The organism is Collinsella sp. LCP21S3_A9, assembly GCF_052118785.1.
Lineage (GTDB): Bacteria > Actinomycetota > Coriobacteriia > Coriobacteriales > Coriobacteriaceae > Collinsella.
On the sequence record NZ_JBQKGN010000004.1, the window covers coordinates 1 to 57,671 of the forward strand.

At 59.6% G+C, this 57,671-nt stretch carries 55 protein-coding genes (1 of these 55 running past the window's edge); 7 read left to right on the forward strand and 48 right to left on the reverse strand.

What is annotated here, in order from left to right:
- Positions 1-196 (forward strand): ATP-binding protein (locus ACTQ05_RS02295; RefSeq protein WP_441537844.1); only part of this gene is annotated, 196 nt, incomplete at its 5' end.
- 565 nt (positions 197-761) lie between these two features.
- Here the strand turns inward: ACTQ05_RS02295 and ACTQ05_RS02300 are convergent.
- Positions 762-1,700 (reverse strand): NAD(P)/FAD-dependent oxidoreductase, encoded by a 939-nt coding sequence (locus tag ACTQ05_RS02300; protein ID WP_441537845.1) that lies wholly within the window; start codon positions 1,698-1,700, stop codon positions 762-764.
- A 186-nt stretch (positions 1,701-1,886) separates the two neighbouring features.
- Between ACTQ05_RS02300 and ACTQ05_RS02305 the strand changes: the two genes are divergently transcribed.
- Positions 1,887-3,119, forward strand: a complete 1,233-nt coding sequence (locus tag ACTQ05_RS02305) for an MGDG synthase family glycosyltransferase (RefSeq protein ID WP_441537846.1) — start codon at positions 1,887-1,889, stop codon at positions 3,117-3,119.
- A 515-nt stretch (positions 3,120-3,634) separates the two neighbouring features.
- Here the strand turns inward: ACTQ05_RS02305 and dut are convergent.
- From dut to ACTQ05_RS02320, 3 genes are read right to left on the reverse strand one after another with little or no spacing between them, the layout of a single operon-like run.
- Positions 3,635-4,078, reverse strand: a complete 444-nt coding sequence (dut, locus tag ACTQ05_RS02310) for a dUTP diphosphatase (protein WP_441537847.1) — start codon at positions 4,076-4,078, stop codon at positions 3,635-3,637.
- A 4-nt stretch (positions 4,079-4,082) separates the two neighbouring features.
- The gene (nrdR, locus tag ACTQ05_RS02315; RefSeq protein WP_154516361.1) at positions 4,083-4,526 is read right to left on the reverse strand and encodes a transcriptional regulator NrdR; all 444 of its coding nucleotides are present in this window, start codon (positions 4,524-4,526) and stop codon (positions 4,083-4,085) included.
- A 51-nt stretch (positions 4,527-4,577) separates the two neighbouring features.
- Positions 4,578-5,027, reverse strand: a complete 450-nt coding sequence (locus ACTQ05_RS02320) for a LysM peptidoglycan-binding domain-containing protein (protein WP_427717462.1) — start codon at positions 5,025-5,027, stop codon at positions 4,578-4,580.
- 163 nt (positions 5,028-5,190) lie between these two features.
- On the opposite strand from ACTQ05_RS02320, the gene lexA reads away from it, so the two are divergent.
- Positions 5,191-5,835: a transcriptional repressor LexA gene (gene lexA, locus ACTQ05_RS02325; protein WP_427717464.1), complete on the forward strand. Its 645-nt coding sequence runs from the start codon at positions 5,191-5,193 to the stop codon at positions 5,833-5,835.
- The gene (locus tag ACTQ05_RS02330) at positions 5,835-6,539 is read left to right on the forward strand and encodes a heparan-alpha-glucosaminide N-acetyltransferase (RefSeq protein ID WP_441537848.1); all 705 of its coding nucleotides are present in this window, start codon (positions 5,835-5,837) and stop codon (positions 6,537-6,539) included. Before lexA ends, ACTQ05_RS02330 begins: the two co-directional genes overlap by 1 nt.
- Here the strand turns inward: ACTQ05_RS02330 and hflX are convergent.
- From hflX to pyrR, 42 genes are all read right to left on the reverse strand, one after another.
- Entirely contained in the window at positions 6,524-7,813 is a 1,290-nt protein-coding gene (hflX, locus tag ACTQ05_RS02335) for a GTPase HflX (protein ID WP_441537849.1), read from the reverse strand. The genes ACTQ05_RS02330 and hflX overlap by 16 nt on opposite strands.
- Positions 7,813-8,751 (reverse strand): tRNA (adenosine(37)-N6)-dimethylallyltransferase MiaA, encoded by a 939-nt coding sequence (miaA, locus tag ACTQ05_RS02340; RefSeq protein WP_441537850.1) that lies wholly within the window; start codon positions 8,749-8,751, stop codon positions 7,813-7,815. The genes hflX and miaA overlap by 1 nt, the downstream gene beginning before the upstream one ends.
- Positions 8,751-10,121 carry a tRNA (N6-isopentenyl adenosine(37)-C2)-methylthiotransferase MiaB gene (miaB, locus tag ACTQ05_RS02345; protein WP_427717472.1) on the reverse strand — a complete coding sequence of 457 codons (1,371 nt, stop codon included), beginning with the start codon at positions 10,119-10,121 and terminating at the stop codon, positions 8,751-8,753. Before miaB ends, miaA begins: the two co-directional genes overlap by 1 nt.
- A gap of 64 nt (positions 10,122-10,185) precedes the next feature.
- Positions 10,186-10,503, reverse strand: coding sequence for a stage V sporulation protein S (locus ACTQ05_RS02350; RefSeq protein ID WP_118079896.1), 318 nt, complete (start codon positions 10,501-10,503; stop codon positions 10,186-10,188).
- 74 nt (positions 10,504-10,577) lie between these two features.
- Positions 10,578-11,663, reverse strand: a complete 1,086-nt coding sequence (locus tag ACTQ05_RS02355) for an ATP-binding protein (RefSeq protein WP_427795683.1) — start codon at positions 11,661-11,663, stop codon at positions 10,578-10,580.
- 1 nt (position 11,664) lies between these two features.
- Entirely contained in the window at positions 11,665-13,218 is a 1,554-nt protein-coding gene (gene rny / locus ACTQ05_RS02360) for a ribonuclease Y (RefSeq protein WP_427726813.1), read from the reverse strand.
- Positions 13,219-13,475: 257 nt separating this feature from the next.
- The gene (locus ACTQ05_RS02365; RefSeq protein ID WP_441537851.1) at positions 13,476-14,168 is read right to left on the reverse strand and encodes a regulatory protein RecX; all 693 of its coding nucleotides are present in this window, start codon (positions 14,166-14,168) and stop codon (positions 13,476-13,478) included.
- A gap of 11 nt (positions 14,169-14,179) precedes the next feature.
- Positions 14,180-15,328, reverse strand: coding sequence for a recombinase RecA (gene recA, locus ACTQ05_RS02370; protein ID WP_154516331.1), 1,149 nt, complete (start codon positions 15,326-15,328; stop codon positions 14,180-14,182).
- 257 nt (positions 15,329-15,585) lie between these two features.
- On the reverse strand, positions 15,586-16,101 hold the full coding sequence (locus ACTQ05_RS02375) for a CinA family protein (RefSeq protein ID WP_427717479.1): 516 nt from the start codon (positions 16,099-16,101) through the stop codon (positions 15,586-15,588).
- 27 nt (positions 16,102-16,128) lie between these two features.
- On the reverse strand, positions 16,129-16,677 hold the full coding sequence (pgsA, locus tag ACTQ05_RS02380) for a CDP-diacylglycerol--glycerol-3-phosphate 3-phosphatidyltransferase (protein ID WP_441537897.1): 549 nt from the start codon (positions 16,675-16,677) through the stop codon (positions 16,129-16,131).
- 99 nt (positions 16,678-16,776) lie between these two features.
- Positions 16,777-18,126, reverse strand: coding sequence for a 30S ribosomal protein S12 methylthiotransferase RimO (gene rimO / locus ACTQ05_RS02385; RefSeq protein ID WP_427794767.1), 1,350 nt, complete (start codon positions 18,124-18,126; stop codon positions 16,777-16,779).
- 26 nt (positions 18,127-18,152) lie between these two features.
- The gene (locus ACTQ05_RS02390; RefSeq protein ID WP_427794768.1) at positions 18,153-18,650 is read right to left on the reverse strand and encodes a YajQ family cyclic di-GMP-binding protein; all 498 of its coding nucleotides are present in this window, start codon (positions 18,648-18,650) and stop codon (positions 18,153-18,155) included.
- A gap of 26 nt (positions 18,651-18,676) precedes the next feature.
- The gene (locus ACTQ05_RS02395; protein ID WP_441537852.1) at positions 18,677-20,167 is read right to left on the reverse strand and encodes a RodZ domain-containing protein; all 1,491 of its coding nucleotides are present in this window, start codon (positions 20,165-20,167) and stop codon (positions 18,677-18,679) included.
- Positions 20,167-22,947, reverse strand: a complete 2,781-nt coding sequence (locus tag ACTQ05_RS02400) for a DNA translocase FtsK 4TM domain-containing protein (RefSeq protein ID WP_441537853.1) — start codon at positions 22,945-22,947, stop codon at positions 20,167-20,169. Before ACTQ05_RS02400 ends, ACTQ05_RS02395 begins: the two co-directional genes overlap by 1 nt.
- 1 nt (position 22,948) lies before the next feature.
- A complete protein-coding gene (locus ACTQ05_RS02405) occupies positions 22,949-24,619 on the reverse strand; it encodes a ribonuclease J (RefSeq protein WP_441537854.1) in 1,671 nt (556 codons plus the stop codon).
- A gap of 640 nt (positions 24,620-25,259) precedes the next feature.
- Positions 25,260-27,506 carry a polyribonucleotide nucleotidyltransferase gene (locus ACTQ05_RS02410; protein ID WP_441537855.1) on the reverse strand — a complete coding sequence of 749 codons (2,247 nt, stop codon included), beginning with the start codon at positions 27,504-27,506 and terminating at the stop codon, positions 25,260-25,262.
- Positions 27,507-27,656: 150 nt separating this feature from the next.
- Complete coding sequence (gene rpsO / locus ACTQ05_RS02415) at positions 27,657-27,935, reverse strand: 30S ribosomal protein S15 (RefSeq protein WP_154516313.1); 279 nt, start codon at positions 27,933-27,935, stop codon at positions 27,657-27,659.
- A 138-nt stretch (positions 27,936-28,073) separates the two neighbouring features.
- The gene (gene recO, locus ACTQ05_RS02420) at positions 28,074-28,823 is read right to left on the reverse strand and encodes a DNA repair protein RecO (RefSeq protein WP_441537856.1); all 750 of its coding nucleotides are present in this window, start codon (positions 28,821-28,823) and stop codon (positions 28,074-28,076) included.
- Positions 28,824-28,838: 15 nt separating this feature from the next.
- Positions 28,839-29,912, reverse strand: coding sequence for a GTPase Era (era, locus tag ACTQ05_RS02425; protein ID WP_441537857.1), 1,074 nt, complete (start codon positions 29,910-29,912; stop codon positions 28,839-28,841).
- A 12-nt stretch (positions 29,913-29,924) separates the two neighbouring features.
- A complete protein-coding gene (locus ACTQ05_RS02430; RefSeq protein ID WP_427726826.1) occupies positions 29,925-30,302 on the reverse strand; it encodes a diacylglycerol kinase family protein in 378 nt (125 codons plus the stop codon).
- 9 nt (positions 30,303-30,311) lie between these two features.
- Positions 30,312-30,821, reverse strand: a complete 510-nt coding sequence (gene ybeY, locus ACTQ05_RS02435; RefSeq protein ID WP_441537858.1) for an rRNA maturation RNase YbeY — start codon at positions 30,819-30,821, stop codon at positions 30,312-30,314.
- Positions 30,818-31,804 (reverse strand): PhoH family protein, encoded by a 987-nt coding sequence (locus ACTQ05_RS02440; protein ID WP_441537859.1) that lies wholly within the window; start codon positions 31,802-31,804, stop codon positions 30,818-30,820. The genes ybeY and ACTQ05_RS02440 overlap by 4 nt, the downstream gene beginning before the upstream one ends.
- On the reverse strand, positions 31,785-33,077 hold the full coding sequence (locus ACTQ05_RS02445; protein WP_441537860.1) for a MiaB/RimO family radical SAM methylthiotransferase: 1,293 nt from the start codon (positions 33,075-33,077) through the stop codon (positions 31,785-31,787). Before ACTQ05_RS02445 ends, ACTQ05_RS02440 begins: the two co-directional genes overlap by 20 nt.
- 9 nt (positions 33,078-33,086) lie before the next feature.
- Entirely contained in the window at positions 33,087-34,235 is a 1,149-nt protein-coding gene (dnaJ, locus tag ACTQ05_RS02450) for a molecular chaperone DnaJ (protein WP_427726832.1), read from the reverse strand.
- Between the two features lie 81 nt (positions 34,236-34,316).
- Positions 34,317-35,420 (reverse strand): DnaJ domain-containing protein, encoded by a 1,104-nt coding sequence (locus tag ACTQ05_RS02455; protein ID WP_427717509.1) that lies wholly within the window; start codon positions 35,418-35,420, stop codon positions 34,317-34,319.
- A 58-nt stretch (positions 35,421-35,478) separates the two neighbouring features.
- Positions 35,479-36,711: a coproporphyrinogen-III oxidase family protein gene (locus tag ACTQ05_RS02460; protein ID WP_441537861.1), complete on the reverse strand. Its 1,233-nt coding sequence runs from the start codon at positions 36,709-36,711 to the stop codon at positions 35,479-35,481.
- 2 nt (positions 36,712-36,713) lie between these two features.
- Positions 36,714-37,757 carry a tRNA dihydrouridine synthase DusB gene (dusB, locus tag ACTQ05_RS02465; protein WP_441537862.1) on the reverse strand — a complete coding sequence of 348 codons (1,044 nt, stop codon included), beginning with the start codon at positions 37,755-37,757 and terminating at the stop codon, positions 36,714-36,716.
- 4 nt (positions 37,758-37,761) lie between these two features.
- The gene (gene lepA / locus ACTQ05_RS02470; RefSeq protein ID WP_441537863.1) at positions 37,762-39,573 is read right to left on the reverse strand and encodes a translation elongation factor 4; all 1,812 of its coding nucleotides are present in this window, start codon (positions 39,571-39,573) and stop codon (positions 37,762-37,764) included.
- Between the two features lie 96 nt (positions 39,574-39,669).
- Complete coding sequence (gene rpsT, locus ACTQ05_RS02475) at positions 39,670-39,936, reverse strand: 30S ribosomal protein S20 (RefSeq protein ID WP_022094714.1); 267 nt, start codon at positions 39,934-39,936, stop codon at positions 39,670-39,672.
- Positions 39,937-40,069: 133 nt separating this feature from the next.
- Entirely contained in the window at positions 40,070-41,032 is a 963-nt protein-coding gene (gene holA, locus ACTQ05_RS02480; protein ID WP_427747932.1) for a DNA polymerase III subunit delta, read from the reverse strand.
- 78 nt (positions 41,033-41,110) lie between these two features.
- On the reverse strand, positions 41,111-43,141 hold the full coding sequence (locus ACTQ05_RS02485) for a DNA internalization-related competence protein ComEC/Rec2 (protein WP_441537864.1): 2,031 nt from the start codon (positions 43,139-43,141) through the stop codon (positions 41,111-41,113).
- A gap of 269 nt (positions 43,142-43,410) precedes the next feature.
- Positions 43,411-44,121, reverse strand: a complete 711-nt coding sequence (locus tag ACTQ05_RS02490) for a helix-hairpin-helix domain-containing protein (protein ID WP_441537865.1) — start codon at positions 44,119-44,121, stop codon at positions 43,411-43,413.
- A gap of 214 nt (positions 44,122-44,335) precedes the next feature.
- Positions 44,336-45,580, reverse strand: a complete 1,245-nt coding sequence (gene thiI / locus ACTQ05_RS02495; RefSeq protein WP_427726849.1) for a tRNA uracil 4-sulfurtransferase ThiI — start codon at positions 45,578-45,580, stop codon at positions 44,336-44,338.
- Positions 45,581-45,862 carry a DNA-directed RNA polymerase subunit omega gene (locus ACTQ05_RS02500; protein ID WP_370450597.1) on the reverse strand — a complete coding sequence of 94 codons (282 nt, stop codon included), beginning with the start codon at positions 45,860-45,862 and terminating at the stop codon, positions 45,581-45,583.
- A 5-nt stretch (positions 45,863-45,867) separates the two neighbouring features.
- Complete coding sequence (gmk, locus tag ACTQ05_RS02505; protein WP_427794783.1) at positions 45,868-46,437, reverse strand: guanylate kinase; 570 nt, start codon at positions 46,435-46,437, stop codon at positions 45,868-45,870.
- The gene (gene mihF, locus ACTQ05_RS02510; protein WP_006236130.1) at positions 46,438-46,746 is read right to left on the reverse strand and encodes an integration host factor, actinobacterial type; all 309 of its coding nucleotides are present in this window, start codon (positions 46,744-46,746) and stop codon (positions 46,438-46,440) included.
- Positions 46,747-46,986: 240 nt separating this feature from the next.
- Positions 46,987-47,703, reverse strand: a complete 717-nt coding sequence (gene pyrF / locus ACTQ05_RS02515) for an orotidine-5'-phosphate decarboxylase (protein ID WP_427747926.1) — start codon at positions 47,701-47,703, stop codon at positions 46,987-46,989.
- Positions 47,697-48,605, reverse strand: coding sequence for a dihydroorotate dehydrogenase (locus ACTQ05_RS02520; RefSeq protein ID WP_427717595.1), 909 nt, complete (start codon positions 48,603-48,605; stop codon positions 47,697-47,699). Before ACTQ05_RS02520 ends, pyrF begins: the two co-directional genes overlap by 7 nt.
- A gap of 14 nt (positions 48,606-48,619) precedes the next feature.
- Entirely contained in the window at positions 48,620-49,387 is a 768-nt protein-coding gene (locus tag ACTQ05_RS02525) for a dihydroorotate dehydrogenase electron transfer subunit (protein WP_154516544.1), read from the reverse strand.
- Positions 49,388-49,503: 116 nt separating this feature from the next.
- Positions 49,504-50,793, reverse strand: coding sequence for a dihydroorotase (locus ACTQ05_RS02530; protein WP_154516264.1), 1,290 nt, complete (start codon positions 50,791-50,793; stop codon positions 49,504-49,506).
- Positions 50,777-51,721, reverse strand: a complete 945-nt coding sequence (locus ACTQ05_RS02535; RefSeq protein WP_035138537.1) for an aspartate carbamoyltransferase catalytic subunit — start codon at positions 51,719-51,721, stop codon at positions 50,777-50,779. The genes ACTQ05_RS02530 and ACTQ05_RS02535 overlap by 17 nt, the downstream gene beginning before the upstream one ends.
- 4 nt (positions 51,722-51,725) lie before the next feature.
- Positions 51,726-52,310 (reverse strand): bifunctional pyr operon transcriptional regulator/uracil phosphoribosyltransferase PyrR, encoded by a 585-nt coding sequence (pyrR, locus tag ACTQ05_RS02540; RefSeq protein ID WP_138374176.1) that lies wholly within the window; start codon positions 52,308-52,310, stop codon positions 51,726-51,728.
- Between the two features lie 450 nt (positions 52,311-52,760).
- Between pyrR and rpmB the strand changes: the two genes are divergently transcribed.
- On the forward strand, positions 52,761-52,949 hold the full coding sequence (rpmB, locus tag ACTQ05_RS02545; protein WP_022094725.1) for a 50S ribosomal protein L28: 189 nt from the start codon (positions 52,761-52,763) through the stop codon (positions 52,947-52,949).
- A gap of 196 nt (positions 52,950-53,145) precedes the next feature.
- Here rpmB and ACTQ05_RS02550 read toward each other — a convergent pair whose 3' ends face one another.
- Positions 53,146-53,589 carry a hypothetical protein gene (locus ACTQ05_RS02550; RefSeq protein ID WP_441537866.1) on the reverse strand — a complete coding sequence of 148 codons (444 nt, stop codon included), beginning with the start codon at positions 53,587-53,589 and terminating at the stop codon, positions 53,146-53,148.
- Positions 53,590-53,821: 232 nt separating this feature from the next.
- Between ACTQ05_RS02550 and adhE the strand changes: the two genes are divergently transcribed.
- Entirely contained in the window at positions 53,822-56,470 is a 2,649-nt protein-coding gene (gene adhE / locus ACTQ05_RS02555; RefSeq protein WP_427795671.1) for a bifunctional acetaldehyde-CoA/alcohol dehydrogenase, read from the forward strand.
- Between the two features lie 87 nt (positions 56,471-56,557).
- Positions 56,558-57,322 carry an aminoglycoside phosphotransferase family protein gene (locus tag ACTQ05_RS02560; protein ID WP_154516259.1) on the forward strand — a complete coding sequence of 255 codons (765 nt, stop codon included), beginning with the start codon at positions 56,558-56,560 and terminating at the stop codon, positions 57,320-57,322.
- Between the two features lie 173 nt (positions 57,323-57,495).
- On the opposite strand, the gene ACTQ05_RS02565 is transcribed toward ACTQ05_RS02560, so the two are convergent.
- Positions 57,496-57,671, reverse strand: partial view of a proline--tRNA ligase gene (locus ACTQ05_RS02565; protein ID WP_441537867.1) — the 3' portion only. 1,546 nt of this gene lie beyond the right edge of the window; only the last 176 of its 1,722 coding nucleotides appear in the window; its start codon lies beyond the right edge, outside the window; its stop codon occupies positions 57,496-57,498.

Genomic DNA, 57,671 nt, shown 5'->3' on the forward strand with positions numbered 1-57,671 from the left:
ATCGACGCGCTACGAGCAGCGCTCGACGATCATCACCACCAACGTGGGGATCAGCGGCTGGGGCAGGGTGTTCGGGGACGACGTGGCGGCGAGCGCGATCGCGGACAGGGTGTGCCACCACTGCCACCTGGTCAAGATAACCGGCAGGTCCTACAGGCTGAAGGACCTGCCGAGGGACGGCCCCGTCAAGCCGTGACCGGAATCGGTGAAAATACGTTAGCGCAACCGGTGAAACCGCCTTTGCGCGAACGGCGCGCCTGTTTAGCGAAACTGGTGAAAAATAGATTGACGCTAACACGCGACGCCCGCGCGCGCCTTCAGGGCGATGCTCGGGGAGGACGCGGCGGCGCTGCTGGACGCCTACGGCGTGGGGGACGTGCCGCTCGGCGACCTCGACCTGACGCCGGGGCTCATCGAGAGGGCGCGCGCAGAGAGGGGCGATGCCCCGCTGGCCTAGCCTAGGAGAAAAACGGAATAGACGGACCGACCGTCCGGCTGAGTCTGGGAAGAGGTGCCGGGCGGCGGGCGGAGCATGGCCACCGGACCCATCGAAACACATCTCCACCATTCCTTCAACTGGGAAAATGGCGCCCCCGGGGCCCGAGAGGGGCCGCGGGGGCGTTCGGTTAACTGCGGGAGCGAGCCATCAGCTCAATGTGTTCGGCTGAGATCGGAAATCAACCTGGTTGGACAGCACATTGACGCACCGTCCAACCACTTTGTATAGAGATAGCAACCTTACATAAGATATATTATCGTACTTATCCTCGTAAGAAGGCGTATGCGCTGGTTGCCGCTATGGCTCCGTCCGAAACGGCGGTCACAACCTGGCGTAAACGCTTGGAACGGATATCGCCGGCAGCAAACAAGCCCGGCGTGCGAGTGGCCATAGAGTCGTCGGTAACGATACCGCCGTCAGGCGCCAGATCCACCAGATGCTGTACAAGCTCGGTATGGGGCTGTGTTCCGGCAAAGACAAAGATGCCAAACGAACCTGGATCGAAGGACTCGGAATAGGTATCACCGGTGGCGTTGTCCTTAAACGTGATAGTTGTAGGCATGGCCTCGCCCGATAGCTCCACAATACTAGTTTGGTACCTAACAGAAATATTATCTTTAGCGAGCACCTTTTGAACCACGCCATCGGGAGCACGGAACTGATCGCGGCGCAAGACGATGGTCACGCTGCTGGCAATTTCTGATAAGAACAGGGCTTCCTCGCAGGCAGCATTACCGCCGCCAATGACAAAGACCTGTTTGCCACGAAAGAACATGCCGTCGCACGTCGCACAATACGAAACGCCGCGACCGCGATACGTATCCTCGCCAACAAAACCAGCAGAGCGCGGCGTGGCACCCATGCAGGCAATAACGCTTGAGGCCACCGTGTCGCCCGTATCGTGATGCACCGTAAACAGCGCCGCATCCGCATCGTAATCGATACCCGTCACCATGCTCCATGCAACCTGTGCTCCCAGGCCCTCTGCATGTTGCTGAAAACGCTCGCCGAGCTCGGCACCGCTCAAGAGCGGAATGCCCGGATAGTTTTCGACCTCATTGGTTGTGGCGATCTGTCCTCCCGACATGCCTTGCTCAATCACGGTCGTCGTTAGATTGGATCGCGCAGCATAAATGGCTGCAGCATAGCCCGCTGGGCCGCCGCCGATAATCGCAACATCGATCGGCTGATTGGTAGTCATGGAGTGTCCTCTCATCGAAACATTGGCGTTCTTTGCGCTCATACCCAAATTTAGGAGAACATGACAGTCATGCACTACAATGATTCTTTGCGAAACAACGATGAAGGGGAGTTATCGATGGATCAAACGCAGATGGGCAATGACGCTCCCCTGCCCACGCAAAGCGCCCCCCAATCGGAGCAATTGATGCCGCCACCCGGACAAAAGCCCTTAGTGACCATTGTCCACGCATCGGTTGGTTCGGGACACAAAGCGGCAGCAAACGCTATCGCGCAAGCATTCGAGCTTATACGCGGCACCAAGGGCATACCGCAGGATGTCGAGATTGAGGTCTTGGATATCCTCGATTTTGGACGCATAAAATTCGACGGCAACAAAACGGCCGCATCGTTTACCGGCGCCACACGCCCAATTTATGACTTGACCTGGCGATATACCCTTACCGGACACCTGCTTTGGGGCGGCGGCACGGCATGGTCGCGCATTATGTTTCCCGCATTTAACGAATACGTTCGCACTCGTAGGCCTATTGCCGTGGTCGCCACACATATCACGGCAGCCAACGTTGCGGTTGGTGCGCGCGTCATTACGGGCATCGACTATCCCGTCATTTGCGTGCCGACCGATTACGAGGTCGAGGGCTGGTGGCCCCATAAGGACACTGACTTATTCTGCGTGGCAAACGAGTTTATGGCCGAGACGCTCCGCCCACGCAAGGTTCCCGAGGCAAAGATACGCATTACGGGCATCCCTATTCGCGCTGGATTTGACACGGATTACAATCGTGAGGAAGAACTCGAGAAGTTCAATCTCCCTATCGACAAGACCATTGTGCTGGTAATGGCCGGCGCCAGTTTGCCTCAACCGTACGTTCGTTTTCGCGCGGCGATGGACCACACCCTCCCCTTCCTCCGTAGCTTCGAGGATATGCACTTTGTCTTTTTGCCGGGCAAGGACACGGAATACGCCACGCGCCTGAAAACGCTCTTCGAAGCCATGAAACTCGAAAACGTCACGGTTCTTGACTATGTCGATGACATGGCAGCGCTCATGCACGGCTGTGATCTGGCAATTCTCAAATCGGGTGGACTCACTGTTACCGAATGCCTGTGTGCACACCTGCCGATGATTCTGCTGGGCAAGTCCTATGGCCAGGAAAAGGCCAACACCACCATGCTCACCGACTTGGGCGCCAGCATGCATGTCACCACCGCACGCGAGCTCATTGTGACGCTGCGCCATCTCCACGATCATCCCGAGTCGCTCAAGGCACTGCTCATCAATGGCGAAGTGCTACGTCGTCCACACGCGGCCGAGGACATCGCCATCGCAACCATGGAACTTGTAGGCAAGCCCCAAAAGCGCAAACGAGCCTTCTGCCGCTTCTACTGGGGCGGAAAACCTGCGCATATCCGCTAAGGTCTTAATGTCCGCTTACCCGCGGGAGGCCCCTATATATCATCCCGTGCTCAAACATTCTCGCTTCGCTGCGAAACTGCGCGCGGGACGATATATAGGGGCCTCCCGCAGGCAAGCTGCGTTTACGTATTAGCAGCTATACCAGATTCCCCACCATTAGAATCTGCAAAGGCGAAACCGGAAAATATAAATACAGTAAGCCGACACGACAAAGGTGGCGTCCCTTTGACGCGCCGGCTTACTAGAAAGATTGTTATATCTCAAGCATGTAGCCCTTTCGCCTGAGCCCCATACATATCGTCCCGCGCGCAGTTTCGCAGCGAAGCGAGAATGTTTGAGCACGGGATGATATGTATGGGGCTCAGGCGAAAGCGGAATCCATGCGCCCCTGCGATGCGAGAATGTTTGAGCATGGAATGATATGTGTGAGAGGCGGGCGGGAGGGATACGAGCGCCCCCGCGAGAATGTTTGAGCATGGGATGATATATAGGGGCCACCCACGGGTGAGCGGACATTACAATACGCCGCTAGAACCGAAACCGCCGGCTCCTCGGTCGGTTTCGTCTAGTTCGTCTACCTCCACGAGATTGACCGTGGGAACTTCTTGGATGACGAGTTGAGCGATTCGGTCACCCTTGTTGATCTGGATTTCATTGGATGGATCCAGGTTGATAAGGATGACTTTAAGCTCACCTCGATAGTGGGCGTCTATAAGACCGGGCGTGTTGACTATAGACAGACCCTGCTTAATAGCCAGGCCACTGCGAGGCTGAACGAAGCCAGCGTATCCATCGGGCAGCGCGATCGCAAGGCCAGTAGAGACCAAGCGTCGCTCGAAGGGCTTAAGGGTACAGTCCTCATTGGCACGGAGGTCCAAACCGGCATCTGAGGGATGGGCGTATTTGGGAAGCTCGATCGTAGGGTCGAGACGCTTAATGTTGACCGTAATGTTGGACATAAAATCACCTTAGCTTGTCGAGCTCTTGCAAAAACTCATCGATGTCTTTGAAATCGCGATAGACCGAGGCAAAGCGAATGTAGGCCACCTTGTCGATCTTGGCCAAGCGCTTAAGCACCATGTCGCCCAGGTCGTGGGACGTAACGGCCGTCAGCGTACGGGAACGCAGCTCCACCTCGATGTCATCGATGAGCTCATTGAGCTTTTTCGTGTCGATGTCGCGCTTAATCGTAGCGCGCATTAAGCCGACCAGCAGCTTATTGCGATCGAACCGCTGCTTTGACCCATCAGATTTGATGACCTCGATGGGGTCTTCGCATCGCTCGAATGTTGTGAAGCGATAGTTGCACGAACAACATTCACGACGGCGTTTAATGGTGTTATTAGATTCCTGCATACGGGAATCGACAACACGGGTATGTGCATTGCCGCATCTGGGACAGCGCATGGTACCTCCTCCAAAACGATAACAAGGGTACCATGTGCCGGAGTTTAAATCTTACGAACGCGCAGGAACTTTAAGAACGTCACCCGCATCGAGTGACCCATGCTCCAGATGATTGACACTACGAATTATGTCAGAAGTCTCCTGCGTAGAAAGACCGTCAACGGAATGCTCCTGAGCAAGCGACCACAGGGAATCGCCAGACTGAACACGGACGGTCTCATAGGTAACGTTAGATGCCGACTCGGCATATGCGGCGTGACGAGCGCTGAAGATCGAGGTAGCAAGTACAAAGAAGAGCGTGAGCGCAACGGCCAGGGCGACAATCGTCGAGGCCTTCAGAGCAACGGGGGCCGAAGTCGTGGCGACGCACTGGCTGCGGACGGGCTTGCCAGGCAGTGTTTGAAAACCAGATCGGCCGCCTTTGACAACCGTGAAAGCCGGCGCCGCAGGCGTCTCGAGCTTAAGGGCGAGGTTTCCCTGGACCATATCCGTTGCATTCATCATGTTCTCCTCTCGCGTTTTTTGACGAGAACTGTTTTATCAAGCCGCGAGGACAAAAAAGTCTAGCGCGGGAACGAGTGTTCGGTTATTATTATCTTCGAACAGTTGTTCCTGTCAAGCAAACATAGAACATTTGTTTGGGTTAGGTAGAGAGGAATCCCTGATGGCTCGCAAAATTACCAAGCGACAGCAGCAGATTTACGACTTCATCAAGGAGTATCAGCAGGAAAAGGGCTATCCGCCCAGCGTGCGTGAGATGGCTTCGGCTGTGGGTCTTTCCTCCCCTAGCACCGTACATGCACATCTCTCCGCACTGGAAGCACGCGGCCTGCTCAAACGTGACGCCACCAAGCCTCGTGCCCTAGAGCTCTTTGACGAGGACGGAGCCTCCGTCTCCATCTCAAAGTCCGATGAGCCCACGGCACCCCGCGGAACCGTATCGCTACCCCTCGTGGGCCGTGTCGCCGCAGGGATCCCCATCCTTGCCGAGCAGAATATCGAGGACACCTTTACCATCCCGACCGAGATCGCAACGGACCAGGGGTCTTTTATCCTCGAGGTCCACGGCAATTCGATGATTAACGTCGGTATCCTTAACGGCGACTATATCATCGTTCGCGAACAGAAGAGCGCCATGAATGGCGAGATCGTTGTGGCCATGATCGATGGCTCCGCAACGGTCAAAACGTTCTACAAGGAGCAGGGACGAGTTCGCTTGCAGCCCGAAAATGACACCATGGAGCCCATCTATGCGACAAATCCGACGATCCTGGGCAAGGTTGTTGGATTGATGCGCCGGTTCTCGTAATGCAAAACCGCATCACGGTCTTTGATACCATTCGCGGATTTACCATGCTGTCGATGGCAGGATTTCATGCTTGCTACGATCTTGCCTATCTTTATGGTTGGGATATGCCCTGGTTTACTCAGACCATCTTCCAAGACATCTGGCGTGCCAGCATCAGTTGGGTATTTTTGTTTATTGCCGGCTGGATGTGCACCCTCTCGCGCAACAACATCAAGCGTGCCGTCAAATATGCCGCTGCCGCTTTTGTCGTATGGGTCGCGACGACGCTCGTCTCAGTCGATGACTCGGTGAACTTCGGCATCATGTTCTGCATGGCGGCCTGCACCGCCATTGTCGCGCTTGCGCGTCCAGTGATCGTTAAAGTGCCGTCGGTATGGGGTATAGCAATTTGCCTCACACTTTTTGCCCTTACCTGGAGCATTCCTAAAACGGTTTATCCTATCCCCTATTTAGCTTGGCTGGGTTTCCCAAGTCCAGACTTTGTCTCTGGTGATTACTATCCAGTCATACCATTCTTATTTATGTACCTTGCAGGCTTCTTTGCCGCCCACACGGCTCAGGAAGCAAACTATGAGGCGCCGGGATGGGCCTATGCGAATCCCATCCCGGCGCTCGCAAGTCTCGGGCGCCATGCACTGCCGTTCTACCTGCTTCATCAACCGGTTATCTTGGGTGTACTGGAGCTGATTTACTCTGTTCGATAACGCTCGAGACGCGGTGCGATACGGGCCGGAAGCTTTGCCACAATACGAACGCCGTCCTCGAGGTATTCCTCGTGCAGAAGGGTTCCCTGTTCGTGCACGAGCGTGATTAACGCACCCTCTCGATACGGGATATCGGCCGAGAGCAACACGTTCGTAGCGGCCGCCTCACGAGCGATGCGGTCGACTAAGTCATCAAGGCCCTCACCCGTCTGAGCCGAGAACAATACCGCCTCGGGATAGCGCCGGCGAAAGCTCAAGCGGTCGACGCTATCGAGCAGATCGATTTTATTGAACACGGTAAGCGTCAGGCGCTCACCGGCACCAATCTCGTCAAGGACACGATCAACCGCCTCAAGCTGACGCTCGTAATCCTCATCGGAAGCATCCACAACTTTAAGAACCAAATCGGCGCCGAGCACCTCGGAAAGCGTAGATTTAAACGCGTCGACCAGGCCATGGGGCAGCTTTTGAATAAAGCCAACGGTATCAGTGATCGTCATGCCACGGCCACCGGGTAAACGATACGAACGCGTCGTAGGATCGAGCGTGGCAAACAGCTTATCCTGCGAAAGTACCGTGGATCCCGTCAATCGATTAAGCAACGTCGACTTACCGGCATTGGTGTAGCCAGCCAACGCTACGCGAAACGCCGGCGATTCAATACGGCTTTTCGATTGCACATCACGACGTTGTTCAACCTGTTTCAATTCGCGGCGAAGCGCAGCGATCTTATCGCGAATCAGGCGACGGTCGACCTCGAGCTGGCTTTCGCCCTGGCCAAAACGCGATCCAATGCCGCCACGCGTCTGTTCCTTAGCAAGGTGGCTCCACATACCTCGCAGACGGGGCAGCAGATACTGTAACTGAGCCAGCTGCACCTGTAAGCGACCCTCACGCGTCTGAGCATGCAGGCCAAAGATATCCAAAATCAACGCCGTACGGTCAATAATCTTGACCGGTTCGCCCACGGCTTTCTCAAGATAGGACTGCTGTGAAGGAGTCAAGTCGTCGTCGAAGATTACAACATCCGCATCCATACGATGCACCAAACCGCATAGCTCCTCGACCTTACCGGAGCCGATAAACGATTTGGGATAAGGTTTGACCAGACGCTGAGACAAGCGTGCCACGCATTGGGCTCCAGCAGTGTGAGCCAAGCGCTCGAGCTCGTCGAGCGAACGGTCGAGCGGCCAGGCGTTATCGCGCCACTCAACACCAACCAAGACGGCACGCTCAGGTTCAGGCGCCGTGGGAACCAAGGGAAAACGTGCCATTAGGCAGCCTCAATACGACGGTAGATATCATCGACGACCTCATCGATCGTAAACTCATCCATATCGAACCACACGATGCGATCGTCACGCTTAAACCAGGAAAGTTGGCGCTTGGCATAGCGACGTGAGCGCATCTTGATAAGCTCGCGGGCCTCGTCCATGGTAATAGCGCCTCGCAAGGCATCAATAATCTCTTTGTAACCGATTGCCTGCATCGACGTGAGTGCATCACCCAGGCCCTGGTCCATAAGGCCACGGACCTCATCAACCAGCCCCTGCTCAAACATAAGGTCGACACGCAGGTTAATGCGCTCATACAGCACTTCACGGCTACGCGTCAGACCAAACCACAAGGCATGATAACGCTCATGCGGAACGCTGAATTTAGACTTCTGCTGGGCATACGACACACCGTCATCGTGCATCTCGAGCGCACGGATCACGCGGCGCACGTTATGGGGATGAATCACGGCAGCCGATTCCGGATCACGCTCGGCAAGCAGGGCATGCATAGCTTTCTCGCCAATACGCTCGGCAAGCTCCTGATAACCCGCGCGGCGTTCGTCCTCGAGCTCTCCCGAAGGAAAATCCATTTCATCGAGTGCAGCCTTAAGATACAAGCCCGTGCCGCCGCAAAAGACCGGAAGCCGTTGCTCACCAAGCAAACGCTCGATATGCGCCCGGGCATCAGACTGATAGAGCGCAGCAGAATACGCGACGCCCGGGTCCACGATATCGACAAGCCGCAGGGGCACCGAGCACTCCTCGGGCATCATCTTGGCCGTACCGATATCCATACCGCGATAGATTTGCATCGCGTCACACGATAACACTTCAGACGACAGACGAGAGGCCAGGCGGTCGGCAACATCACTCTTGCCGACCGCCGTCGGACCGACGATCGCTACGGCAGAAAGGTTTGTGCCGGAGGAAACCATTAGCGAGGCTCACCCACAACGGAGCCAGACAGATACCACGTCTTGGCGACATCCACATCGACATCGACGATTTTGCCGATAAGCTGATCGATGCTATAGCCAGCGGGAATCGGCGCATGCACTGTCTGGTTCTTAGGACTTTTACCAAGAAGGACTGCGTCGTTTTTCTTGCTCGTGCCCTCAATAAGCGCAGGCACCACGGTGTGAAGCTCGCCCTGGTTATACTCGTATGCCGTCGTCTCGATAACCTTGACCAGACGGTTAAAGCGCTCAAGGATAACCTCATGCGGGGTGGGATCATAGATCTCAGCTGCCGGGGTACCGGCGCGCTTGGAGTAAATAAACGTGTAGGCCTGGGCATAGCGCACCGTCTCGGCAAGCGAGAGCGTCTGCTCAAAGTCTTCCTCGGTCTCGCCCGGGAAGCCCACGATGATGTCGGTCGAAAGCGCAATTTCGGGCATACGGTTACGAATGCGATCGACCAGGCCCAGATAATCCTCGCGCGTGTACCGACGATTCATCTCTTTAAGGATGCGCGTGGAACCCGACTGAACGGCTAGGTGAAGCTGCGGCATGACGGCAGGTGTCTCGGCCATAGCATCGATGGTCTCGGGAAGCAAATCCTTGGGGTGCGAAGAAGTAAAGAAGATACGCTCGACGCCCGTATCACCCACGGCGCGCAGCAGGTCGGCAAAGCGCGGCTTGCCAAAGAGATCGCGACCGTAGGAGTTTACGTTTTGTCCCAGCAGCGTAATCTCGCGCACACCCTGACGCACCAGACCCGTCACCTCGTCGACAATCTCCTCGAAGGGACGGCTCTTCTCGCGACCACGGACGTACGGCACGATGCAGTACGTGCAGAAGTTGTTGCAGCCCGTCATGATGGGCACCCATGCATGATACTGCGTCTCGCGATGCCACGGCATACTCATGGCGTCCGTATCTTCATGCTCATTCGTGCGGATATGGCGCTTGCCATCCATAAACGCCTCGGCGATAAGCTCCGCCACGTGCGCAATCGAATGCGTACCAAAAATAACGTTGACGTTATCGACGTTGGTGAGCAGGCCCTCGCCATCGCGCTGAGCGATGCAGCCACCCACGGCGACCACACGCTTGCCCGAAGGAGAAGGAGGAAGACTCTTGCAGGAATTGCACTGACCGTACAGGCGCGTATCGGCAGCCTCGCGCACACAGCACGTCATGAATACGACAATATCGGCATGCTCCGGATCGAGCGCCATAAGACAGCCATAGGAATCGAGCAAACCGCTCACGCGCTCTGAGTCGTGCTGATTCATCTGGCAGCCGAATGTGCGGATAAAATAGGTTTTACCGGCAAGAATATCGCGTACGAAGCGCTGGTCCATGAGTTTACATCCTAACGATGATATCGACGGGGCACAAAGGTGCTACAAACGTGCGAAAACTCGCTTACGCAACAGGCTTCACATCGTCCATGACGACATTGTCCATAGCAGCCCGATTAATCTGGTGAACGTAGATAGAGAGACGGATTGCCGTGCGAGACTCCCCGTTAATGAGGATGTCAGAGAACACCGGCGCACAAGAGACATCAAAGCCAGTCGGAATCAAAAAACCTCGCGCAATGGCAACGGCCTTTATGGCCTGGTTGACGGCGCCGGCACCGACGCACTGAATGTTGACGGGAACGCCATCTTTGACCATACCGGCAATGGCGCCGGCAACGGACGCGGGCGATGATTTGCTTGATACCTTCAGGCAATCCATGAAGAAACTCCTGCGTTTAAAAGTACGTTTTAACTGCAATAACTGTATCGTACCGAGCGGACTCGGTAAAGATGCTACTCCTCTTTGGCAAGATCGAACGTCACGGTGATGCGATCACGTGAAACGCGAATCTTAGGGTCGCCGCACAGATTGAGGTAATACCGGGCGGCGAGGTCATTGAAGTCGCGCTCAACAGCACGCGAAAACTGTGCCATGTCATCCTTGGCAATGCGAAGGCCTCGACGGTCCTTGGCAAGATCGACTGGAGCCGGCAATTGCGAGGTGGAATCGCGCTCGCGCAGCAGGCGCGCACACACACCGCGAACGGGCTTAATCTGTCCTGACAGAATACGGTGGGCAGTACGCTCGGACATCTCGAGACCCAGCCCGGAGCAAATCCGGATAAAATCCTCGGCATCCGAAGCGAGACCTAAACGATCGATAACCGGAAGCTCACACTCGTCATCGATAAAGAGCAGGCGTGACGTATCGAGACGACTGGAAGCCTGGGCGTACAGGGTCGCCGCGATCTCGGACGGAGAGCCCAGATACACGTCGCAGTCGCGCAGCTCCTCAAGGGCAAACTCGCAGGCTGCGCGAATGATGTTGTGAGGACCACGAGCGCATACATAGCGGCCGTCTTCGTCTTTAACCGCCTGAGGCCAGCTCGACTGGTCGGCGCGCTCAGCCAAGCGATCGGTGTCAACGCACACCTTAAACGCTGAGCCCAAATCGACGCCCGATGTAACAACGCGTGCCTCATCGGTGTTCTGCTTGATAGAGAACAGCGCCATACCACGACCGTGAACACCCCAACGGTCCATCTTCATGCTCTCGAGCTTGGAGGTGACACGGGCATCGAAGATACGCTCCTGCATATCCTGCGGCACACCCGAACCGTTATCCAGGAAGAGGAGGGTACGAACACCCTCCTCCTTGGTCGTGGCTAGATAGACCTTATCGGCTCCGGCATCGCGAGCATTACGCAGCATCTCGATGACAATGTCCTCTACATGCTGAATGTCATGCTTGGCCTGACGGCGCTCGGCCTCCGAAACGCGGAGGCGGACATACCCCTCGCCAAGGTTTTCCTCGACGCGAAGGTTGCCCTCCCCCGACATCGACGCGATAAATGAGATGAGCTCGTTCGCGTCGTTCATGTTATTTAGCGATATCGACGGCACGGCTCTCGCGAATCACGACAACGCGCACCTGACCGGGATACTCCATCTCTTCCTCGATCTGATGGGCGATATCGTGCGCAAGCACCGTGGACTGGGCATCGGAAATCTTGTCCGGCTGAACCATGACATGGACCTCGCGACCGGCCTGCATAGCATAGGTACGCTCGACGCCGTCATGAGAGTTGGCAATCTCCTCGAGCTTCTCAAGGCGCTTGATGTAGCTCTCGGCCGACTCGCGACGGGCGCCGGGACGAGAAGCGGAAACAGCATCGGCAGCCTGGACCAGAACGTCGAGCACCGTGTTGGGGTCGACATCGGCATGATGGGCCTCGATTGCGTGGACGATAACGGGCTTCTCGCCATAACGGCGGGCAAGCTCGGCGCCAATCACAGCATGCGGACCCTCAACGTCGTGGTCGATGGCCTTGCCCAGGTCATGCAGAAGACCCGCGCGCTTGGCGGTCACAACATCCAGACCAAGCTCGGAGGCCATGATGCCGCACAGGTCGGAGACCTCAAGCGAGTGCTGTAGCACGTTCTGACCAAACGAGGTGCGGTAGCGCAGAGCGCCCAGGGTTTTGACGATCTCGGGATGCAGGTCGTGGATTCCGGTATCGAAGGCGGCCTGCTCGCCGGCTTCGAGCACACGCTGCTGAACCAAGTCAGCGGCCTTGTGGTACATCTCCTCGATGCGGGCAGGGTGAATACGACCGTCGGCAATGAGGTTCTCGAGCGCCACGCGGGCGGTCTCACGACGGACCGGATCAAAGCTCGAAAGCACGACAGTCTCGGGGGTGTCGTCGATCACAAGGTTGACGCCGGAAACCTGCTCGAAAGTACGGATGTTACGACCCTCGCGACCGATGATGCGGCCCTTAAGGTCATCGGAGGGAATATGAACGGACGTGACGGTGACCTCGGCGGTATGGTCGGCGGCACAGCGCTGGATCGCCAGGGAGAGAATCTCCTGAGCGGTCTTGTGGCACTCGGCGCGGACCTGTTGCTCGGACTCACGGATGATGGTGGCCGCCTCATGGGTAACCTCGCCGCGGACCTTGTCGAGCAGCTCCTTGTGAGCATCCTCGCGCGTAAGGTCGGCAATACGCTCGAGCTCGGAGGTCTGCTTGGCGCAAAGCTCCTCAAGTTCGCGAGAGCGCTTCTCGACCTGACCGGCCTGGCTGGACAGCTGATGCTCGCGCTTATCGAGCGCATCGTTGCGTCGGTCGAGCGATTCCTCGCGCTGCATCACGCGATTTTCGAGCGCGCGAATCTCGCTCTTACGCTGCTTGTCCTCGGCCTCGGCGGCCTGTTTGTTCTTGATGATCTCTTCCTTAGCCTCGAGCAGAGCCTCTTTTTTGAGGGTCTCGGCCTGACGCTTAGCATCACCGATCAGGGACTCTGCCTGCGCGTGTGCCGACTGAATCTTTTCTTCGGCCTCGTGAAGACTACCCTGCTTGGCGGTGCGCATGTAGGCAATGGCGACGATGGCACCCAAAACAATGCCAACGAGCGCTGCAATGATAAGTGGCATGCTCACTCCTTTTTATGGATTCGTTACACAACAAAGCGAACCGTCCATACGAACGGCTCGCGACATTTGAGTAATATGGGCGCAGCTTATGCGGGTCGGATACAGATAAACATATAAACAAACTCATCGCAGATGAGCACATATCACAATGCAAATGACAGTAATTATCCTACGTTGAACCGCAACAACTGTCAAATTAACGCACCCAGCACGGCGCCTATCGAGCGGTGAACGGCAGGAGCGTAACGTGCGCATGCTTAAACGTCGCATTTCTCGCTTAAGGCATCGAGGCGCGCCTTAACGGCATCCGCGGAAATGTGATAGGAAAAGCCCTTGCCCATCAAAAATCTGACGAGCTTTTCGAATGCACGTGCCTCGGGAACGCGACGCTTAGCGAGCAAAGCCGATGCGCGAGCCAAGTCGTCATCCTCGGCAAAATAAGCCTCGGGATACCCTGGAATCTCATCAAGTGCAACATGGCGACGCTTGAGTTCAGTCTCGATTTTGCGCTGTCCCCAACCACGACGCTTACGCTCCTCGATAAAGTACGAGCAAAAGCGGTTCTCATCTAAAAAACGATACTCGATGGCACGATTGACGGCAAAGTCGATCGCGGGCTGACGAAAGCCATAGCGCGCCAACTTATCGCGCACCTCGCCCGTAGCATGATCACGACGCGAAAGCATCTCGGTCACCATGGTGAGCGCACATTTGCATTCGATAAGCTGCACCGCCTCGCGAAAGTCATCCCAGTCGCAGGGAAGACCGGGACGATTCTGAACGTACACACGTGCCACACGCACGGGAATCCAAATGGACCGTTCAAAACCGCCCTCCAGATCGCAATCGATATGTGCACAGGGCTTTTTAGACGCATAACCGCTCGAGAACGAGGAGGCCGTCTTCTTATCCGGAAAAACGACCCTAGCCTCGGTCACCGTATACGACATGTCGCCATCCGTTACTCGTCGTCATCGTCGAGCATCGCGGAGCCATCGATGGCATACAGCTCGTCAAACTCCTCGGGGGCGGGCTGATCGGTCAACTCAACCTCGGAGGGGGCATCATCGTCATACTCAAGACCGCAGGCAAGGCGAACCTTGTGCTCGATCTCGTCGGCGCAATCGGGATGCTCGCGCAGAAACGTCTTAGCGGCCTCGCGACCGTTGCCGAGTTTGTCCTCACCATAGGCAAACCAAGACCCCATCTTTTTGCATATGCCGCACTCGACAGCCATATCCAGAATCGAGCCCTCTTTAGAAATGCCGGTGCCATACATGATGTCAAATTCGGCCGAGCGGAACGGAGCAGCCACCTTGTTCTTAACGACCTTGGCACGTACGCGATTGCCGATAACCTCGTCCTTGAGCTTGATGGTATCGATTTTACGAATATCGATACGCACGGAAGAGAAGAACTTGAGTGCGCGGCCGCCTGTGGTGGTCTCGGGGTTGCCGAACATGACGCCGATCTTCTCGCGCAATTGGTTAATGAAGATGCAGGTTGTGTTGGACTTGGCAAGCGAGCCGGCGAGCTTGCGGAGCGCCTGACTCATCAAGCGAGCCTGCAGACCCACCGTCGTGTCACCGATCTCGCCCTCGATTTCGGCACGCGGAGTCAAAGCGGCAACAGAGTCGACGACGATGGCGTCGATGGCACCGGAACGCACAAGCATGTCAACGATCTCGAGCGCCTGTTCGCCCGTATCGGGCTGGGAAATCAGCACCTCGTCGATATCGACGCCGATGCGCGCGGCGTAGGTGGGATCAAGCGCATGCTCAGCGTCGATAAAAGCCACGACACCGCCCATGGCCTGCGCCTCTGCAAGAATCTCGAGCGAAAGCGTTGTCTTACCGGAGGACTCGGGGCCATAAATCTCAACGATACGGCCGCGCGGCACGCCGCCGATACCCAAGGCGGCGTCGAGCGCCAGAGAGCCCGTCGGAATAGCCTCGACCTCGAGCTCGGGACCGCCGTCGCCATACCTCATAATAGAACCCTGGCCGAACTTCTTCTCGATCTCGGCCTTGGTAGTGGCGATCATCTCGTCGCGCTCTTTACCCGTCGTGCGCGTATGAACGGTACGTACGGGACCTGAATTCTTGGCCATGAATAGCCCTCCTCTTAACAACCTGAATCGATGATAAACGAACGGCTGTTCGTGGTCAACCGTTCAGGTTCATCATATGCACCCGTCCATTCCAAAACCCGACCAAACGCCGACCAATCACCGACCAAACGCTTGACCATGCCAATCGCAAATACGAGTGCTCGTACAAATTAAAGACATGTGCCAGCGCAAGCGCATTCCTTGCCAAAGGTCCCTATCTCCACAATTAAGGGGCCCTAAGGCCCCTTAAAACACGTCTATTCCATGGAATTGAGCACGCGGACAATGCGTTCCAAAGCCTCAGCGACCGCATAGGCGCGGACGCACGACCGATCACCCTCGTAGTGACAGCGCGCAGACTCAACGACCGTCGCTCCCCCATCGGCCGCACGATACGCCCAGCCGATATAGAACGTGCCGGCGGGGTCTTGCTCGGTACCGCCGCCGGGCCCAGCGTAGCCCGTTGCGCTCACGGCGACATCGCTCTGATAGAGGTCCAGCGAGCCCGCGGCCATCTCACGCGCCGTCTGATGCGACACGGCGCTAAACCGATCGAGCGTTTCCTGCTCGACGCCGAGCACGCGATGTTTGATCTCATCGCAGTAGGTCACCGCACCGCCACGAAGCACCGCCGAGGCACCCGGGATATCGGCAATCGTCGAGGCGATCATGCCCGCCGTCAGCGACTCCGCCGTCGACACCGTCACGCCACGGGCACTCGCGCGCTCGACAATATCGCGCGCCAGCTCCTCGTTGTTTGCGGCGATCTGCAAATACGACTCCGTCATACCCACCAGGACCTAGACCGAAAAGACGATCTTACGGCAGTTCCAGAAGTACTGGGCACCCGAGATAATGGTCAAAATGACAGCGATGACGTACAGGAAGCGCGACACCGAATAGACACCGAGCAGCAACGACGTCGGCCCCAGCTGAAGACCGGCCATCGCAAAGACGCACAGATAGCCACAGATGGAGACCATCGTGGTCGCCGTCTTGTACTTGCCGAGCTTATCGGCGGCAACGACCACACCGGCAGCACTCGCGACCATGCGAAGTGCGCTCACCAACAGCTCGCGGAACAGGATAATGAACACGGACCACACGGTCACCGCACCAAAATCCAAGAACAGCAGCAAGGCCGAGAACACCAGCAACTTGTCGGCGATGGGGTCCAAGAACTTGCCGAAATCGGTGATCTCGTTGCGTGAGCGCGCCAGATAGCCGTCGACCTTATCGGTGCACGACAGGATCACATACAGAATGAAGGCAGCGGCGGCGAGCGGGCCGTCAAAGGTGCTCCAGTCCGTACCGGCAACGCTCGCGTGAGACAGGGCCGAGACGATCATGAACACCGGAATAAAGACGATGCGAACGCACGTCACGATGTTGGCGGGCGTCCAAACGCTCGTCAGTTCCTTATTGCTCTCGTTTGCCACGACGCTCTCCTACTCCACAACATGGCCGATAAGCTCATAGCAGAAGCTATCGGTAAACTCGACGGTCAAAATATCGCCCACGGACGCCTCGCTGGCGTCCAGATGCACCGCGCCATCGGAATCGGGCGCCTGGAACCAGGCATGACCGATCAGCTCGGCGCCGTCCTCGGTCTCCTCGATACCGTCGACGATTACCTGGGCGCGCTCGCCCACATGGGCTGCCGTGGCGGCAAAACCCAGCGACTCGGCCAGATCCATGGCCTCCTGGGCGCGCTCGAGCTTGACCTCCTCATCGACCTGGCCCTCCATATTGGCGGCCAGGCTGCCCTCTTCCCGTGAGTAGGCAAAGACGCTCGTATAGTCAAAGCCGACGGTGTCCATAAAGTCGATAAGATCACGAAACTCGTCGTCGGTCTCGGTCGGAAAGCCGACCATGGCCGTGGAACGAATCACGATGCCGGGAATACGATCACGGAGATCGCGGAACAGTTCCTCGAGCTCCTGACGCGAACCGGAGCGACGCATGGCCTTGAGGATGCGCGCGTCGCAGTGCTGCACGGGGATATCGATATAGGGCAACACCTCGGGCGTATCGCGGATCGTCTCGATAAGCTCGTCGGTCATGCCCTCGGGCTGCAGATAGAGCACACGAACCCAGACGTTGTGCGGGCGTACAGCCTCGGCGACGGCGCGCAGCAGCTGCGCCAGATTGCGCGGTGAGGCCTCAGCGGTGTCCTCATCGGCAAAGTCGGTGCCCCAAATGCCCGTGTCCTGGCCGATCAGCACGATCTCGCGCACACCGCCGGCAACCAGGTCGCGCACCTCGGAGATAATGCTTTCGGCATTGCGTGAATGATAGCGACCGCGAATGTAGGGAATCATGCAGAAGCTGCAAAAACGATTGCAGCCATCGGAGATCTTGACGTAGGCAACAGCACCCTCGACGGTACGCTTGACCTGCGGGATATAGGCAGCGATTTCACGCTCCACACCAAGAACGCCATCGATGACAGAGACGATACCGTCTTCCTCATCGGCCTTCACAAATGCCGCGACCTCGGGCAGCTCGTCGGGCAGGTCGTCGCCGTAACGAGACGGCACGCAACCGCACATGACAATGGGGCAGGAGCGAACGCCGTCCTGCACCTCGTTAGCGAGCTCGAGCGTGGTCTCGATGCTCTCAGACGTCGCCGAGGTAAGAAACGAGCACGTATTGACAATGGCGATATCGGCATCCTGAGGATCGAATGCCTCCTCGTAGCCCGCAGCGGCCAGCAGCGAACGCATGCGGTCGGTATCGACCTCGTTCTTGGCGCAGCCAAGCGTGATATAGAGTACGGAACCCAACGGAGTATCCATGTTGGAGAGCGGTCCTTTCGAGTAAATTAGCGGTAGTTGGTAAACTGCAGCGGCTGGCCGTAGTCCTGGTCGCGCAGGAACTGAATCACCGTCTGTAAAGCGTCCTTAGAAGCCGAGGAAACGCGCAGCTTATCGGCCTCGATGGTCACCTTGACCTTAAGCTTTTGATCCTTGATGTCTTTATTGATCTTCTTTGCGGTCGTCTGGTCGATGCCCTCGACGATATGACCGAGCACGCGCACGGTACCGCCCGAAGCCGCCTGCGGGGCGTCCCAAGAGACAGCCTTGAGGTCGATACCGCGCTTGATGAGCTTGGAGCTCAAAACATCGATGATCTGCTTGGAGACAAAATCGGCCGGAGCGTTAATCGTAAAGAGCTTGTCGCCCTTCGAAAGCTCGATGGTGGCGCCGGAGTCTTTAAGGTCATAGCGCTGGGAAATCTCGCGGGCGGTCTGCTGGAAGGCGTTATCGACCTCCTGCATGTTAACCTCGGACACAACGTCGAAGCTGGAATCTTTAGCCATGGTTCTTCCTTTCGGTACGGGGAGCCTTAGTAGCTGTCGTACGAATAGTCATCTGAATCGTTCACTGTCTGGCCGTCGGATGCCGTGTCGGTGCCGACGGTAGACTGGGCATCGGTGCCGTCGGCATTATCGGTACCGCCGGCATTATCGCCGTTCGCGGAGTCAGCGGTCTCCTTCTTAGGAACGGTAATGGTCACGCGCGCCACACCCGATGTCTTGGTGTCATAGCGAACCTTTTCACCATTCTTGGTGACCGTGACATCGGAGGGCTTGGACGTGGTGATCTCAATCGAGGACTCGGGCGTGTACTCCTGCTCAAAAGGACCGGTCGCTTGAGCGCCATAGACCGATTTACCGTCGACCTTGACCTCGATCCAGGCGGTCTTGCCCTTGGCAACAGAGACCTTGACCTTGGTGACCTCGTCCTCTTCCGTTTTGACCGTCGCCTTGGCGGCATCGGAACTGGCCGCATCCGTCGCCTCGTCGGCGTCTTCGTCCTCGTCAGTGGATTCGGTCTTCTTGGAAGATTTCTTAGTCGTCGTCTTGGTAGCCACGGGTGTCCCGGACGTCGACTCGGGTGCAGCAGAGCCGCAACCACGCAGGAGTACCACGATGAGCAAAATCAACAGTAGCACCACGGCACCGATGCCGACGTAAATAATGCGCGGATCGATCGTGTTGTATTGAGAGGCGCGCCCAACGCCGCGTCCGCGATTGGAGCTACCACGACCATTACCCTGCGGTATGCGGCCGCGACCGCTATCGGGACGACCACGATAGCTACTCTGGCGCTGCGAACCCCGCCGGCCCGGACGCGGCGCAAGCTCGCCACGGCCCTGATAGCCGCGCTGGCCAGAGCGAGGCGCCGAAGAGCGCTGCCCATAGGGCTGGGATTGCGAACGGAGGCGCGGCGTCACCTGCGTGGTATCGGCGTCGGAATAGCCATCGCGGGAACGCCCGGCGGGTACTCCGCGATAGCTACGACCGGAGTATCCACCGTCGCCATAACCGGCGCGAGGATCGCGACTCAACCCACGAGCGGCGGGAAGCGCACGGTCATCTGGCAGGGGCGTACTGCGAAAACGATCTCGCTGAGAACGAATTTCCTCGCTGGAGCCCGTCTCGGTGATATAGCCCGCTTGCGGAGGGCGCTGGCCGTACCGTGTCGTACGACCACCCTGAACCATCAAAAAACGACCGTTATCGACCGAAGAACGCGAGTTAACGTAGCCGGCAGCATCCTGAAAACGACCGCCCTGCTGCGAGGTATCGCGTTCATATGCCATGAGGTCGTCAAAATAAGCGTTGACGACCTCGCGCGGGTTAAGCCCCAAAAAGCGAGCGTAGCTCGAAATCATGCCCTGCGCATAGCCACGCGGGGGCATCGATGCAAAGTTACCAGTCTCGAAAAACTCGATGATCTGCGGCCTGATTTTGATGGTGTTGGCGACCTGCTGGATGGAAAGGCCCATCCGGCGACGCTGCTCGAGCAGCATGTCACCAAAGCGTGCAGCCATCAGAATCCTCCAAACTCACGATCTTCACGTACCATCTCGGCGTCGACAGACTCCAGCGCGGCAAGCCCTTCGTCATCCAGCAGGACCTCGCGCGGCTTGGAACCGTCGGGCGGGCCGACGACGCCCTTTTCTTCCAGCATGTCCATAATACGCCCGGCGCGCGCATAGCCAACCTTGAGGCGGCGTTGCAGGCCAGATGTGGAGCCCAGCTGCGATTCCACCACAATATGAGCGGCCTCCCAGATAAGCGGGTCGTCATCCTGCGGCTCGGCAACGCCCGTGCGAACAATGCCGCCACCAGCCATGGACATGGAAGCAGGCGCCACGGCAGACAGAATCTCCTCGTGGTAGTCGGGCTCGCTTTGCGACTTAACGAACTCGACGATCTCGTTGATCTCATCATCCGAGACAAAACAGCCCTGGATACGGCGGGGCTTACCCCAGTCGACCTTGGAGAACAGCATGTCGCCCAAACCGGTGAGCTTTTCGGCGCCCATCTGGTCGATAATAACGCGGGAATCGATGCCCGTGGCCACGTTAAAGGCGATACGATTGGTAATGTTGGCCTTAATGAGGCCCGTCACCACGTTGGAGCTGGGGCGCTGCGTAGCCACGATAAGGTGAATACCGGCGGCACGGCCCAGCTGGGCGATACGAACGATCGAGGCCTCGACATCCTTGCCGGCAACCATCATCAGGTCCGATAGCTCGTCGATGATAATGACCAGATAGGGCATCTTTTGCGGCGGGTTATCGTAGTGTTCGAACTCGCCGGCGGCCTGCTTTTCGTTATACGTCGAGATCTTGCGAACGTTGAGGCGCTCGAAGACCTTCAGGCGACGCTCCATCTCGGAAACAGCCCATTGCAAGGCACTCGCAGCCTGCTTGGGTTCGGTCACCACGGGCACATAGAGATGGGGCAGGCCGTTATAGCCGGCAAGCTCAACGCGCTTGGGATCGACCATGATCAAGCGAACGTCCTCGGGAAGCGCGCGCATGAGCAGGGTCGTGATGATGGAGTTGATCATGACCGACTTACCGGAACCGGTGGTACCGGCAATAAGCAGGTGGGGCATCTTGGCGAGGTCGGCGACGACGGGCGTGCCCTCGGCATCGCGGCCGATGGCCAGCTCGAGCGGACCGCCCTTCACATAGGGAAGCACGTCGCCCAGGTTAACGTTCTGGCGCTTGCGATTGGGAATCTCGATACCCACAAGCGAGGTGCCGGGAATCGGCGCAAAGATACGCACCGACTGGGCGGCAAGCGAAAGCGCGATATCGTCCTCGAGGCTCGAAATCTTGCTCACGCGCTCGCCCTCGCCGGGCTGCAGCTTAAAGGTCGTCACCGTGGGACCGGCAATCCAGCCGACGACGCGAGCGCTACGGCCAAACTCCAGCAACGTGGACTGCAGCGACTCGGCAGTCTGCTCCAACTCCTTGTCAGAAGACGCGGCGGACGCCGACTGCGGATTGGCGTGCAGGATTTCGAGCGGCGGGAGTTTGAGGCCATCCTCTTGCTCGCCCTCGACATCGGCAGCAGTGCCGTCAGCTCCCCCATCGCCGGCTGCAACAGGAGCAGCGGAAGCCGTTGGGGTGGAGGCGTCGGCAACCTTGGGGTGCTTCAGGAAATCGGGGATCTGCGGGGCAGCAGACACGGGGTTCACGGCAAACGGCGGCTCGGACTCGTCGACCTTGTCCGGGTCGTCTTCCATCGAAAGCTGTCCGGTGACCTGTCCTCGCCTGTCTTGGCGACGCGGCAGCAAAGTTGTCTTGGCGGTATCGAGCGGACACTCGTCATCCTCGTCATCGCCCTCGGTGAGTTCGATTTCGCTATCGGACCAAGACGGGTCGGGCTCACTCGTGTTGAGCTTGGGTGCGGACTTGCCATGCTTGGCATGGCGACGCGGCAGCAGCGTGGTCTTGGCGCGCTCGGCCTCCACAGCCTCGGACACGTCGACAAACGGATCATCGTCCTCGTCATCATCGTCCAAAACCGGGTCCGCATCATTGCCCATGACCGTGGTCACGGCCATATCGGAGCCCTTCTGACGAAGAATGCTCAGGTGCGGACGGGCGACGCCGGGAACCGACAGGGCCTCTTCGTCGCCCCACGGGCTCGCATTGACATCGGCACGACGGCGCTCGGCAAAATCGGCAGCGCGATCGCGCGCAGAGCGCAAAACGCCACCCACCGAAAAGCCGATGATGACAAAGCCAACGACGGCCAAACCCAACAGGACCACCATCGCGATAGGTTTACCCAGGGCATTCTGCAGCGCACTCGCTATAAACGCACCGATATAGCCGCCCGAGGCGGATAGGTTTTGCGGCACAAACATGAGGTCGCACGAATCGCTCGTGCCCGGCACCATCAACGAAAGAATGGAGACGACGGAGATAAAGACAACGGCGCCACCCGCGACCGAGCGAATGTTGAGCGGCGAGTCCTCACCCAAAAAGAGCGTGGCGGCAAACAGCAAAATGACGATTGGCAGCACGTAGGCGCCCAGGCCAAAGCCAAGATGGTAGAAACCGGCAACCACTGCCGTCACGGGTGCCGTTGCCGGAGAAATCACGGCAATGAAAGACGCAATCGCCAAAACGGCAATAACCACGCCGGCGATATCGCGGTTGGCCGAAGGCTCGACCAGGGGCTCAACATCGTCGAACTCGGCCTCGTGGCCCTTATTGGCACGAAGATGGGAACCGGCACCCTTAGCAGATGCCGGTTGGTTGTTGGCTTTATTGCCTTTGGCGTTTTGTGCAGATCCGCGCGCCAAACTAAACCTCCATGACGACCGGGATGATCATCGGACGGGTGCGCGTACGGCTCCAAATGAAGTTGGAGAGCGAATCGCGCACGGCCTTGCGAATGGCATCAGAGCCGCTGCTCGTAAAGCTAAACTTGCCCTTCTCAATCGTCTTCATGATGGATGCGGAGGCATCCTCGGAGAACTGATCGTCGATGGCAAATGAAACGCCACGGCCCGAGAACTCGATGGCCTCGATCTTCTTATGCTTGAGCGAGACGATGGCGACAGCCGTGACCATACCGTCATTGGCAAGCTTCTGACGATCGCGTAGGACGATGGGGTCGGTATCGCCGATGCGCAGGCCGTCGACGTAGACGACGCCGGACTCGACGGGCGTGCCGCGCTTGACAATACCACCACGCATCTCGAGCGTGTCACCGTTATCGAGGATAAAGATGTGATCATCCTTAATGCCCATCTTGCGGGCAAGCTGGGCATGGGCACGCAGGTGCACGGCCTCGCCGTGAACCGGCATAAAATAGGTGGGCTTGGCCATGGCCATCAGAAGCTTGAGTTCCTCCTGGCTGCCGTGACCCGAGACATGGACGAGGGCACGGTTCTTGTCCCACACGTCGCAGCCAAGCTTGGCCAGGCTGTTGACGACCTGCTGGACGGCCTTCTCGTTGCCGGGAACAGGGGTCGCCGAGAGGATGACGGTATCGCCCTCGTGGATGGAAAGCGTCTTGTGCTCGCCGTTGGCCATGCGGGACAGCGCCGACAGCGGCTCGCCCTGAGAGCCGGTGCACATGACGACGATCTTGTCGTCAGGCAGGTTATCGATATCGAAGGCATCGATGATATCGGCATCGTCGATGTTGAGGTAGCCCAGCTCGCGCGCCACGCGGGTGTTGGTGAGCATGGAACGTCCGGTCACGACGACCTTGCGGCCGCACTTGCGGGCGGCGTCGCAGATCTGCTGCAGGCGATGGATATGGCTCGAGAACGACGCGACGAACACGCGGCCCGGGGCATTCTTGATGGCGTGCAGCAAGTTGGGGCCGACTTCGGCCTCGGACTTGGTAAAGCCCGGAACCGTGGCGTTGGTGGAGTCGGAAAGCAACAGGTCGATGCCCTGCTTGGCAAAGCGACTGATGGAAGCATAATCGGGCGTGACGCCATCGATGGGCGTCTGGTCGAGCTTAAAGTCGCCCGTGTGCATAACGGTGCCCTGGTTGGTGCGAATGAATACGCCCAAAGCGCCCGGAATTGAGTGCGTCATAGAGAAGAAGTCGAGCGAAATGCCACCAAGATTGACATGGCTACCGCCCTTGACCTCGCGGAACTTGGGCGCGCGGATGCGGAACTCGGAAAGCTTGCCCTCGATGAAACCAAGCGTCAGCTTGCTCGAGAAGATGGGCACCTTGTTGTTGAGGTCCTGCAGCAGGTACGGAAGCGATCCGGTATGGTCCTCGTGGCCGTGGGTGACGATGATGCCGCGGAGCTTCTCCTCGTTCTCCAGAACATAGGTGTAGTCGGGAAGCACCAGGTCAATACCGGGCTGGGAATCGTCGGGGAACATAAGGCCGGCGTCGACGAGCACCATGTCGTCGCCGCACTCGAAGACCGTCATATTCTTGCCGATGCCGTCAAGGCCTCCGAGCGGAATGATCTTCAAGGGAGATGATTTTTTAGCTGCCATAGGTTCGTGCGGTTTCCTTTCTTCGAAACGGGTCTGGAACAACCGACGGGGCGCTTCTGGCAAACCGACCGCCGGGAACGTACAAACATGCATCACGGAGTCAATGCAGTAACCGCATTATGATACCCATTTGCCCACCAACAGACCACCCATGCATCAAAGCCCCATCTGAACTGGTCTATCCCGCCGGTTTCCCGTGGGGCGGGCACTGATGAAGTTTCCTGCTCTACAGTCCTGCTCACGACGGAGGCCACATTAAGTGGCCTCCTGTTCGTGCGGAACTCGCGATAAACTTCATCAGTGCCCGCCCCACGGGAAACCTGCCAATAAGGGACAGGTTTATTTTGGTCGGTTTTATCATGGGAAATGCTGCTGCGTCTATCTACAGACCTGAAATCTGACTACTGAATAGACTGTCTAACTGAATAGCGACCGGCACTAACCAGCCCTTTTGCTTGCGACCGGGAGGGACGCATATGAAGTTTATCGCGAGTTCCGCACGCAAAGGAAAGCACTTAATGTGCTTTCCGTCTTGCGCAGGACTGTAGAGCAGGAAACTTCATATGCGTCCCTCCCGGTCGCAAGCAAAAGGGCGACCCCTATCCGGAGTCGCCCTTATTGAGCAGTGTGTGAACGGCTGTTACTCGGCGTCGTGGTGACGGCGGGGCTTGCGGCCACCGTTGTCACCGGGACGGCGCGGACGGTCGCTGCGCTCGGAGCGCTCGCGACGCGGACGCTCACGACGCTGGAAGTGCTCACCGTCGCCCTCGGAGGCACCCTCGGCACAAGCCGGAGCCTCGGGCTTATCCAGACGATCGAGTGAGATCTTGCCGCGATCGTCGACCTCGATGACGACGACCTTAACCTCGTCGCCCACGTTGAGGACGTCCTCGACCTTCTCCACGCGGCCCTTGGCGACGCGGGAGATGTGCAGCAGACCGTCCTTACCGGGCAGCAGGTTGACAAAGGCGCCAAAGGGCTGGATGGAGACCACGCGACCGGTGTACTCCTCGCCCGGCTCGGGAACCTTGATGATGAGCTTGATGCGCTCGACAGCCTGGTCGACGGACTCGCCGGTGCCGCCGACAAAGACGGTGCCGTCCTCCTGGATGTCGACCAAAGCACCGGTCTCGTCTTGGATGCCGCGGATGACCTTGCCGCCGGAACCGATGACGTCGCGGATCTTGTCGGTCGGAACCTGGATGGAGACGATGCGCGGAGCGGTGCTGCGCGTGGTGTGGCGCGGCTCGGGGATCACATCGAGCATCTTCTGCAGAATGAAGGCACGACCCTCCTTGGCCTGCTGCAGGGCGCGGGCCAGGATGTCAAAGGTAAGGCCGGTGGCCTTGTTGTCCATCTGCAGAGCGGTAATGCCCTCGGTGGTGCCGGTGACCTTAAAGTCCATATCGCCCAGGAAGTCTTCAAGACCCTGGATGTCAGACAGGACCACGGTCTTGCCCTCCTCCTGGATCAGGCCCATGGCGATACCGGAGACCGGGCGCTTAATGGGAACGCCGCCGTCCATGAGGGCGAGCGTGGAGCCGCAGGTCGAAGCCATCGAAGAGGAGCCGTTGGACTCCATGACCTCGGAGACCACGCGGATGGCGTAGGGGAACTCGTTCTCGTCGGGGAGCACCGGAAGCAGGGCGCGCTCGGCCAGGTTGCCGTGGCCGATCTCGCGGCGCTTGGGGCTACCCATGCGGCCGGTCTCGCCGGTGCAGAACGGCGGGAAGTTGTAGTGGTGCATGTAGCGCTTGCCCTCGGTGGGCTCGATGGTATCCAGACGCTGGCCCTCGTTGAGCATGCCGAGCGACAGGACGGAGAGCACCTGGGTCTGGCCGCGCTGGAACAGGCCGGAGCCATGAACGAGCGGCAGGTAGTTGTCCTTCACCATAATGGGGCGAATCTCATCGGCGGCACGGCCGTCGACGCGCTCACCGGTCTCGACGACCATGGTGCGCATGGCCTTCTTCTCGAGCTTCTTGAGTGCCACGGGGATCTCGCGCTCCCAAGCGGCCTGCTCCTCCTCGGTGAACTCGGCACGGATGGACTCCTTCAGAGCCTCGACCTTGCCGATACGGGAGAGCTTGTCGGCGTCGCGAAGGGCGGCTGCCATCTCGTCGTAGTGGGCGAAGATGCGCTCCTGGACCTCCTCGACGGGCTGGTCAAGCGGGTACTCCTTCTTGACGATAGCGCCGTTGACCTGCTCCCACTCGGCAACGAACTCGTCCTGAGCCTGGCAGAAGGCAGCGAGGGCCTCCTGGCCAAACTTCATGGCGGCGAGCATATCGTCCTCGGAGATCTCATCGGCGCCGGCCTCGACCATCGAGATGAAGTCGGCAGAGCCGCCCAGCTCCAGGTCCAGATCGGAGTTCTCGCGCTCCTCATAGGTGGGGTTGACGATAAACTCGCCGGTCTCCACGTTGCGGCCGATGCGCACGCACGCAAGCGGGCCCTCGAAGGGCACGCCGCCGAGCGTCATGGCCAGGGAGGCACCCATGACGTTGATGACGTCGAAGGGGTTGACCTGGTCGGCGACGAGCGAGGTGGCGACGATGTGCACCTCGTTGCGGAAGCCGTCCGGGAAGCTCGGGCGAATAGGACGGTCGATCATGCGGGCCGTGAGCGTGGCCTTCTCGCTGGGACGGCCCTCGCGCTTGAGGTAGCCACCCGGAATACGGCCGGCAGCGTACATCTTCTCGTTGAAGTCGACGGTCAGCGGAAAGAAGTCGTAGTTCTTGCGCTCCTTGGAGACGACCACGGTGTCGAGCATCGTGGTGTCGCCCTGCTTGACCAGACAGGCGCCGGTGGCCTGCTTGGCAAGCTCGCCCGACTCAAAGGTGTAGGTCTTGCCGTACAGCTCAAAGGTCTTGGATACGAGTGTCATTGTTCTCCTTTACCCCGCAGGCCCCTTGCCTGCGGGCTTCTCATGTGACGCGGGCCCCCTGCCCCCGCCACGCTTCAGAGTGTGATTGTTCACGCCCTTACACAAAAAGAGCGCCCCGCTGCGCAGGACGCTCTTAGCATGTACAAATCCTTACTGGATATTGTCGCGGATGCCCAGAGCCTTGATGAGCTCACGATACTCGACGACGTCGTTCTTCTTGATGTAGGAGAGAAGACGACGGCGGCGACCGACGAGCATGAGCAGACCACGACGGGTGTGGAAGTCCTTCTGGTGGGACTTCATGTGCTCGGTCAGCTCCTTGATGCGCTCGGTCAGGATGGCGACCTGAACCTTGGGGTTGCCGGTGTCGACCGGGGTGTTACCGAACTGGGCAGTCAGCTCCGCCTTGCGCTCTTTGGAAACAGTCATTGTTTCACCTTTCGTTTCGCGTCGCCCGCGGGCGACTCTATTCGCCTCGGACTGGGAAGCCGCCGGTGGAGCGAGCATCCAAGGTCGAGGTACCAACAGGTCGGTATGTTACCACAAGCGGACCGCGTATGCCCATCATCACCGACCCAACATGAATTCCATCGCGCGAAGACGCTGATCGGTGTGCGTCGCAGCCCAAACATGCGAAAGCCCCAGCAAAAAGGCGGCAGTATGGGGATCGACCCTCTCGGCCATGAGCGCATCGAAGGTCATGGACATGAGGGCGCGCAGCCATGCGACCTCGCCGGTCGACACCATCTCGGCACCCGGAACGCTCGACGCGCACGACCCGCACATGAGCCCGCCCGCCTGGGGCGAATAATACGACAGCATGGGGTCTCCGCACAGTACGCAGGCCGAAAAATCGGGTCGATAGCCAACGTGCGACAACAGCTTAAAGACATATGCCGCCACAAGCAGGTCCATATGTGCCGTGTCGAGCCTGCCGCCCACCAGGGCAAGTGCTCGCTGCGTAATGGCAAAGGTAAACGGGTCCTCGGCGTCCTCGAACGAGCACACGCGCGCGACCTCGGCAATCGCGCTTGCGGCGCAGGTCGTCTCGTAATCGGGCGCGGCGCCGAGCGGCGCCTCCATAAGCTCGGCCTGGGAAACCACGTCGAGCGACCGTCCGTGCGCGAGCAGCATATCGACGGTACAGAACAGCTCGCAGCGCGCCGCCAGGCGCCCGCCGGGTTTGCGCGCGCCCTTTGCCACGGCACGGACCTGCCGACCCCGCTCATCGAGCATCGTCAAGATCAGATCGGTCTCCTTGAGCTTGGTCTTATCGAGGACGAGTACCTTTGTGCGATATGTCCGTGAGCCTGCCATGAGCGCCGCGCGCCCTTAGTCCTCGGCGTTGTAGCCAAAACGGCGAATCTGGGCCTCGTCGTCACGCCAGCCGGCCTTTACCTTCACATCCAGCTCCAAAAAGACCTGCGTGCCAAAGATGCGCTCAAGATCGCGACGGGCGTCGATGCCGATATGCTTGATCATCTCGCCGCCCTTACCGATGATGATGCCCTTTTGGCCCTCGCGCTCGACGTAAATGGTCGCATGCACGCGCAGCACCTTCTTGGTCTGCTCGAGCGCATCGCAGATTACGCCAACGGAGTGCGGAATCTCATCACGGGTGCGGCGCAAGACCTTCTCGCGCACAAACTCGGCAACGAGCGTCTCGTCGGAAGCGTCGGTACCCATGTCCTCGGGGAACCAACGCGGGCCCTCGGGCAAAAAGTGCGCAACGGTCTCGATGAAGGCATCGACGTTAAAGTTCTTGACCGACGACGTCACGATCTCATCGTCATATTCCATGAGCTCGTGGGCGGCCTTAAGCTGCTCCATGACCTGTGCGGGATCGGCCTCATCGGCCTTAGTGAGCACCAGGACCTTCTTGGAACGGGCGCATCTGACGCGCTCGGCAACCCAGGCGTCTCCCCTGCCGATCGGTTTGGTGGCATCAATCAAAAACGCGACGACATCGACATCGTTCAGCTCGAACAGCGCGCTCTTGTTGAGCTCGGACCCCAGGCCGTCCTTGGGTTTGTGAATACCCGGGGTATCGACAAAAACCAGCTGGTAACCGGGGCGATTGACGACGGCGCGCATGCGACGGCGGGTCGTCTGGGCCACCGGCGAGGTGATGGCGACCTTTTTGCCATAGCAGGCGTTGAGCAGCGTGGACTTACCGGCGTTGGGGCGACCGACCAGGGCCACGAAGCCGCTGCGGAAACCGGGCTCAACGTCGCCAAAGCCCGCGAGGCTGTCGCCCTCGTCGCACAGGGCGTCGAGCTCCTCGTCACTCATGCCCTCAAACGGGTCGAACTCCTCGACCTCGCAAGCCTCAGTCGCTTCGGCATCCACAGCATCCAGGGACTCGTCGTCCAGCGTTTCATCGATAGGCTGCATATTGTCGGACATGAAGATCCCTTTCTAAATAAAGCCGAGCGCGTGGGCAAATACCAACAAGCCCACAATCGCGGCGGTGATGGAAAGAACGTATACGGAGGCGGCGGCGATATCCTTTGCACGCTTTGCCAGCGGATGGAACTCCTGGGTCGCCAAATCGACAATCGCCTCCATGGCGGTGTTGCACAGCTCGCCGTGAATCACCAGGCCGCAGCAAATGATAATCGTAGCCCACTCGGCAATGTCGAGCCCCACGATGCAGCCGGCAATGACAGTGCACACACCCGCCACGAGCATGACCTTAATGTTACGCTCGGTCTTGACGGCGGTAACGAAGCCCTCCATGGCGTAGGAGAACGACTTTAAAAAGGACGGATGGTCCTTGTTCGATCCGGGAATCATAGACGGCTCCTAGTCGTGGGCATGGTTGGTGATGGGGCCGACGTGAACCAGCTTGGGGTCCTCGCCGCGCTCGAGCGCCAGATCGCGCAGGATGGCGTCCTCGCGGGCCTCCATGACCTCGGCCTCGTCGTCCACGATATGATCGTAGCCCAGTAAATGCAACATGCCATGCACGAGCATCAGGCGGCACTCATCGGCAGGGCTATTGCCAAAGCCGGGAGCCTGACGGGCAATGACCTGCGGGGCCAAGATGATATCGCCGAGCTCGAGCGTCTCGTCGGCTGGGATATCCTCGTCAAAGGCCGAGTCGCATTCAAACGAGAGGACATCGGTGGTACGGTCGATACCGCGCCACTCGTGGTTGAGCTCGTGCATCTCATCCTCATCGACATACGAAAGGGAAATCTCGACTTTTCGCTCAACGCCCTCGGCAGCAAGCACGACCTCGCAGATGTGCTCTACCTCCTGCGCGTCAAGCAGCGTATCGAGCTCGGCATCGTTGCTGATCAATACACTCAACGGGACTCCTTTCGGTCGCGCACGCGTTTCTCGCGCACGTCATCATAAGCATCATATGCCTCGACGATTCGCCCCACCAAGGCGTGACGCACCACGTCGGCACGCTCGAGGTGCGAAAACGCGACATCGTCGACACGACCCAAAATCTGCTCAACGTCGGCAAGACCGCCGCGACGACCTACCAAGTCACGCTGGCTCAGGTCACCAGTAATCACAAACTTGGAGTTAAAGCCCAAGCGCGTCAGGAACATCTTCATCTGCTCGGGCGTGGTATTTTGAGCCTCGTCGAGCACCACGAAGGCATCGCTCAGCGTACGACCGCGCATGTAGGCAAGCGGGGCGATCTCGATCACGCCACGCTCCATAAGCTCATCGGTGCGCTCGCGATCCATCATGTCAAAAAGGGCGTCGTAGAGCGGACGCATGTAGGGATCGATCTTTTCCTCGAGGGTACCGGGCAAAAAGCCCAAGTTCTCCCCCGCCTCGACAACCGGACGCGTCAAGATCAGACGGCCCACCTCGTGACGCTTGAGCGCGGCAACGGCGAGTGCCATGGCCAGATAGGTCTTACCGGTACCGGCAGGACCCAAGCCAAACGTGATGGTATGCGAGCGGATGGCATCCACATAGCGCTTTTGACCGAGCGTCTTGGGGCGAATGGCACGACCGTGATACGAAAGCAGCACATCATCGCGAAGCGACGTAGCCCCGTACTCACCGTCGCGCAAGACGGCCAGGCAGCGAGAGACATCGTCGACAGACAGCGTCCGTCCGGCGGCAACCTCGCGAAAAGCATGCTCGAAAAAGCGCGCCACGAGCTCGACCTCGTCCGGGTCACCGCACACGGCGATACGGTCGCCACGGGCGACCACATGGGCGCGAACCAAGCTCTCGAGCGCACGAAGGACGCCGTCACCGGCACCCAAAACGCGCGAGGGATCAATTCCATCGGGAACGGTAAGTCTAATCTTCGAGGCTTCCATGAACCTCCCTGCGTGCATGGACCAAGCCGGAATCATCGACTCCGATGATAGCAACATCGAGCAAGCACGGGGCTGTGAGTCCGCAGGTATCGTCAAGACGGGCATGATGGAACGAACCGAGCGTCAGGTTGTCGCCATACTCGAGCACGGCACGCTCGACGGTGCCCACGCGACGGCGGGCGTCGGCAATGGCGAGTTCCTGCGCCGCGGCTCGCATACGACGGCTGCGCTCAGCCATAACCTCGGGCGGCACCTGGTCGGGCATATCGGCAGCAAGGGTACCGGGACGCTTGCTATAGCGGAAGACATGCATGCGCGAAAAGCCCACGCGACGGCACAACGCCAGCGACTCCTCAAATTCCGCGTCCGTCTCGCCGGGAAAACCGACGATGACGTCGCACGAAAGGGACGCCTGAGGCAAGTTGGCGCGGATCATACGCACCGTCTCCTCAAATGCCTCGGCGCTATAGGGACGGCCCATGCGATGCAGGGTCGCCGTGCAGCCAGACTGCACGGGCAGGTGCAAAAACGGGGCGATGCGCTGCGGATAGCGCGCCATGACCTTAAGCAGGGGCTCGGAGATATCCATGGGCTCGACCGAGGAAATGCGCACATGAGGAATAGACGTACGCTCCATGATGGCCTCGAGCAGCTCGTCGATCTCGACGTGTTCGTCGGTCGCACTCTTGCCATCGTAGGCGCCCAGGTTCACGCCCGTCAGCACCACCTCGGGCACGCCGGCCTCCTGAGCCTCACGAACTTGTTCGAGCACAGACTCGACCGGCACGGAGCGCTCGAGGCCGCGGGCCTTCCACACAATGCAATAGGTGCAACGATGATTGCAGCCGTCCTGGATCTTCACACCCAGACGCGAGCGACCGAGCGCGTCGACCACATCGCCGTCGCTACAGGCGGCCACACTATCGGACTCAACGCCCAGCACCTCGCAGACGCGTTCGGCGACATCGATCTTAGACGGCTCCGCGATCACGCGGTCCGAAAGCTCCAGAAGCTCCTCGGGGTGCAAATTGACAACGCACCCGGTCACGACCACATAGGGCTCTTTTGGATGAGCCAGCGCATGGCGGACGGCCTTACGGGTCTTGGCCTCGGCCTCGCCCGTAACGGCACAGGTGTTAATGACGATCAGCTCCGCATCCTGAGGCTCCACCATTGCAAAACCCAGGCGCATAAGATCGGCAGTGATACGGTCGGACTCAACCCGGTTGACACGGCAGCCGAGGTTGACAACAGAGATATGAGGTGCGAGCACGCGGGCTCCTTAATCGAGGATGTCGTCGAGAGCGCTCTTGATGCGATCGGTCACCGATTTCTTGCCGGAAGCGACATCGTCGCCCGACTCGGCGGCAAAAGCCTCGAGCAGCTCGCGCTGCTTGGCGGAAAGGTTCGTGGGGACGAGCACGCGCAGCTGAACGATCAAGCGTCCACGCGAGCCGCCACCGCCGATACGAGGCATACCGTAGTTGTTGACACTCACGGTGTCGCCGTACTGCGTACCGGCGGGGACGCACACCTTGACGACCTCGTCGGGCAAAATGCCCTCAACCTTAATTTCGCAGCCGAGCGCAGCCTGCGCAATCGAGATATCGCTCACGAGGTACAGGTCGTCGCCGTTGCGTTTAAAACGCTCGTGATCGGCGACGCGCACGTTGACGATCAGGTCGCCCGAGGGCTCACCACGAAGGCCTGCCTCGCCAAAGCCGCTCACGCGCAGCTGGCGACCGGTCGAGACGCCGGCGGGGATATCGATGTCGATCTTTTCGTGCGAAGGCGTGCGGCCCTGACCGTCGCAGGTCTCGCAGGGATGGTCGATGACCGTGCCTTCGCCATGGCAGTCGGGGCAGGGCGAAGAGGACTGAACCTGACCCAGGAACGAGCGCTGGACCGTCGTGACATAGCCCGTGCCGTGGCAACGGCTGCACTGCTTTTCGGCCGCACCCTCCGCCCTACCGGTGCCATTGCAATCATCACAGGGGGCAAGACGGTCATAGCTGATCGTCTTTTTGCAACCGAGCGCCGCCTCCTCAAGGGTCACCGAAAGGGAGATGGCCATATCGCGGCCGCGACGACGCTCGCGGCGATTTCGGGCGCCACCGCCGGCACCGCCGCCAAAGAACGACGAAAAGAGGTCGTCCATGCCCATGCCGCCAAAGATATCGTTAATGTCGACATAGCCGGAGCCACCGGGGCCGTCGGGCGAACCGTAGCGATCGTAGTTTGCACGCTTCTGCTCGTCGGAAAGAACGGAATATGCCTCGTTGAGCTCTTTGAACTTGGCCTCGGCATCGGGGTCGTCCGAAACGTCCGGGTGTACGATACGGGCCTTCTTTAGAAACGCGCGCTTAATCGTCCGCGCGTCGGCATCCTTGTCGACGCCAAGTACCTCGTAGTAATCCCTATTTTCCGACACGACCGAATCCTTCCGACTTTCATTATTGTCACAGTGCGTCCTATACCCAAGCTGGGCCGACCGCAAACAAAGGGTTTGATGTTATTGCATTGCGTAGGGCGAAAGCATGGCACGTTGCGAGCAGCTCGCAAACCAAACCGACACGAGAGCAAACATAAATCCGTTGGCAAAACCGTTGGCAAACTGCATCGCGCCGCGCTTCCACCACAGCAGGCTGCGGTGAAGCACGCCGTCCGAGAGCACCATGAACAAGCCCATGGCAAACGGAACAAAGCACATCATGGCAAAGGCCGAGAACACGCCCGAGATGGCCGACAGCACCAAAAAAGGCGCCACGATGCCCATCAGGTAAAAACCGGTACGAGCCTTGCCCTCCAGGCGTTCGGCCTCGACATGGGCGCGCCCGACCAAATCGCCGCCCGAGGCACCGTTGGTGCCGGCGTGACCCATGCCGTCAATATGGACCTCGTCGCCATCATGCGTGCCGGCAGGAAACTCAATCGTCTGCTCGGAGGTCACACGGGTCCGCCCGCTGCCACCGCAATCGGGGCAGGGGTCGGCGACGACCTTACCGGAACCGCCGCACTCGGGGCAGACCGACTGGAACGTGCCGGCACCAAACAGGAAGGACAGGTCGACGTCGATGTGGCCGCGACCGCCGCAGCTCGGACAGGTATGTGCATGCTCGGACGAGACAGAGCCCGAGCCTCCGCAATGACCACAGGTATCGAAGCGCGTATAGCGGACGGTCTTGCGGGCACCGCCCTTGGCCTCCTTGGCGTCGAGCTTAATATCGACGACCACGTTGGCGCCGTTCTCGGGATTATAGGCAGCCTGGCTGCGACGCTGCTGGCCCCAGGCGCCACCAAAGGGAAAGCCGCCCTCAAAGGGATTGCCATAGCCTGCGCTGCCGGCGTAGCCGCCGCCATAGGGCGAAGCAGAAGGAGCGCCGGCGAAGGGATTGCCCGAGCGCATGGCATCATAGCGCGCACGCTTCTGCTCGTCCGAAAGCACGGCATAGGCCTCGGAAACCTCTTTAAACTTTTCCTCGGCATCCGGCTCTTTGTTGACGTCCGGATGGAGCTTGCGGGCCTTTTGCTGAAAAGCCTTCTGTATATCACGCGAGGTGGCGTCCTTGGAGACACCCAAGATCTCGTAGTAATCTTTTTCGTTCATCGTCGCCATGCGCGGCAACCTCCTGCTCACAGCAGCGTATATATTGCGGTAATTCTACCCGAGCGGCCTAAGCTAGACCCCAAAACAGCTCGAACAGCATATTTCCATCGAGCCAGCCCAAGTGGGTGGGCGCTAAACGGGCGCGGGCGCGACCTGCTACAACATCTTTTGAGGTGATGCGCCCCGCATGCCCCTCGACATCATCGGGTACCCAGGTGGCAAGGCCCAATTCGAGCGCACGGTCGCAGGACACCGCCAGCTCGTCTGCAGGAATCACGCTTGCCGAGCGAACCAACAGGTCGGGCCCAATGCCACGCGTCATGCGACAGGCGAGCATCAAATCCTCCGCCGCCGCCTCGCGCCGCGACAGATACTCGGCATCAAACGTCGTCGCGGCATCGTCGCGTTGCACCAGACGCACGCGATACGCATCGCCGCGAGCGGGCACATCGGGATAAAGCCCGGCCAAGCGATCGAAATCCTCGGCGCCGAGCATGCCCGCGGCAGAGCGACCCAGGCCCAGATAGCCCCGTCCGGTCCAATAGGCAATGTTGTGGGCGCACTCATGATCGTCGAGTGCATAGCTTGCCACCTCATACGGGTGATAGCCGGCCGCACCCAGACGCTCACGCGCCGCTTCCATGCACGCAGCCTGAAAATCCTCGTCGGGCTCGAGCGACTCGTCGTAACACGCCATGCGGTAGAGCGGCGTGCCTTCCTCGAGCGTGAGGGGGTACACCGACACATGATGTGGCGCCGCTGCCAACACGCCATCGAGCGTGCGCTTCCAACTCGCTGAGGTCTGCCCGGGAAGGCCGCACATAAGGTCGCACGACACATCGAGCCCAGCGTCCTTAACCGTCGTGATGGCAGCGAGCGCCCGATCGGCATCGTGAATACGGCCGATGGCGGTAAGTTCGGCATTATCGAGCGTTTGCACGCCCAGAGAGACGCGTGTGACACCAACCTTGGCAAGCGCAGCGGCAAGCTCGGCGGTCAGCGACTCAGGATTAGCCTCGCAGGTAAACTCAACGGGCTTGCACCACATGCAAATACGCCGGGCAAGCTCCACCAGACGCTCTCCCGCCAGCGACGGTGTGCCGCCGCCAACATAGACGGTGCGGACTTGCGCAAGCGCCCCGGTGTCTCCAAAGGCATCAAGGCGCGCATACAGCTGCTCAAAATAGGCATCGAGCGCAGCGCTCAGGTCGCACGGAGCAAAACTGCGTGAGTCAAAGTCGCAGTACCGACACCTTTGAGCGCAAAACGGCACATGCGCGTACAGCGCGCTAACGGCCACCGTTAGGCCTCCAGCGGATGAGCGGGCACCGACTCGCCAGCGGCAAGCGCGGCCTCGCAGGCCACCACATCGCGCTCGATATCATCGACCAATGCCATGAACTCCTCATATGTAGAGCAACGCACCACCTGGGCGCGCCAGGCGGCAGCATGGGGCATGCCCTTTAGATACCAGCTTGCATACGTACGGGCACGCGACATGAGCGGCAGAAGCTCATGCGTCAGTGTGAGATGCTCGCGCAGGGCGTCCAGGCGCTCGACAGAGCTGCGCACCGGCACCGGTACGCCATTGAGCGCAAGGGCGCGAGCATCACCAAAGACCCAGGGATTACCGTAGATACCGCGTGCGATAAACACCGCGCTGGCACCCGAGTTGCGCAGATGCTCCGCGGCATCCTCGGCCGAGAACACGTCGCCCGAACCGATAACGGGAATCTCGACGGCATCGGCCACCTCATCGATGACCGACCAATCGGCCTGACCCGTATAGAGCTGCGTGGCACAGCGACCATGCACCGCCACAGCCGCGGCGCCCGCCCCCTCGAGCATCTGGGCAAACGTCGCGGCATTGCGATCTTCAGCGTAAAAGCCTTTGCGGATCTTAACGGTCACGGGCACGTGCGCCGCGCCCACCGCCGCCTCGACGATCTTTTCGGCCAGCTCGGGCGTGCGCATGAGCGCCGAGCCCTCCCCTTTGGTGACGACCTTGCGAGCCGGGCAGGCCATGTTGATATCGATCAGCGACAGGCGATCGCCCACACGCTCCTCGACGGCAGCGACGGCGCTCGCAAATTGATCGGGCTTGGAGCCAAAGAGCTGTACGCAGATCTGCTGCTCCTCGTCTGCCGGCAGCACCAGGCGCCACGTCTTATTGCTGGCATAGGCAAGGCCCGCCACGCTCACCATCTCGCTATAGGCAAGATTGGCGCCGCGGCGGCGGCACATGATGCGATAGGCGGGATCGGTCACGCCGGCCATGGGAGCCATAAGGAACGGCTGCTCGGCATAGGCACCCAGCAGCCGCGTACTGTATTCAGAAAGCGCCATGGAACTACTCGTCCACTTTGAGGATCGCCATAAAGGCCTCTTGCGGGACCTCGACCGAACCGATAGCCTTCATGCGCTTCTTGCCCTCTTTCTGCTTCTCAAGCAGCTTGCGCTTACGCGAGATATCGCCGCCATAGCACTTGGCCAAAACGTCCTTGCGGCGCGCCTTGACGGTCGAGCGGGCAATGATCTTGTTGCCGATGGCACCCTGAATGGGCACCTCGAACAGCTGGCGCGGAATAATTTCCTTAAGCTTGTCGCACAACCCGCGGGCCAGGCCATAGGCCTTGTCCTTGTGCACGATAAACGAAAGCGCGTCCACCTCGTCGCCCGAAAGCAGGATATCGAGCTTGACGAGCTCGGAGGGACGATACTCGTTGAACTCATAATCGAGCGACGCATAGCCCTTGGTGCGGCTCTTGAGCTGGTCAAAGAAGTCCAGGATGAGTTCGGCGAGCGGCATGTCGAAGCGCATCTCGACCGATTTGCTCGTGAGGTGGATCATGTCGGTCGTAATGCCGCGGTGCTCGATAGCGAGCTGCATGACGGCTCCCGTATACTCGGGCGGGCAGATAACCTTGGCCTTGAGGTAGGGCTCCTCAATACGCTCGATGCGCGTAGCCTCGGGCAGATCCTGCGGGCTGCGGACATCAATCATCTCGCCGTCGGTCTTGTAGACGTGGTAGTCCACCGAAGGGCTCGTGGCGATGAGGTCCAGGTTGAACTCGCGCTCCAGGCGCTCCTTGACGACCTCCATATGCAGCAGGCCCAAGAAGCCAACGCGGAAGCCAAAGCCGAGCGCCACCGAGGTCTCGGGCTCCCACACCAACGACGGGTCGTTGACATGCAGCTTATCGAGAGCGTCACGCAGGTTCTCGTAATCCTTGTTGTCGATCGGGAACAAGCCCGTGTAGACCATGGGCTTGGCCTCACGGTAACCGGGAAGCGGCTCAGGGCAGGGATTCGACGCCCACGTGAGGGTATCGCCCACGCGAACGGCCTCAGGGTCCTTCAGGCCCGTGACCACGTAGCCCACCTCACCGACCGTCAGCGCGTCGACCGGAGTCTCGGCGGGACGCTTGACGCCCACGCCATCGACCAAAAAGTCGCCCTCGGCCTGCATCATGCGCAGGGTATCGCCCTTCTTGATGGAGCCGTCAAAGACGCGGACCGTGGCGACGACGCCGCGGTACTCGTCAAAATACGAATCCAGGATGAGCGCCTTGAGCGGCGCCGTCGCATCGCCCTTGGGCGGTGAGATCAAAAAGACGATGGACTCCAGCAGATCATGGATGCCCTCGCCGGTCTTGCCCGATACGCATACGGCATCGTCGGCAGGAATCGCAAGGTCATCCTCGATCTCGGTCTTAACCTCGTCGGGGTGTGCCGACGGCAGGTCGATCTTGTTGATAGCGGGCACGATATCCAGGTTGGCGTTCATGGCGAGCGTCGCGTTGGAGACGGTCTGCGCCTCGACGCCCTGCGTGGCGTCGACGACGAGCACCGCACCCTCGCAAGCGGCAAGCGAACGCGAGACCTCGTAGGTGAAGTCCACGTGGCCCGGCGTATCGATCAGGTTGAACTGATACGTCTCGCCATCGTCGGCGTCATAGGAAACGCGAACGGCATTGGACTTGATCGTGATGCCGCGCTCGCGCTCGATATCCATGGTGTCGAGCAGCTGCGATTCCATGTCGCGCTCGTCGACGGTATGGGTGAGCTCGAGGATGCGGTCACTGATCGTGGACTTGCCATGGTCGATGTGCGCAACGATCGAGAAGTTGCGGATGTGGGAAATGTCAATTGAAGTATTCATGCGGACTATCTTACCCGAGCGGTACAAAAAATGGAGCCTGTTCCATAAAACAGGCTCCATTTATGCGCGTAATCTGAGTGGTGTGAAATTTACAACTTAGGCGTTGATGCTGTTCACGAGCTTGGCAAGACCGGACTTGCGGTTGGAAGCCTGGTTCTTGTGGATAACATGCTTGGCGGCAGCCATGTCGAGGCGCTTGGTGACGGTCTTGAGGGCAGCCTGGGCCTTCTCGGCGTCGCCCTCGGCGACGGCGGACTGGACATGCTTGGTCAGCGTCTTGAGCTCGGACTTGACAGCCTTGTTACGCATGCGAGCTGCCTCATTGGTGCGGATACGCTTCTTCTGAGACTTGATGTTTGCCACTTCTGGAGTTCCTTTCGAGTTCCTTGCAAAAAATGTATGACACCTCTGAGACACGGTGAGGTCATGCAAGCGCCTACTATAGCACGCTCCCCCTCAAAGGGATAGAACGAATTTGTCAAATAGACAGCTATCATCACGATTTTCTCAAGATGTTCGTAATCCAGAGCAAAAGCGCGTTCTGAGAATCGGCCGAACCCTTAAGAGCGAGCTCCACATCGACCGCGCCCTCGAGCGCCGCGACGAGCTCCGCCATCGAAAAGCGGCGTGCCCAGGTCAGGTGATTCTTAACCTGCCAGGGTTGAAGCTTGAGCGTCGCGGCAAGCTCGCGACCCTGTCCACGCGCATCGAGCGCCTTGGCGACGATAAGCTCGCGAATGCGTCCGCACAGCAGCGTGTAGGTCCACACATAGCTCTTGGCGGGTAGCAGCCCAAAGAGCTCAAGCGAGCGGCGCATATCACGAGCCGAGACCGCGTTGAGAAAATCCCAGGGCTGAACTTCGGCCGTGCGCACGATCCAGCGTTCCACATCGGCAAGCTCAATTTGCGGCGCATCGACCATCTGGGCAAGCTTGGCCAAGTCGTTATCGAGCATGCGAGTGTTTTCACCCGAACGCGAGACGAGTTCCTCGGCGGCCGCCGTCGAGATCGACTTGCCGTGCTGCGTCGCCATCTGCTGCACGCGGCGCGGTAGCTCCCAGCGCTTGGTGCCGGAGCAATCGATCACGGCCTTCTTGTCGATCTTGGCGATCGCCTTATACAGGCGCGTGTTCTTGGCAAGCGAGTCGGCGATGATGAGACAGACCGTTGTGGGGCTTGGACTCGCTAAATACTCGACAAGCGGCTCCGAGACCGCCTTGGCGAGCTTTGAGCAGCCGTCAAGGATTACCAAGCGAAACTCGCTGCCCATGGGAAAAGTGTTGAGCGATCCGATAATGGACTCGATATCGGGGTCCTTGGTCATGTCGCGCTCGTCGAGGTTGAACTCGACCATACCCGACTTTTCCAGACGCGCTTTCATACGCGAGACGGCGTGGTCGCGCTTGACTCCGTCGGTACCGACGATCAGATATGCCGGCAGCAGACCGGTTTCAGACATCGCGCTCCCCTCCCGCAGGCTCTCCAGTTCGTACCGTGCCATTCTATCCCACGGGTTGGTCCCGCGCCAACGGCAGCATCACGGTCGCTGACATCGCATGGTAAAACCGGCCGCAGTCGGCGAGACGGTAATGTCGCCTCTCTCGATAGTGCATGCGAACGCGCCGCCCGCATCGCTAACGGCATCGATGCAGGCATCGGATGGATGGCCGTAGCGGTTGCCCTCGCCCGCGCTCGCAATAGAGAGCTCGGGCTTAAGGGTTTCCAGCAGGTCTGTATCGACAGAAACTTTTGAGCCGTGATGCCCCAGCTTGAGCACATCGATATCACCCACCTCCTGTACAAACTCGCACTCCTGATCGAGCTCGGCATCACCGGTGAGGAGCATACGCAGGCTCTTGCCTTCCTGAGCATAGGAGAGCAGCAAGACAAGCGAGTCCTCATTGCCCTCACCGTCAACCGTATCAAACGGCCACATCACACGAGCCCGAAATGCACCGATATCGACTGTGTCTCCGCGAGCCACCTGCCGATACGTGACGCTTGGGCGATTCAGAACCTCAGCAGGCGCGCTGCCCATCGCATCCGCCGCAACCGCAATGGTTCCCACCGAAAACCGATCGAGTACGTCGGGAAGACCGCCCCAATGGTCATCATCCCAATGCGTCACGAAGACGGCGTCGATATGGTGGACGTTATTGCGTACCAACGCCGACACCACGCGCGCGTCGAGCCCACAGTCGACGAGCGCCACGGCGCCACCCTGACGAACCAGAATCGCATCGGCCTGGCCAACATCAAGGACTGTCACCGAAGGCGGCGCACATCGATCCCAATAGACATACGGAACGCCCGCTGCAAGCATCAAACACAGCAGCCCCACTGCCATGGACCGTGCGCTGGGGCGTGGCCACAAGACCAAGAGGACCACCAGCGAAAAAGGCACCACGTATACCAAGGGCGTATCGGGCGGCACGCTTACGGATGCGCCCGGAACGGCAGCAAAGAGCTGCTCAAAGAACAGGGCACAGCGAGCGATAGCCATGGGCACCACAAGCGCCCCGTGACGCAAGAGCGGCACAAGCGAGCAAGGCACCAGCACAACCGAAGATGCGAGCAGCACGCTTATCACCGGACCGATCACGGCATTTGCAAGCGGGGCAATGAGCGAAAACATCCCAAATGCGGGAATGGTTACGGGAAGTGTCGCGAGCTGTGAGCACAGCGTGACGGACAAAATACTGGCAACCCCCGATGGCACGCCCAGCTCGCCCAAGGCGTAGGTAGCGTAGGGGCAAAAACAAAGGATGGCAAAAACACTGGCGCACGATAGCTGAAAACCCATCTCGAACAATACCGTGGGACGCAGCAACACAAAGATTGCCATGGTGACAAAAAGAGCCGAAAGGCCATGCCGACGACGCCCGGCGCCGTTGACGACAAGCGTCGCCGCCACCATGCAGCACGCGCGCACGGCCGAGGGCGAAGCGCCCGTAAAGACGGCATAGGCAGCGAGGGCCAGCACCAACACCCCTCTCTGCAGCCCACGAGAGAGGCGAGTCTTTTGCAGGGCGCTCTCAATCACAAACCCAACGATGGCAAGATGGCTGCCCGAGACGGCGATAAGATGTGCGGTGCCCGTTACCGAAAACAAATCGCCCGCCGGCTGAGCACGCAGCTCGGAGGAGCGTCCGCAGACAACGCCGGCAATGAGCGAGCGCGCCGGATCGGTCTCGGGCGCGATAGCGGCAAGGAGCTCGTTTCGCAGCCAGGGCAACGGCCCCGGAAAGCCTTCGTCAACCGATACCAACCGGATGACCTTAACTTTTCGAAGCTCGCCCCGAAGCACGCGTGAGCGCCCGTACGCATCATTCTCAAAACGCGAAATTCGACCGATAGCACGTACATGCGAACCGGCGCCGAGCTCACGATCACACGACAGCCGTATCTCGCCCAAGCGCTTTCCACCCGCATATGAATCACAGGTATAGGAGTACGTCCCGTCATTGATGGATGGATCACCCTGTACAACAAACTCGAGACTGCTCGCAGCTCGATTATCCAGTGCCGTCGAAGCACGCAACGCCCCTATCGCCCAACCCGCGGACACGACCGCTCCCGCCAGGAGGCCGAGGGCCGCGGCATACAGCCATCGCCTCCACCGCACAAGACGCATACAAAACCGAGCCAATACGATGCACGCGGCAGCCGCAACGGGAATGGCCATAAGCAATGTGACGGGCGCTGCCCGCTCTCCCAGCAGCAAATCGGCTGCCACGTTAAGTACCAGGCCGCAGCTCGTACACAAGCCAGAACAAAGGGCCATCGTCCACGGCATTAGGGGCCGCGGCGGCATCACATGCTCGCACTCGGACACACTCATACGCAGATGCAATCTTTAATTTTGGCGAGCTTTTTCTCACCGATCCCCGATACGCGCATGAGGTCATCGACCGAGGCAAAGGCCCCGTTTTGAGTCCGCTCATCGATAATCGACTGGGCCGTAGAAGGCCCGATGCCCGAAAGCGTCTGCAGTTCCGCCGCACTTGCCGTATTGATATTCACAAGCCCCGACGAAGACCCCGCACCAGCAGTCTTGGCAGCACCGCTTTCGACCCCGCCGACCGCCGCAGCCGCTTGTTGCTCCCCCACCATCGGAACATAGATCTTTTGGCCATCTGTGATCTTGGACGCACGGTTAAGCCCTGTCACATCCGCCTCAGCCGTAAGCCCTCCGGCGGCATCGATCGCTTGGGACACCCGCGCTCCGTCTTTGAGCCGGTACACGCCAGGCCTCGCAACGGCGCCATCGACATCGACGTACACCTCAGCAGCAGAAGAACTCTTGGCAGACGACTCATCGGCATCATCAGGTAACCCTTCCCCGGCCCCGCGCACACCCGAGGCGCCCGCCACATCACTACGCTCAAACGACACGCCGCTGGAGCGGCTACCAAAACTTGCCATCGCCAAGCCGCTCGCGGCGGCAATGACAATCAGAATCGCCACGACCATCGCCTTATAGCCGAGTAGCTTTTCTGCCCAGCGGTCCATCCGTTTAACCCGTTCGTGTTGCTCGCGTTGCGCCATAGCAAACACCTCCCAACACCATCGTGTCAGGAAACGAGCGCCGTAGCCTCCGCACGCCCACACCGGTTATCGAAGTCAAACCAAAAGCTGACCAAAACCTTGCAGGATAGTGTCCATTTATTCAGATACACGTCGACAAATGAACCGTTTATCGCCTAATGCCCAGATAGATTGAGACCGACGATGCAAATGCACCGCCGGTCTATACACAACATTATTCGTGATCTTGGTAAATCTCACGTGGAGCAAGCTGAGGATGTTTACGTTTTAAGGTCTTAGGGGCCTTGTACGTGTTGCTCTCGAAGTCGATGTACTCGGTCTGTTTGAGCAAGCGCTCAATCATCTCCTCGTGATCGAACAGCTCCCACGCCTCATGCACGGCATCGAGTTTTGCATGCGTCTCGGGGCGGCGCGGCATAAAGAGCGTGCAGCAATCGGGAGCAGCCTCGGTCGAGATATCGAAGGTACCGATTTCCTCGGCACGCGCGATGATCTCCTGCTTGTCCGAACCGATCAGCGGGCGGAACACGGGGATCTTGACGGCCTCGTTGACGGCCATAATGTTCTCGAGCGTCTGGGAGGCAACCTGACCGAGCGATTCACCGGTCACGATAGCCTTGGCGCCCTCGATATGCGCAATGCGCTCGGCAACCGAATACATAATGCGGCGATACATGATCACGCGCAGGTTACTGGGGCAGGCCACGGAAATCTCACGCTGGCAATCGCCAAACGGCACCACGTACAGGCGGCCGATCTGGACGCCCGGCGCAAGCGCACGGATAATGTCCTGCACCAAATACTCGCTCGTATCGGGTGTCTGCGGACGACCGGAGAAATGTACCGGCACGCACACCGCGCCGCGACGCGCGAGCATCCAGGTCGCCACCGGAGAATCGATGCCCGACGACAGGAGCGTCACAACCTTGCCGGCGGAACCCACCGGCAGACCGCCCACGCCGCGCTCGGAGCGCGCATACACGTAAACGCTACCCTGGACCACCAGTACGTGCACCATCGCGTCGGGGTCGTGCATCTGGACCTTTTTATCGGGGAAGGCCTCGCACAGTACCTCGCCAACCTGACGATTGATATCAATCGAGGTGAGCTCGTAGTCGGTGTTAGAGCGTTTGGCATGCACCTTAAACGAATCGAAGGGACCAAACTCACGCAGCGCCTTCACGGCGGCGGCGCAGTACTCCTGCGGGTCGCGGTTGGTGTGATATGCCAGGGACACGCGGGCAACGCCGGGGACGGTGCGAATGACACGCGCCGCCTCGTCGGCCTGATGCTCGTTAAAGGTCACGAGGATATAACCGGAAATTCGAGACACGGCATTCACGGAAAAGGCGGCCAAGGCCGCCTTGATGTTATCCATGAGGATATGCTCAAAATGTGCGCGGTTCTTGCCCTTCAGTCCAACCTCGTGATAGTGGACCAGGCAGACGCGAGCTGCCATTTAGGCTTCAGCAACCTTGTGGCCGAGCGCCTTCTTGTAACGAGCCTCGTCGTAGGAGATATCGCCGTCGACAATCTCGTCCATAGCCATCGAGATGGTATCGGCGCCGGAGAGGCCAATGGTAATGTCATCGACATCCTGAACGGCAAGCACGCGGTTGTGCTGGCCACGCAGCATGCTGTTAATGTCGCAGGCGCGCTTGGAGGCAAGCGAGGCGAGCAGGAAGCGGTTGTGATCGGTCTTCTCCAGAAGATCGTCAATACAAGGCTTTACAACGGACACGGACCTCAGATCCTTTCATGCATATCGAGAACGCGAACGAGCTCATCGGTCGCGCGGTCGAGATCATCATTCACCACGACGTCGTCGTAGCGGTCGGCAAGGGCAAGTTCATCGGCGGCGTTTGCCATACGCAGCTCGATCGTCTCGGGCGTCTCGGTACCGCGACCGACCAGGCGATCGCGTAACACCTCAAGCGAAGGCGGCTTGATAAAGATCAACACGGCCTCGGGGAAACGCTCCTTGACCTGCAGGGCACCCTGGACATCAATCTCCAAAATCAGAGACGAGCCAGAGGCGAGCTTGGATGCGACCTCGCTCACCAACGTGCCGTAGCAGTTACCGTGGACCTCGGCCCACTCAACAAACTCACCGTTTGCCACGCGGCGGTCGAACTCCTCGCGCGTCAGGAAAAAGTAGTTGACGCCGTCGACCTCACCTTTACGTGGCGCTCGCGTGGTAGCCGAAACCGTCAGGCCCAGGTTCGAGCGGCGCTCGCGCACACGACTGACGAGCGTCCCCTTGCCTGCACCTGACGGTCCAGAAATCACAAAGAGCTTTGAATCCTGAGCGCTCACTTATTTGGTCAGCTGCTCGAGGAGCTGCTCGCGCTGACGGACGCCGAGGCCCTGGACGCGACGGGTAGCGGAGATGCCGAGCTCCTCCATGATCTTGGCGGCCTTGGCCTTGCCATAACCGGGCAGAGACTCGATGAGGGTGGAAACCTTCATGCGGGAAGCGATGGGGTCATCGGAGTTGAGCACGGACTCGAGAGACTTCTCGCCCTTCTTGATCTGCTCGCGAAGCTCAGCGCGAGCGTGACGTGCGGCGGCAGCCTTCTCAAGAGCCTGCTTACGCTGCTCGTCGGTAAGCTGAGGGAGTGCCATTCGAACCTCCAAATAGTTGGGTTATATCTGATGCAATAATTGGCATTTTAGCACGTCAAACGCACTAAATGCCCAATCGACGGCTCCATAGGTTAGACGATACCTGCGAAAAGTGCAATATACGGAGGTCAAAGTTGAGCCCCTGACCTGTGATTCCACACAAAGGATGGGAAAGTTTTCGCAGGCACAAGGGCTAATTTGTGCTAATAAGACCCAAAAGTGGTGACTTGAGGGAATCTTTTACGCGACGTTTTCGACCAGCTCGGCGACGATGGCGTCAAAGGCCGCAACCGGATCGTCGGAGCCGGTAATAGGACGGCCCACCACGATGTGGCTCGCACCGCGCTCGATAGCCTGGGAAGGTGTCGCCACACGGGATTGATCGCCCAGGGCGGCACCCACCGGACGCACACCCGGAGTCACGATCAGCGCGTCGGGGCCGAGCAGCTCACGCATGTCGTGAGCCTCCATCGGCGAGCACACGATACCGTCGATGCCGTTGGCCTGAGCGAGCTTTGCCAGGCGAGCGGCCTCCTCGGCCACGGGCGACTCGACGCCGATCTCCGCCAGCGCATCCTGATTCATGCTCGTAAGTACGGTAATGGCGACGAGCTTGGCGCGGTCCTCGCGCGCCTCCTCGGCACCCTCGCGGCAGGCAGCGAGCATGGCGCCCGAACCCAAGCCGTGGACCGAGAGCAGGTCGGCACCGGCAAGCGAGGCCGAGCGAGCGGCACCGCGCACCTGATGCGGAATGTCATGGAACTTGAGGTCGAGGAAGACCTTAAAGCCCAAATCCTTGAACGTCTTGACGATCTCGGGACCCTCGGCGTAATAGAGCGTCATGCCCACCTTGAGCCAGGCGGCATGGCCCGAAAGCTCGTGGGCGAGCTCGAGTGCGCGCTCACGGTCGCAGTCGAGGGCGACGATAACACGGTCGCGGGCATCGGTCTCTAGCATTCGAACGCACCTACCAGCTCGTTGATGTCCTTTACGCCCTGGGACTCCGCCCAGGCCTCGAGCTCGTGCGCAATCTTAAGCGAAGCACACGGGTCGACGAAGTTGGCCATGCCGACCGACACGCAGGTGGCGCCGGCCAGGATAAACTCGGCCGCATCCTCGCCGGTCATGACACCGCCGACACCGTTGATGGGGATATCGACGGCCTGGGCGACCTCCCAGACCATGCGCACGGCGATGTGGTGGCACAGCGGGCCCGAAAGGCCGCCCTTGGGCTTGGCCACACGGGACTTGCGGGTGTGCACGTCAATGGCCATGCCCTGGATGGAGTTGATGACCGAAAGGCCGTCGGCGCCGGCAGCCTCGAGGGCGCGGGCGATCTCGGCGACGTTGACCGGAGCCATCTTAACGAACAGTGGCTTATCGGTCACCTTGCGGCAGGCAGCCATAACGGAAGAGGCGCCCTCGGGCGTGGAGCCCATGGCGGCACCGCCGGCGGCAATGTTGGGGCAGCTCACGTTGATCTCATAGCCGGCAGCCCAGGGGCACAGCTCGACATACATCTCGAGCGCGCGCACGAACTCATCAACGGAGTGACCGGCAACCTGGCAGATGACCTGGCAACCGTCCTTGGAGAGCTGCTCGAGCCACGGACCGGACTCGCGGGCGAAAGCGGCCACACCGGGGTTCTGCAGGCCCACGGAATTGATCATGCCGCCGGGGATCTCGGCCATGCGGGGTGCAGGATTGCCGGGCCAGGGCTCGGCAGCGCAACCCTTGGTGGTGATGGCACCCAGCTGGGAGACATCAAAGAAGTTCTGGAACTGCCAACCGTAGCCAAAGGTACCGGCTGCGGTGTTGATGGGGTTCTGCATCTTGACGCCGCCGAAATCGACGGACATGTTCACGGTACCCACTAGAAGACCACCACCTTGGAAGCATCAAACACGGGGCCGCACATGCAGGCACCCTTCATACCGTCGACCGTCTCGACATTGCAGGTGTTGCAGGCACCAAAGCCGCAGCTCATCATGCGCTCGAGCGACACCTCGCAGTACGCGCCGGCCTCGGCGGCAGCGGCGGCGACTTTCTTCATCATAACGGCGGGACCACAGCTGGCGACGTAGTCGTAACCGCCCTTGCCGAGCAGCTCAGCGGCAGGATCGGTGCATAAGCCATGCGTACCCAACGAGCCGTCGTCGGTGCACACGTTGACCGTGGCTCCCAGCGCGCGGAACTCATCGACGCCCACGACCTTGGACGCGGTGCCAAAACCCAGGCACACGTCAACGGCCACGCCCTGCTCGGCAAGCATGCCAGCGAGGCACAGCACGGGCGGAACACCGATGCCGCCCGCCACGAGCAGCGCCTTCCTGGTGCCCTCGGGTACCAGCCAGCCGCGGCCGCCAGGGCCCAACAGGTTGGACTTGGAGCCGGGGCCCATCTGCGACAGACGACGGGTGTCGTCGCCCACGACGGCGTACCACAGCTCGACGGTACCGGCCTCGGCGTCAGAGCGATAGAAGCTCAAGGGCACGCGAAGCAACGAAGAGGCATCGCCGGGCACGGCGATGTTCACAAACTGACCGGGCTTGAGCGCACTTGCAAGCTTGGGGGCCGAAATAACGAGCGAGAAGATGCCGTCGGCGATCTCCTGGTTCGAGACGACCTCGAAGTCGTGCATGCGTGCAGTGGAAGGTGTGGGCATAGACGCTCCAATCCCCCATGCAGTTGCATGGACCAAACGAACAGAAAGCGCGGCACCGCAAGGGCACCGCGCACAAAAGCGATAAGGCTATGCTAGCAGATGCAGCCGTCGGCAAGCGTCTGTTTACCGCCGACAAACACATCGGTGGCACGACCGGTGAGCGTGCGGCCGGCAAAACCGGAGTTCTCGGCGCGCGACTCGTAACCGTCCTCGCCGACCGTCCAGGTGACAGACGCGTCGAAGACGGTCAGGTCGGCAACAGAGCCCGCCTTGACCTGAACCTGGTCGAGGCCCAGGATCTCACGCGGCTTAATAGCCATGAGCTCGACCATGCGGCCCATACCCATCTTGCCCGTGTTGACCAGCTCGGTGAGCACGAGCGACAGCGAGGTCTCGAGGCCGATCATGCCAAAGGGCGCGAGCTCGAACTCACGGGCTTTCTCCCACGGCGTGTGGGGAGCGTGATCGGTGACGATGACGTCGACGGTGCCGTCGATGACACCCTGGCGGATGGCCTCGGCATCCTCGTCGGTACGCAGCGGCGGGTTAACCTTGAGCGAGGTGTTGTAGGTCTCGTCCAGGTCGTTCTCGGTCAGGAACATGTGATGCGGGGTGGCCTCGCAGGTAACCTGAACGCCAGCGGCCTTGCCGGCACGCACGAGCTCCAGGCCATGGGCGGTGGAGATGTGCTGGATGTGCAGCTTGGCACCGGTCAGTTTGGCGATCTCGATGTCGCGGGCGATCTGGAGTTCCTCGCCGGCAGCCGGCCAGCCCTCGAGGGCCAGACGAGTCGAAACCTTGCCCTCGTTGATCTGGCCGTGGCCGACCAGGTCCTCGTCCTGGCAATGGCTCATGAAGACCTTGCCGAACATCTTGCCGTAGTCCATGCAGCGACGGAGCATGCCTGCACCCTGCACGCCGCGACCGTCGTCGGTGAAGGCGACGGCGCCGTGGGCGACCATATCGCCCATCTCGGACATAGCCTCGCCCTTAAGACCGCGGGTCATGGCGCCAGAAGGATAGACGCGGCAGTGGCCGACCTCGGCAGCGCGGGACTTGACGAACTCAACAACGGTACCGTTATCGGTAACGGGGTCGGTGTTGGGCATGGCGCACACGCCAGTGAAGCCGCCCTTGGCAGCTGCGCGGGTGCCGCTCTCGATGTCCTCTTTGACCTCGTAGCCGGGCTCGCGCAGGTGGACGTGCATGTCCACCAGGCCAGGGACAAGGTACTTACCGGAAAGGTCGCGGACCTCGGCTCCCTCGGCGGCGAGGTTCTCGCCGACCTCGGCAATCTTGTCGCCGTCGATCAGGACGTCAACGACACCGTCAAGCTCGACGGACGGATCGACGACGTGGGCATTCTTAAGAAGCAAGGCCATTATCGGCACCTCCAAGCAGCAGATACAGGATAGCCATACGCACGCAGATACCGGCGTAGACCTGCTCCAGGATGACGGAGCGTTGCGGGTGGTCGGCCATATAGGAGTCGAACTCGACGCCGCGGTTGATGGGGCCCGGATGGCAAATGATCGCGTCGGGCTTCATGAGCTTCTCACGGTCCTTGGTCAGGCCGAAGAGCTTGTGGTACTCGCGAATGGTCGGGAACGGGGCACCCTCGAGGCGCTCCTGCTGTACGCGCAGCATGTAGACGACGTCCAGCTCGGGCAGGACGGAATCGAGGTCGCTCGTCACGTGGTCGCAGCCCAGAACCTCGGGCGCCGGCGGCAGCAGCGTGCCGGGGGCGACGGCGTAGGTCTCGCAGCCCATGATCTTCAACGCGGGGATCAGCGAGCCACAAACACGGGAGTGGGCGATGTCGCCGACGACGGCGACTTTCAGACCGTGGAAGTCACCCTTGTGCTCCCAGATGGTGTACAGGTCGAGCAGAGCCTGCGTGGGGTGGTTGTGCTTACCGTCACCGGCGCAGATAACACTCGCGGGCGAATTCTGCGTGACAATGTAGGGAGCACCGGCATGTTTGTCGCGCACGACGATGCAGTCGATCTTGTAGGCGTTGAGCGTCTCGACGGTATCGACGAGGCTCTCGCCCTTGACCGTGGAGGTCGAGGAGCCGCCAAAGTTGAGGCTGTCGGCCGAAAGACGCTTCTCGGCAAGCTCGAAGGAGCTGCGGGTACGCGTCGAGGGCTCGTTGAACATATTGACGATGGTCTTGCCCTTGAGCGTGGGGACCTTCTTGATGGCACGCTCGTTGACCTCGGAGAACGCCTTGGCGGTCTCGAGGATGAGCTTGATGTCCTCTTCGGAGTACTCGGTAATGTCGATCAGGTGCTTATGATTGAACGCCACGGTACTACTCACCTCCCAGCGGCGCGGAGCCCACGTGGGAACCCGGCGCGACGTCGTTGATCTCGACAGCGGTGCGGCCGTCGACTTCCTTCATATATAGGTGCACGTTCTCCTCGTGCGACGAGGGAACGTTCTTGCCGACAAAGTCCGGCGAGATAGGGAGCTCGCGGTGACCGCGGTCAACGAGAACTGCCAGCTCGATGCGGCTCGGACGGCCCAGGTCCATAACGGCGTCCAGAGCGGCGCGGATGGTGCGACCCGTGTACAGGATGTCGTCCACCAAAACGACGCGCTTGCCGTCGACGCTGAAGGGAATGTTGGTAGCGTGGATCGCGGGAGCGAAGTTAGTCGCATAGTCATCGCGATAGAAGCTGATGTCCAGGCTGCCGAGCGGAACGTCAACACCCTCGATCTCCTTGATCGCCTCGGCGAGCTTCTTTGCCAGAAGGTCGCCGCGCGTGACGATGCCGACCAGAGCGAGGTCTTCACAGCCCTCGTTGCGCTCGAGAATCTCGTGCGCGATGCGGGTCATCGCTCGGTTGACGGCGGTCTCGTCCATGATGACCGCCTTGGGGGAAGTCGTGCCCATCGATCTCCTTCCTCACATGTCTTGACTGCTGATACAGTCAAAAAAATAGATGCCCGACCGCTCAAAGCGGACCAGACACCCACAGGAAGGACTGCTCTATGGCAGCAATATAAATCCATGTGGGTATCTCGTACCCCTTTAATGGTCAAGGGATAGTGTAGCCAACCCCGAGCTTAATTGCGAGCATTAATACGGAGCAATCCGCAAACGGACTCAACGCTCCATAAACCTATATATATTTGCGGGACAAGCTTGAAAACGTCGATGCGAGCTGGCATAATCCCCTCTGCTACACGCAAATCGGATCTACGTCCAGGGCCGTAGCGTGGGCACTATCGCCATAAGAGAAATATCTCTGTGTAGATTACGCACAGGGAGCTGCTTCTGTGCTATAGTTCAGGCTTGTTTGTTAACGCGACATGTTCGTTTGTCGCCCAAGGAGGGTCAGTTATGTCCAAAGTTTGCGAAGTTTGCGGTAAGCACCCCGTTGCCGGTCGCTCCATCAGCCACTCTCACCGCGTCACCAACCGTAAGTTCCGCCCCAACATCCAGCGCGTCTACGTCGTCGTCGATGGTCACCGTCGCAAGATGAACGTTTGCTCCACCTGCCTTAAGTCTGGCAAGGTTGCGCGCTCCTAAATAAGGTCTTACCAACAAGTACCTCGGACTCTCCGGGTCAAAGACCTCGCGTTCACATAGAACTTACCAAAGGCGTCCTCTCTTGTGGAGGGCGCCTTTTTGCACTCATTGGGGACAGACTTACATGGGTGTTTTCACTCATTGGGGACAGACATGATGCGTGTCTGCGGCGCCCCGACTAGCTCCGGCCCCTGCCTCACGCAGCTTCCTTCCAGCCCGCAGTGGCCTTGGTCACACTTGTAGCGCCGATACCGGTGATACGGGCAATTTGCTTGACCGTGAGATGTGCCTGCCTGAGCCTCAGCAGGCAGGCATCGCGTTCGGGGCGTGGCAGGGCCTTAAGCAGCTTAGGATCTATGCTCGGCAGGACTTCGCGCGCAACGGAAAGGGCCTCCTCATCGGGGATCCGACGGCGTGGAAGAACCTCCACCGACCAGATGCGCCCGGCAGCTTCCTTGAGATGTTCGCAATAGCAACGGGAGCCTCCGACAATATCGAGCATAGGGGCCGCATCACAAATGTCAAAGGGATCGTAGCCCAGCTGATATGCCTTGAAGCTTGACCATCGGTACGCCTCGAGTGAGTCGAGCGCACCTTTCACAGGATTGAGATGGATATAATCGAGCAGCTGCACCGCCATAACAGATCCAGAACAGCGAAATTGCAAAACGATGTCTGTCCCAAATGAGTGAAAGCACTCATATAAGTCTGTCCCCAATGAGCGGGCCGATGCCAGGCAGATATTTTAATTAAAACGCTTCATCTAGTTGAAGCGTTTTAGTGTGCCTTTTACGGGAATCTTACCGTTCGCCGAATAATTTCTTGCTATCATGCAACACGTAGGGTAAATCTCCGATCGCAAGGAGACACAAATGGTGAAAAAGTCACCGGAAAACACTACTCCCGCAATTGTGGACAACGTAGAGGCGCTTGAGGCTAAACTCGCTCAGATGCGAGAGGCCCAGGCGCTTTTTGCTACGTACACGCAGGAGCAGGTCGACAAGATCTTCTACGAGGCCGCCATGGCCGCCAACAAGGCTCGTATCCCGTTGGCGAAGATGGCCATCGAGGAGACCGGTCGTGGCGTTCTTGAGGACAAGGTCATCAAGAACCACTACGCCGCAGAGTACATCTACAACGCTTACAAGAACACCAAGACCTGTGGTGTCATTGAGCGCGACGAGGCCTACGGCATCACCAAGATCGCTGAGCCCATCGGCATCGTGGGCGCCGTCATCCCGACGACCAACCCCACCTCCACCGCGATCTTCAAGACGCTGATCAGCCTGAAGACCCGCAACGCCATCATCATCTCCCCGCACCCGGCTGCCGCCAAGTGCACCATCGCCGCCGCCAAGCTCGTGCTTGACGCCGCCGTCAAGGCCGGCGCCCCCGAGGGCATCATCGGCTGGGTCGATGTCCCCTCCATCGAGCTGACCAACATGGTCATGCGCGATGTCGACATCATCCTCGCCACCGGTGGCCCGGGCATGGTCAAGGCCGCCTACTCCTCGGGCAAGCCCGCCCTGGGCGTTGGCGCCGGTAACACCCCGGTCGTCATCGACGACACCGCCGACGTGCTGCTCGCCGTCAACTCCATCATCCACTCCAAGACCTTCGACAACGGCATGATCTGCGCTTCCGAGCAGTCCGTGACCGTCATCGACACCATCTATGACCAGGTTAAGGCCGAATTCCAGAAGCGCGGCTGCTACTTCGTCAAGCAGGGTGCCGAGATGGAGGCCCTGCGCGGCGCCATGTTCAAGAACGGCGCTCTCGATCACCGCATCCCCGGCATGGCTGCCGCCAAGATCGCCGAGCTCGCCGGTATCGAGGTTCCCGCCAAGACCAAGATCCTGATCGCCGAGGTCACCTCCACCGACCCCGCCAAGGAGGAGTTCTCCCACGAGAAGCTCTCCCCTGTCCTGGCCATGTATCACGCCAAGGACTTCCAGGAGGCCGTCGACAAGGCCGAGCACCTGGTACTCGCCGGTGGCCCGGGCCACACCGCCTCTCTGTACGTGCATCCCGCCCAGGCCGATAAGATCAGCCTGTTCGAGCATGTCATGAAGGCCTGCCGTATCGTCATCAACACCCCGTCCTCGCACGGCGGCATCGGTGACCTGTACAACTTTGGCATGAAGCCGTCTCTGACCCTGGGCTGCGGCTCCTGGGGCGGCAACTCCGTCTCCGAGAACGTTGGGGTGAAGCACTTGATCAACGTTAAGACTGTGGCCGAGCGCCGTGAGAACATGCTGTGGTTCCGCGCTCCCGAGAAGGTCTACTTCAAGAAGGGTTCCACGCCCGTCGCTCTCGACGAGCTGGGCAGCGTCATGGGCAAGAAGCGCGCCTTTATCGTCACCGACCAGTTCCTCTTCAAGAATGGCAACACCCGCGCCATCGAGGCCAAGCTCGACGAGATGGGCATCGCCCACGACTGCTTCTACGACGTCGAGCCCGATCCGTCGCTGCAGTGCGCACGTCGCGGCGCCAAGCAGATGGCTCTCTTTGAGCCGGACGTCATCATCGCCGTCGGCGGTGGCTCCGCTATGGACGCCGGCAAGATCATGTGGATGATGTACGAGCACCCCGAGTGCAAGTTTGAGGACATGGCCATGGACTTCATGGACATCCGCAAGCGTATCTTCACCTTCCCCGAGATGGGCAAGAAGGCCTACTTCGTCGCCGTCCCGACCTCTTCGGGCACCGGTTCCGAGTGCACGCCGTTCGCCATCATCACCGACAAGGAGACCGGCATCAAGTGGCCGCTCGCCGACTACGCGCTGCTCCCCAACATGGCTATCGTTGACGCCGACAACTGCATGACCGCCCCGCGCGGCCTGACCGCCGCCTCCGGCATCGACGTCATGACCCACGCCATCGAGTCCTATGTCTCCATCATGGCCTCCGACTACACCAAGGGCCTCTCCGAGCGCGCTGCCAAGCTCGTCTTCGAGAACCTGCCCTCCAGCTTCGAAAACGGCGCCAAGGACCCGCATGCCCGCGAGGAGATGCACAACGCCTCCTGCATGGCCGGTATGGCCTTCGCCAACGCCTTCCTGGGCCTCAACCACTCCATGGCCCACAAGCTCGGTGCCTTCCATCACCTGCCCCACGGCATCGCCAACGCCATCATCCTGACTCGCGTCATGCGCTACAACGCCGCCGAGGCCCCCGTCAAGATGGGCACGTTCTCCCAGTATCCCTACCCCAACGCGCTGCACAACTACGCCGAGATGGCCAAGTACTGCGGCATCGAGGGCAAGGACGACAAGGAGGTCTTCGAGAACTTCATCACGAAGCTCGAGGAGCTCAAGGACTTCATCGGTGTCAAGAAGACCATCGCCGACTACGGTGTTGACGAGCAGTACTTCCTCGACACCCTCGACGAGATGACCGAGCAGGCATTCAACGACCAGTGCACCGGCGCTAACCCGCGCTACCCGCTCATGAGCGAGATCAAGGAGCTCTACCTGGACGCCTACTATGGCCGCGAGCCCCAGGACTACGCCGTCTGCTAGTTTTTAGCACGGTTATTTCGGCGGGGGTGAACGGGCGCACGCACGCCCCCGCCGCTGCTTCTATCGCATCGTTGAAAGGATGCAATCATGCTGCTCCCCGAATCCAAGACCGAGCTCGTCCGTCGCGGCAACAAAGTCGTTTACGACCTGGGCGACAAGATCGTCAAGGTCTTTAACGAGACCAAGCCCGTCTCCGACGTGTTCAACGAGGCTTTGAATCTTGCCCGCATCAATGAGTGCGGCATCCGCAGCCCCAAGGCTCTCGAGGTTTCTCAGCTCGAGAACGCCAACGGCTGGGCGCTCGTGACCGAGAAGGTTCCGGGCACCACCCTTGCCGAGAAGATGACTGCCGAGCCCCAGCGCTTTGGTGAGTACCTCGAGATGTTCGTCGACCTCCAGATCGAGATCCACGGCTACACCTCCCCGCTGCTCAACCGTCAGCGCGACAAGTTCGCCCGCATGATCGACAGCCTCGATCAGCTCAATGCCACCACGCGCTACAACCTTCAGGAGCGTCTGGACGGCATGACCAAGGAGTTCAAGGTCTGCCACGGCGACTTCAACCCCTCCAACGTCATCGTTGGCGACGACGGCCAGCTGTACGTCTGCGACTGGGCACACGCCACCCAGGGCTCCCCTGCTGCCGACGTTGCCACCACCTACCTGCTCTTTGCCCTCAACAGCAAGGACCAGGCCGAGGCCTACCTGGAGCTCTACTGCGATCGCGCCGACATGCCCATGCAGGTCGTGCGTCAGTGGACGAGCATCGTCGCCGCTTCCGAGCTCGCTCGTAAGCGCAACGTGAACGATGAGTTCCTTAAGAACTGGATCGACGTCGTCGATTATCAGTAATATCTGAGCGATTTATTTCGCATCGGAGGCACAAAGGAAAACCCCGCAGCTCGCATGGGCTGCGGGGTTTTCCTTTTAGCAACAACTGTCCCTTAGACGCAAAAGCGGCCCTGCATCTCTACCTCGAGAGACGCAGGGCCGCTTAACAAGTGCACTAAACGCAGCGGGCTCGATTAACGGCGTGCTGCTTTCACAAGCTCAGCCACCTTGGCGACAACCTCATCGATCGCCACATCCTCGCGCTCGCCCGTGGCACGATCCTTGAGCTCGACGGTGCCGTTCTTAAGGCCGCGCTTGCCGAGCACCACCTGATAAGGGAAGCCCATAAGGTCGTTGTCGGCAAACTTAA

What these genes read in the sequence shown, in the direction of transcription:
- ACTQ05_RS02300 (WP_441537845.1), bottom strand. Translation starts at nt 1,700, where the DNA reads ATGACTACCAATCAGCCGATCGATGTTGCGATTATCGGCGGCGGCCCA.
- ACTQ05_RS02305 (WP_441537846.1), top strand. Translation starts at nt 1,887, where the DNA reads ATGCCGCCACCCGGACAAAAGCCCTTAGTGACCATTGTCCACGCATCG.
- dut (WP_441537847.1), bottom strand. Translation starts at nt 4,078, where the DNA reads ATGTCCAACATTACGGTCAACATTAAGCGTCTCGACCCTACGATCGAG.
- nrdR (WP_154516361.1), bottom strand. Translation starts at nt 4,526, where the DNA reads ATGCGCTGTCCCAGATGCGGCAATGCACATACCCGTGTTGTCGATTCC.
- ACTQ05_RS02320 (WP_427717462.1), bottom strand. Translation starts at nt 5,027, where the DNA reads ATGAATGCAACGGATATGGTCCAGGGAAACCTCGCCCTTAAGCTCGAG.
- lexA (WP_427717464.1), top strand. Translation starts at nt 5,191, where the DNA reads ATGGCTCGCAAAATTACCAAGCGACAGCAGCAGATTTACGACTTCATC.
- ACTQ05_RS02330 (WP_441537848.1), top strand. Translation starts at nt 5,835, where the DNA reads ATGCAAAACCGCATCACGGTCTTTGATACCATTCGCGGATTTACCATG.
- hflX (WP_441537849.1), bottom strand. Translation starts at nt 7,813, where the DNA reads ATGGCACGTTTTCCCTTGGTTCCCACGGCGCCTGAACCTGAGCGTGCC.
- miaA (WP_441537850.1), bottom strand. Translation starts at nt 8,751, where the DNA reads ATGGTTTCCTCCGGCACAAACCTTTCTGCCGTAGCGATCGTCGGTCCG.
- miaB (WP_427717472.1), bottom strand. Translation starts at nt 10,121, where the DNA reads ATGGACCAGCGCTTCGTACGCGATATTCTTGCCGGTAAAACCTATTTT.
- ACTQ05_RS02350 (WP_118079896.1), bottom strand. Translation starts at nt 10,503, where the DNA reads ATGGATTGCCTGAAGGTATCAAGCAAATCATCGCCCGCGTCCGTTGCC.
- ACTQ05_RS02355 (WP_427795683.1), bottom strand. Translation starts at nt 11,663, where the DNA reads ATGAACGACGCGAACGAGCTCATCTCATTTATCGCGTCGATGTCGGGG.
- rny (WP_427726813.1), bottom strand. Translation starts at nt 13,218, where the DNA reads ATGCCACTTATCATTGCAGCGCTCGTTGGCATTGTTTTGGGTGCCATC.
- ACTQ05_RS02365 (WP_441537851.1), bottom strand. Translation starts at nt 14,168, where the DNA reads ATGTCGTATACGGTGACCGAGGCTAGGGTCGTTTTTCCGGATAAGAAG.
- recA (WP_154516331.1), bottom strand. Translation starts at nt 15,328, where the DNA reads ATGGCCAAGAATTCAGGTCCCGTACGTACCGTTCATACGCGCACGACG.
- pgsA (WP_441537897.1), bottom strand. Translation starts at nt 16,677, where the DNA reads ATGATCGTCTCGGCCCTGTCTCACGCGAGCGTTGCCGGTACGGACTGG.
- rimO (WP_427794767.1), bottom strand. Translation starts at nt 18,126, where the DNA reads ATGGATACTCCGTTGGGTTCCGTACTCTATATCACGCTTGGCTGCGCC.
- ACTQ05_RS02390 (WP_427794768.1), bottom strand. Translation starts at nt 18,650, where the DNA reads ATGGCTAAAGATTCCAGCTTCGACGTTGTGTCCGAGGTTAACATGCAG.
- ACTQ05_RS02395 (WP_441537852.1), bottom strand. Translation starts at nt 20,167, where the DNA reads ATGGCTGCACGCTTTGGTGACATGCTGCTCGAGCAGCGTCGCCGGATG.
- ACTQ05_RS02405 (WP_441537854.1), bottom strand. Translation starts at nt 24,619, where the DNA reads ATGGCAGCTAAAAAATCATCTCCCTTGAAGATCATTCCGCTCGGAGGC.
- ACTQ05_RS02410 (WP_441537855.1), bottom strand. Translation starts at nt 27,506, where the DNA reads ATGACACTCGTATCCAAGACCTTTGAGCTGTACGGCAAGACCTACACC.
- rpsO (WP_154516313.1), bottom strand. Translation starts at nt 27,935, where the DNA reads ATGACTGTTTCCAAAGAGCGCAAGGCGGAGCTGACTGCCCAGTTCGGT.
- recO (WP_441537856.1), bottom strand. Translation starts at nt 28,823, where the DNA reads ATGGCAGGCTCACGGACATATCGCACAAAGGTACTCGTCCTCGATAAG.
- era (WP_441537857.1), bottom strand. Translation starts at nt 29,912, where the DNA reads ATGTCCGACAATATGCAGCCTATCGATGAAACGCTGGACGACGAGTCC.
- ACTQ05_RS02430 (WP_427726826.1), bottom strand. Translation starts at nt 30,302, where the DNA reads ATGATTCCCGGATCGAACAAGGACCATCCGTCCTTTTTAAAGTCGTTC.
- ACTQ05_RS02440 (WP_441537859.1), bottom strand. Translation starts at nt 31,804, where the DNA reads ATGGAAGCCTCGAAGATTAGACTTACCGTTCCCGATGGAATTGATCCC.
- ACTQ05_RS02455 (WP_427717509.1), bottom strand. Translation starts at nt 35,420, where the DNA reads ATGGCGACGATGAACGAAAAAGATTACTACGAGATCTTGGGTGTCTCC.
- dusB (WP_441537862.1), bottom strand. Translation starts at nt 37,757, where the DNA reads ATGGCGCTTTCTGAATACAGTACGCGGCTGCTGGGTGCCTATGCCGAG.
- lepA (WP_441537863.1), bottom strand. Translation starts at nt 39,573, where the DNA reads ATGAATACTTCAATTGACATTTCCCACATCCGCAACTTCTCGATCGTT.
- holA (WP_427747932.1), bottom strand. Translation starts at nt 41,032, where the DNA reads ATGTCTGAAACCGGTCTGCTGCCGGCATATCTGATCGTCGGTACCGAC.
- ACTQ05_RS02490 (WP_441537865.1), bottom strand. Translation starts at nt 44,121, where the DNA reads ATGGCGCAACGCGAGCAACACGAACGGGTTAAACGGATGGACCGCTGG.
- thiI (WP_427726849.1), bottom strand. Translation starts at nt 45,580, where the DNA reads ATGGCAGCTCGCGTCTGCCTGGTCCACTATCACGAGGTTGGACTGAAG.
- mihF (WP_006236130.1), bottom strand. Translation starts at nt 46,746, where the DNA reads ATGGCACTCCCTCAGCTTACCGACGAGCAGCGTAAGCAGGCTCTTGAG.
- pyrF (WP_427747926.1), bottom strand. Translation starts at nt 47,703, where the DNA reads ATGCTAGAGACCGATGCCCGCGACCGTGTTATCGTCGCCCTCGACTGC.
- ACTQ05_RS02520 (WP_427717595.1), bottom strand. Translation starts at nt 48,605, where the DNA reads ATGTCCGTCGATTTCGGCGGCGTCAAGATGCAGAACCCCATCAACACC.
- ACTQ05_RS02525 (WP_154516544.1), bottom strand. Translation starts at nt 49,387, where the DNA reads ATGCACGACTTCGAGGTCGTCTCGAACCAGGAGATCGCCGACGGCATC.
- ACTQ05_RS02530 (WP_154516264.1), bottom strand. Translation starts at nt 50,793, where the DNA reads ATGGCCTTGCTTCTTAAGAATGCCCACGTCGTCGATCCGTCCGTCGAG.
- pyrR (WP_138374176.1), bottom strand. Translation starts at nt 52,310, where the DNA reads ATGGGCACGACTTCCCCCAAGGCGGTCATCATGGACGAGACCGCCGTC.
- rpmB (WP_022094725.1), top strand. Translation starts at nt 52,761, where the DNA reads ATGTCCAAAGTTTGCGAAGTTTGCGGTAAGCACCCCGTTGCCGGTCGC.
- ACTQ05_RS02550 (WP_441537866.1), bottom strand. Translation starts at nt 53,589, where the DNA reads ATGGCGGTGCAGCTGCTCGATTATATCCATCTCAATCCTGTGAAAGGT.
- adhE (WP_427795671.1), top strand. Translation starts at nt 53,822, where the DNA reads ATGGTGAAAAAGTCACCGGAAAACACTACTCCCGCAATTGTGGACAAC.
- ACTQ05_RS02560 (WP_154516259.1), top strand. Translation starts at nt 56,558, where the DNA reads ATGCTGCTCCCCGAATCCAAGACCGAGCTCGTCCGTCGCGGCAACAAA.